The sequence below is a fragment of the Paraburkholderia sp. J76 genome (genome assembly GCF_905220295.1).
Lineage (GTDB): Bacteria > Pseudomonadota > Gammaproteobacteria > Burkholderiales > Burkholderiaceae > Paraburkholderia.
In genome coordinates this window covers 338,910-388,501 of sequence record NZ_CAJMZJ010000006.1, presented here as the reverse complement: position 1 = coordinate 388,501, position 49,592 = coordinate 338,910, and the positions used below count along the sequence as shown (strand labels likewise).

General features: G+C 67.0%; 51 protein-coding genes and 1 pseudogene (1 of these 52 only partly in view). 25 read left to right on the top strand and 27 right to left on the bottom strand.

Features of this window, described 5'->3' with window-relative positions:
- Positions 1-126 precede the first annotated feature (126 nt).
- The 7 genes from U5768_RS15005 to U5768_RS14975 form a co-directional block, all read right to left on the bottom strand.
- Complete coding sequence (locus U5768_RS15005; protein ID WP_322031176.1) at positions 127-681, bottom strand: phosphonate degradation HD-domain oxygenase; 555 nt, start codon at positions 679-681, stop codon at positions 127-129.
- Between the two features lie 57 nt (positions 682-738).
- Positions 739-1,389: a GntR family transcriptional regulator gene (locus U5768_RS15000; protein ID WP_322031197.1), complete on the bottom strand. Its 651-nt coding sequence runs from the start codon at positions 1,387-1,389 to the stop codon at positions 739-741.
- A 73-nt stretch (positions 1,390-1,462) separates the two neighbouring features.
- Entirely contained in the window at positions 1,463-2,338 is an 876-nt protein-coding gene (phnV, locus tag U5768_RS14995) for a 2-aminoethylphosphonate ABC transport system, membrane component PhnV (RefSeq protein WP_322031175.1), read from the bottom strand.
- The gene (locus U5768_RS14990; RefSeq protein ID WP_322031174.1) at positions 2,328-3,242 is read right to left on the bottom strand and encodes a 2-aminoethylphosphonate ABC transporter permease subunit; all 915 of its coding nucleotides are present in this window, start codon (positions 3,240-3,242) and stop codon (positions 2,328-2,330) included. Before U5768_RS14990 ends, phnV begins: the two co-directional genes overlap by 11 nt.
- Positions 3,220-4,299, bottom strand: coding sequence for a 2-aminoethylphosphonate ABC transport system ATP-binding subunit PhnT (gene phnT / locus U5768_RS14985; RefSeq protein ID WP_415913907.1), 1,080 nt, complete (start codon positions 4,297-4,299; stop codon positions 3,220-3,222). Before phnT ends, U5768_RS14990 begins: the two co-directional genes overlap by 23 nt.
- A gap of 118 nt (positions 4,300-4,417) precedes the next feature.
- Positions 4,418-5,500: a 2-aminoethylphosphonate ABC transporter substrate-binding protein gene (gene phnS / locus U5768_RS14980; protein ID WP_322031172.1), complete on the bottom strand. Its 1,083-nt coding sequence runs from the start codon at positions 5,498-5,500 to the stop codon at positions 4,418-4,420.
- A gap of 308 nt (positions 5,501-5,808) precedes the next feature.
- A complete protein-coding gene (locus tag U5768_RS14975; protein ID WP_322031171.1) occupies positions 5,809-6,564 on the bottom strand; it encodes a DeoR/GlpR family DNA-binding transcription regulator in 756 nt (251 codons plus the stop codon).
- Positions 6,565-6,716: 152 nt separating this feature from the next.
- Between U5768_RS14975 and U5768_RS14970 the strand changes: the two genes are divergently transcribed.
- A complete protein-coding gene (locus U5768_RS14970; RefSeq protein WP_322031170.1) occupies positions 6,717-8,291 on the top strand; it encodes an ABC1 kinase family protein in 1,575 nt (524 codons plus the stop codon).
- Between the two features lie 118 nt (positions 8,292-8,409).
- On the top strand, positions 8,410-9,324 hold the full coding sequence (locus tag U5768_RS14965; RefSeq protein ID WP_322031169.1) for a DMT family transporter: 915 nt from the start codon (positions 8,410-8,412) through the stop codon (positions 9,322-9,324).
- Between the two features lie 46 nt (positions 9,325-9,370).
- Here U5768_RS14965 and U5768_RS14960 read toward each other — a convergent pair whose 3' ends face one another.
- Positions 9,371-10,633: a L,D-transpeptidase gene (locus U5768_RS14960; RefSeq protein ID WP_415913905.1), complete on the bottom strand. Its 1,263-nt coding sequence runs from the start codon at positions 10,631-10,633 to the stop codon at positions 9,371-9,373.
- A gap of 122 nt (positions 10,634-10,755) precedes the next feature.
- Between U5768_RS14960 and U5768_RS14955 the strand changes: the two genes are divergently transcribed.
- On the top strand, positions 10,756-10,938 hold the full coding sequence (locus tag U5768_RS14955; RefSeq protein WP_322031198.1) for a hypothetical protein: 183 nt from the start codon (positions 10,756-10,758) through the stop codon (positions 10,936-10,938).
- Between the two features lie 20 nt (positions 10,939-10,958).
- Here the strand turns inward: U5768_RS14955 and U5768_RS14950 are convergent, their stop codons facing one another.
- Together U5768_RS14950 and U5768_RS14945 are read right to left on the bottom strand one after the other, a co-directional pair.
- Complete coding sequence (locus tag U5768_RS14950; RefSeq protein WP_322031167.1) at positions 10,959-11,234, bottom strand: RNA-binding protein; 276 nt, start codon at positions 11,232-11,234, stop codon at positions 10,959-10,961.
- Positions 11,235-11,580: 346 nt separating this feature from the next.
- A complete protein-coding gene (locus tag U5768_RS14945) occupies positions 11,581-12,189 on the bottom strand; it encodes a hypothetical protein (protein ID WP_322031166.1) in 609 nt (202 codons plus the stop codon).
- 289 nt (positions 12,190-12,478) lie between these two features.
- On the opposite strand from U5768_RS14945, the gene U5768_RS14940 reads away from it, so the two are divergent.
- Positions 12,479-12,985: a DUF1993 domain-containing protein gene (locus tag U5768_RS14940; protein WP_322031165.1), complete on the top strand. Its 507-nt coding sequence runs from the start codon at positions 12,479-12,481 to the stop codon at positions 12,983-12,985.
- Between the two features lie 88 nt (positions 12,986-13,073).
- Here the strand turns inward: U5768_RS14940 and U5768_RS14935 are convergent, their stop codons facing one another.
- Entirely contained in the window at positions 13,074-13,700 is a 627-nt protein-coding gene (locus tag U5768_RS14935; RefSeq protein WP_322031164.1) for a LysE family translocator, read from the bottom strand.
- Positions 13,701-13,836: 136 nt separating this feature from the next.
- On the opposite strand from U5768_RS14935, the gene U5768_RS14930 reads away from it, so the two are divergent.
- The 3 genes from U5768_RS14930 to U5768_RS14920 are packed head-to-tail and all read left to right on the top strand — an operon-like array spanning position 13,837 to position 14,986.
- Complete coding sequence (locus U5768_RS14930; RefSeq protein ID WP_322031196.1) at positions 13,837-14,301, top strand: Lrp/AsnC family transcriptional regulator; 465 nt, start codon at positions 13,837-13,839, stop codon at positions 14,299-14,301.
- Positions 14,302-14,336: 35 nt separating this feature from the next.
- Positions 14,337-14,570, top strand: a complete 234-nt coding sequence (locus tag U5768_RS14925; protein WP_322031163.1) for a hypothetical protein — start codon at positions 14,337-14,339, stop codon at positions 14,568-14,570.
- Positions 14,571-14,581: 11 nt separating this feature from the next.
- Positions 14,582-14,986, top strand: a complete 405-nt coding sequence (locus U5768_RS14920; protein ID WP_322031162.1) for a nucleotide triphosphate diphosphatase NUDT15 — start codon at positions 14,582-14,584, stop codon at positions 14,984-14,986.
- On the opposite strand, the gene U5768_RS14915 is transcribed toward U5768_RS14920, so the two are convergent.
- Positions 14,983-16,167, bottom strand: a complete 1,185-nt coding sequence (locus U5768_RS14915; RefSeq protein WP_322031161.1) for a pyridoxal phosphate-dependent aminotransferase — start codon at positions 16,165-16,167, stop codon at positions 14,983-14,985. The genes U5768_RS14920 and U5768_RS14915 overlap by 4 nt on opposite strands.
- A 164-nt stretch (positions 16,168-16,331) precedes the next feature.
- Between U5768_RS14915 and U5768_RS14910 the strand changes: the two genes are divergently transcribed.
- Entirely contained in the window at positions 16,332-17,078 is a 747-nt protein-coding gene (locus tag U5768_RS14910; protein WP_322031160.1) for an IclR family transcriptional regulator, read from the top strand.
- Between the two features lie 14 nt (positions 17,079-17,092).
- Here the strand turns inward: U5768_RS14910 and U5768_RS14905 are convergent, their stop codons facing one another.
- On the bottom strand, positions 17,093-18,088 hold the full coding sequence (locus U5768_RS14905) for a LacI family DNA-binding transcriptional regulator (protein WP_322031159.1): 996 nt from the start codon (positions 18,086-18,088) through the stop codon (positions 17,093-17,095).
- 301 nt (positions 18,089-18,389) lie between these two features.
- On the opposite strand from U5768_RS14905, the gene U5768_RS14900 reads away from it, so the two are divergent.
- Complete coding sequence (locus tag U5768_RS14900) at positions 18,390-19,223, top strand: isocitrate lyase/phosphoenolpyruvate mutase family protein (RefSeq protein WP_322031158.1); 834 nt, start codon at positions 18,390-18,392, stop codon at positions 19,221-19,223.
- Here the strand turns inward: U5768_RS14900 and U5768_RS14895 are convergent.
- On the bottom strand, positions 19,211-20,173 hold the full coding sequence (locus tag U5768_RS14895) for a LysR family transcriptional regulator (protein WP_322031157.1): 963 nt from the start codon (positions 20,171-20,173) through the stop codon (positions 19,211-19,213). The two genes, U5768_RS14900 and U5768_RS14895, sit on opposite strands and share 13 nt — an antisense overlap.
- 104 nt (positions 20,174-20,277) lie before the next feature.
- Between U5768_RS14895 and U5768_RS14890 the strand changes: the two genes are divergently transcribed.
- Complete coding sequence (locus U5768_RS14890; protein WP_415913904.1) at positions 20,278-20,982, top strand: NADPH-dependent F420 reductase; 705 nt, start codon at positions 20,278-20,280, stop codon at positions 20,980-20,982.
- A 93-nt stretch (positions 20,983-21,075) separates the two neighbouring features.
- On the opposite strand, the gene U5768_RS14885 is transcribed toward U5768_RS14890, so the two are convergent.
- On the bottom strand, positions 21,076-21,510 hold the full coding sequence (locus U5768_RS14885; RefSeq protein ID WP_322031155.1) for a hypothetical protein: 435 nt from the start codon (positions 21,508-21,510) through the stop codon (positions 21,076-21,078).
- 180 nt (positions 21,511-21,690) lie between these two features.
- Here U5768_RS14885 and U5768_RS14880 point away from each other — a divergent pair, with 180 nt between their 5' ends.
- Positions 21,691-22,272: a cytochrome b gene (locus U5768_RS14880; protein ID WP_322031154.1), complete on the top strand. Its 582-nt coding sequence runs from the start codon at positions 21,691-21,693 to the stop codon at positions 22,270-22,272.
- A gap of 140 nt (positions 22,273-22,412) precedes the next feature.
- Here the strand turns inward: U5768_RS14880 and U5768_RS14875 are convergent, their stop codons facing one another.
- Positions 22,413-24,875: a tetratricopeptide repeat protein gene (locus tag U5768_RS14875; protein ID WP_322031153.1), complete on the bottom strand. Its 2,463-nt coding sequence runs from the start codon at positions 24,873-24,875 to the stop codon at positions 22,413-22,415.
- A 274-nt stretch (positions 24,876-25,149) separates the two neighbouring features.
- Between U5768_RS14875 and U5768_RS14870 the strand changes: the two genes are divergently transcribed.
- From U5768_RS14870 to U5768_RS14855, 4 genes and pseudogenes are all read left to right on the top strand, one after another.
- Positions 25,150-25,473: a metalloregulator ArsR/SmtB family transcription factor gene (locus tag U5768_RS14870; protein WP_322031152.1), complete on the top strand. Its 324-nt coding sequence runs from the start codon at positions 25,150-25,152 to the stop codon at positions 25,471-25,473.
- Between the two features lie 70 nt (positions 25,474-25,543).
- Positions 25,544-26,605 carry an alkene reductase gene (locus tag U5768_RS14865; protein WP_322031151.1) on the top strand — a complete coding sequence of 354 codons (1,062 nt, stop codon included), beginning with the start codon at positions 25,544-25,546 and terminating at the stop codon, positions 26,603-26,605.
- A 264-nt stretch (positions 26,606-26,869) separates the two neighbouring features.
- Positions 26,870-27,070, top strand: a complete 201-nt coding sequence (locus tag U5768_RS14860; protein WP_322031150.1) for a DUF3562 domain-containing protein — start codon at positions 26,870-26,872, stop codon at positions 27,068-27,070.
- 230 nt (positions 27,071-27,300) lie between these two features.
- Positions 27,301-27,531: pseudogene (locus tag U5768_RS14855) on the top strand (DUF2866 domain-containing protein); the annotation flags it as partial.
- A gap of 177 nt (positions 27,532-27,708) precedes the next feature.
- On the opposite strand, the gene dapA reads toward U5768_RS14855, so the two are convergent.
- The 5 genes from dapA to U5768_RS14830 all read right to left on the bottom strand — a co-directional run bounded on the left by dapA (position 27,709) and on the right by U5768_RS14830 (position 30,718).
- Positions 27,709-28,563 carry a 4-hydroxy-tetrahydrodipicolinate synthase gene (dapA, locus tag U5768_RS14850; RefSeq protein ID WP_322031149.1) on the bottom strand — a complete coding sequence of 285 codons (855 nt, stop codon included), beginning with the start codon at positions 28,561-28,563 and terminating at the stop codon, positions 27,709-27,711.
- A 137-nt stretch (positions 28,564-28,700) separates the two neighbouring features.
- The gene (locus tag U5768_RS14845) at positions 28,701-28,826 is read right to left on the bottom strand and encodes a hypothetical protein (RefSeq protein WP_322031148.1); all 126 of its coding nucleotides are present in this window, start codon (positions 28,824-28,826) and stop codon (positions 28,701-28,703) included.
- Positions 28,827-28,898: 72 nt separating this feature from the next.
- Entirely contained in the window at positions 28,899-29,348 is a 450-nt protein-coding gene (locus tag U5768_RS14840) for a polymer-forming cytoskeletal protein (RefSeq protein WP_322031147.1), read from the bottom strand.
- Between the two features lie 55 nt (positions 29,349-29,403).
- Complete coding sequence (locus U5768_RS14835; RefSeq protein WP_322031146.1) at positions 29,404-29,760, bottom strand: hypothetical protein; 357 nt, start codon at positions 29,758-29,760, stop codon at positions 29,404-29,406.
- On the bottom strand, positions 29,753-30,718 hold the full coding sequence (locus U5768_RS14830; RefSeq protein ID WP_322031145.1) for a M23 family metallopeptidase: 966 nt from the start codon (positions 30,716-30,718) through the stop codon (positions 29,753-29,755). Before U5768_RS14830 ends, U5768_RS14835 begins: the two co-directional genes overlap by 8 nt.
- A 279-nt stretch (positions 30,719-30,997) precedes the next feature.
- On the opposite strand from U5768_RS14830, the gene U5768_RS14825 reads away from it, so the two are divergent.
- A complete protein-coding gene (locus U5768_RS14825) occupies positions 30,998-32,290 on the top strand; it encodes an aspartate carbamoyltransferase (RefSeq protein WP_322031144.1) in 1,293 nt (430 codons plus the stop codon).
- Positions 32,291-32,394: 104 nt separating this feature from the next.
- Here the strand turns inward: U5768_RS14825 and U5768_RS14820 are convergent, their stop codons facing one another.
- Positions 32,395-33,465 carry a zinc-binding dehydrogenase gene (locus tag U5768_RS14820; protein ID WP_322031143.1) on the bottom strand — a complete coding sequence of 357 codons (1,071 nt, stop codon included), beginning with the start codon at positions 33,463-33,465 and terminating at the stop codon, positions 32,395-32,397.
- Positions 33,466-33,541: 76 nt separating this feature from the next.
- On the opposite strand from U5768_RS14820, the gene U5768_RS14815 reads away from it, so the two are divergent.
- Complete coding sequence (locus tag U5768_RS14815) at positions 33,542-34,510, top strand: LysR family transcriptional regulator (RefSeq protein WP_322031142.1); 969 nt, start codon at positions 33,542-33,544, stop codon at positions 34,508-34,510.
- Here the strand turns inward: U5768_RS14815 and U5768_RS14810 are convergent.
- Positions 34,500-34,856 (bottom strand): hypothetical protein, encoded by a 357-nt coding sequence (locus tag U5768_RS14810; protein WP_322031141.1) that lies wholly within the window; start codon positions 34,854-34,856, stop codon positions 34,500-34,502. The two genes, U5768_RS14815 and U5768_RS14810, sit on opposite strands and share 11 nt — an antisense overlap.
- A gap of 20 nt (positions 34,857-34,876) precedes the next feature.
- Between U5768_RS14810 and U5768_RS14805 the strand changes: the two genes are divergently transcribed.
- From U5768_RS14805 to U5768_RS14780, 6 genes are all read left to right on the top strand, one after another.
- Positions 34,877-35,593 carry a (2Fe-2S)-binding protein gene (locus U5768_RS14805; protein WP_322031140.1) on the top strand — a complete coding sequence of 239 codons (717 nt, stop codon included), beginning with the start codon at positions 34,877-34,879 and terminating at the stop codon, positions 35,591-35,593.
- 16 nt (positions 35,594-35,609) lie between these two features.
- Positions 35,610-36,626 (top strand): xanthine dehydrogenase family protein subunit M, encoded by a 1,017-nt coding sequence (locus U5768_RS14800; RefSeq protein WP_322031139.1) that lies wholly within the window; start codon positions 35,610-35,612, stop codon positions 36,624-36,626.
- Positions 36,623-38,854, top strand: coding sequence for a xanthine dehydrogenase family protein molybdopterin-binding subunit (locus U5768_RS14795; protein ID WP_322031138.1), 2,232 nt, complete (start codon positions 36,623-36,625; stop codon positions 38,852-38,854). The genes U5768_RS14800 and U5768_RS14795 overlap by 4 nt, the downstream gene beginning before the upstream one ends.
- 166 nt (positions 38,855-39,020) lie before the next feature.
- Positions 39,021-39,608 carry a nucleotidyltransferase family protein gene (locus tag U5768_RS14790; protein ID WP_322031195.1) on the top strand — a complete coding sequence of 196 codons (588 nt, stop codon included), beginning with the start codon at positions 39,021-39,023 and terminating at the stop codon, positions 39,606-39,608.
- A gap of 149 nt (positions 39,609-39,757) precedes the next feature.
- Complete coding sequence (locus U5768_RS14785) at positions 39,758-39,907, top strand: hypothetical protein (protein ID WP_165822772.1); 150 nt, start codon at positions 39,758-39,760, stop codon at positions 39,905-39,907.
- A gap of 258 nt (positions 39,908-40,165) precedes the next feature.
- A complete protein-coding gene (locus U5768_RS14780) occupies positions 40,166-41,404 on the top strand; it encodes a PepSY-associated TM helix domain-containing protein (RefSeq protein WP_322031137.1) in 1,239 nt (412 codons plus the stop codon).
- A gap of 42 nt (positions 41,405-41,446) precedes the next feature.
- Here the strand turns inward: U5768_RS14780 and U5768_RS14775 are convergent, their stop codons facing one another.
- Genes U5768_RS14775 through aepX form a run of 3 tightly spaced genes read right to left on the bottom strand, consistent with a single transcriptional unit; the run spans position 41,447 to position 45,412 of the window.
- On the bottom strand, positions 41,447-42,514 hold the full coding sequence (locus tag U5768_RS14775; RefSeq protein ID WP_322031136.1) for a 2-aminoethylphosphonate aminotransferase: 1,068 nt from the start codon (positions 42,512-42,514) through the stop codon (positions 41,447-41,449).
- A 10-nt stretch (positions 42,515-42,524) separates the two neighbouring features.
- Positions 42,525-43,724, bottom strand: a complete 1,200-nt coding sequence (gene aepY / locus U5768_RS14770; protein WP_322031135.1) for a phosphonopyruvate decarboxylase — start codon at positions 43,722-43,724, stop codon at positions 42,525-42,527.
- Complete coding sequence (aepX, locus tag U5768_RS14765; protein WP_322031134.1) at positions 43,721-45,412, bottom strand: phosphoenolpyruvate mutase; 1,692 nt, start codon at positions 45,410-45,412, stop codon at positions 43,721-43,723. The genes aepY and aepX overlap by 4 nt, the downstream gene beginning before the upstream one ends.
- Positions 45,413-45,848: 436 nt before the next feature.
- Between aepX and U5768_RS14760 the strand changes: the two genes are divergently transcribed.
- Together U5768_RS14760 and U5768_RS14755 are read left to right on the top strand one after the other, a co-directional pair.
- Entirely contained in the window at positions 45,849-47,396 is a 1,548-nt protein-coding gene (locus tag U5768_RS14760; protein ID WP_322031194.1) for a methyl-accepting chemotaxis protein, read from the top strand.
- A 224-nt stretch (positions 47,397-47,620) separates the two neighbouring features.
- Positions 47,621-49,393, top strand: coding sequence for a penicillin-binding protein 2 (locus U5768_RS14755; protein ID WP_322031133.1), 1,773 nt, complete (start codon positions 47,621-47,623; stop codon positions 49,391-49,393).
- Between the two features lie 48 nt (positions 49,394-49,441).
- Here the strand turns inward: U5768_RS14755 and U5768_RS14750 are convergent, their stop codons facing one another.
- Positions 49,442-49,592 carry the 3' end of a Crp/Fnr family transcriptional regulator gene (locus U5768_RS14750; RefSeq protein WP_415913903.1) on the bottom strand. 617 nt of this gene lie beyond the right edge of the window, so the window shows 151 of its 768 coding nt (coding positions 618-768); the start codon falls outside the window, past its right edge; the stop codon is at positions 49,442-49,444.

Sequence of the window (49,592 nt, the reverse complement as noted above, 5' to 3'; positions counted from 1 at the left end):
GGCTTCCCGTCTCCCCGCGCCTTCATCGAAAGCGCGAAAGACCGGAATTCTAGTCACCCAGCCGGCATCTTGCAAGCGGTTTTTTGACACTCGTGAAATCCGGAAAAACGCGCGAGCAAAATCGCTTCAAACGCGCCGTTGCATGACACGTTCGACGAGCTGCAGATAGTGCTCCAGATCCGGCGTCGGCTTGCCGGCCACCTTCGCGAGATCGTCCCAGCGGCGCAGGCGCACCGCGTCTTCCGCGTGCGGGCGCGCGGCGAACTCGCGTGCCTCGTCCGCATTGAAGATGCCACCCTGCAATTCGAGGCTGCGCACCGAGTCCGCGGAAAGACAGCCGAAATACGCTTCATCGACAGCGCAGAGATAGCGCTTCGCATCGACATGCAGGCGGATCGGTTCCAGCACGCTATCGGGCAACACGGGCCGCAGGAACGGCAGCGCATAGTACTGGTGCAGATCGTCGATGCCGCGCTCGGTCGGCGTTTCGCCCTGACGATTGAGAAGGTGCCCCAGATCGTGCAGGAACGCCGCCGCCGTCAGATCTTCGCTCGCCCCTTCTTCTTCCGCGAGCGCGCCGCTTTGCAGCGCGTGCTCCAGTTGCGTGACCGGCTCCCCGCTATAGGCCGTCGCGCCGTACGTTTCGAACAAGCCACGAATATCCGCAAGGCTCAGTGCCATCGTCTTCCACTCCTCTATTACATAAATACGGCGACGGCCACACCCCGGCCGCCGCCCTCAGTCGCCGCAGGATTCGCGCATGCGATTGGCCGACGCATCGGCGTTGCGCGACGCCAGCGCGCTCAACAACACCCGATGGCCCGCATACGATGCGTCCATTGCGCTGTGCGCGGGCGCCGCACGCTGCGACGAGAGCCGCAGTTCGCTCACGGTCCGCTCATAGGTCTCGCGCAACCGGGCGTTACCAGCCGCCGCGACAAGCGACGCACGAAACGCATCGCGCGCGTGCAGGAAGGCTTCGCCCTTCCCGGCGACCACCGCGTCGCGCATGGCGTTGAGATGCTCGCGCAAGTCGGCGACCTGCGCCGCGTCGATGCGCGGCGCCAACATCCGGCACGCCGCTTCGCGCAACGCCGCGCACACTTCGCCCAGTTCCTGGGCCTCCGCCGCGCCGACGCTGCGCACGAACACGCCCCGATGTTTCTCGTTGCGCACGAGGCCGGCCTGCTCCAGCGCGCGAAACGCTTCGCGCACGGGTCCGCGTGATACGGCGAGACGCGCGGCCCAGTCGGCTTCGTTGAGTTTGTCGCCGGGCGCAAGCACGCCGGCCGCGATGCGCCGCTCGATCTCGTCGCGCACCAGCGCGGTAAGCGAATGCTGACGCACCATGGCAAGCGGCGTCGTACCGCTCGCCTGCCCTTCGGGCATGGGGTCTTGCACGTCCCGCGTTGCTCGTTTGTTGCGCGCCTGCGGCGCATCGAACCGCATGGCGTCCATCCGCTCAGTCCGCCCGCCGGCGCGGCGCACGCGCCGCGATCAGCAGCAACGCCGCCAGCGAGACGAGCAACAGGACCAGCGAGAGCGCCGAAGCCGGCAGGTAGTATCCGCGCTCGACCGCGCCCACCACGACGATGGGCACCGTCGCAAAACCCGGCGGATACACCGTGAGCGTCGCGCCCAGTTCGCCGAGCGACAGCGCGAAGCCAAGCGCGAGACTCGCGCGGATGGCCGGCACGAGCTGCGGCAACACCACGCGGCGCAGCACCATGGAAGGCGGCGCGCCAAGACTCGCGGCCGCTTCGCGCAGCACGGTCAACTCGGGACGCAGCGCGGCCGATGCACAGCGATAACAAAACGGCAGCACCAGCGCGAGCTGCACGAACACGACGATCGCAGCCGAACTCGACAGATCCACAGGCGCCTTGTGATACGCGATCAGCACCGCGAGACCGAGCACCACGCTCGGTACGCCGTTGGGCACCATCGCGAGCGTGTCGACGACGGCGCCCAGGCCGCGCCGGTCACGTCCTTCGAGTGCGAGCGCGAGCCAGAGGCCCAGCGCGGTGCCGAGCACGGCCACGCCGAAGCCCACTTCGAGACTCGTTGCGAGCGCATCGAAATCGGTGGAACCGAGACGCTCGAACCAGCGCGTGCTGAACCCATCGGGCACGATCGTGCCCGACCAGTGCGACGCGACGCTCGACAACGCGACGACGATCACCGGCAACACAAACAGCCAGAAGCACAGCAGCGCCGCGAATCCAAGGAGTGCCGCGCTGACAACGCGCGCGACGAGGCTGCGCTCGACAGGCCGCGCACGAAGATGTTTGGGCGCAAGCGCGATACGGTCGGAACCGGCGACAGGATTACTTGACATTGCGCGCGCCTCCATGACTGCGGCGATTCACGCGCCGGTACAGCGCATACAGGGAGAGCGACATCGCGAGCATGACCACCGCGCCTGCGGCGGCCGTCGGCAGATCGAGATCGACGGTGGCCGAACTGTAGATCGCCACCGGCAGCGTGACGAGGTGCGCGCTGCCGAGCACGAGCAGAATGCCGAACTCGTTGAACGTCAGCAGAAAGCACAGGATCGTGCCCGCCGCGATGCCGGGCCATGCGAGCGGCAGAATCACGCGCAGGGCGACCATCCGGCTGTTCGCACCGAGACTGCGAGCGGCTTCGATCAGGCGCATGTCGAGCAGCGCGAACGCGGCAAGCGTCGGGCGCACCACGAAGGGCGCGTAGAACACCACTTCCGCGAGCACGACGCCGCCGATGCCGAACAGGAAGTCGAGCGGGGGCGCCTGCAAATGAAAGAGCCGCTGCAACCCGATGCTCACGGAGCCCTGCGAGCCATACAGAAAGATCAGCGTGAACGCGACGAGAAACGACGGGAACGCCACGAACAGTTCCAGAAAGCGCGTGACGAGGCTCGCGCCCGGAAACGGCTTGAAGAACAGCAGCGCGGCGAGCGCGACCCCGAGCACCGACGCCAGACCCGCGCTCAGAAACAGAATCCACAGCGTCGTGGCGATCACGCCGCGCGAGTCGGGATTGCCGAAAAAGGTTTCGTATGCATGGAAGCTCAAGCCGTGCGCGCCCGAAAGACTCAGCAGCACGAGGCGCACGAGCGGATAGACGACGAGCGGCCCGAGCACGAACACGAGCAGAAACGCGATGTGCCATTGCGCGCGCCGTTCGCGGCGTCGCGCGGCTGCGGCGTGCGCGTCGGCGCCCGGCGGAGCCAGCGCGGAATCAGGGGTTGATAAGGACGACATCGTCAGCCTCGTAACGCAGGGACACACGCATGCCTTTCGCCGGCGTCATGCCGTGGCCGCGCTGCATGGTGACGAGCACCGGCTCGTTCGGCATCGCGTCGAGCAGCACCGGCACCGAGAGCACCGAGCCATACCACTCGACCGATTCGATCGTCCCGTGCAACGAGCCTTCGCCGAGCGGCACGATGCGCAGGCTTTCCGGGCGCAGACACGCGAGTTTGTCGCGCACGGCGTGGCGCGCATCGCCCACCGGAAACGCGACGTTGGGCGGCAACAAATTCGCCGCACCGAGATAACGCGCGACGTAGGCGTCGTCAGGCGTGTCGTAGAGATCCTGCGGCGTGCCGAGTTGCGCGATGCGCCCATCGCGCATCAGCAGCGTGCGGTCGGAGAGCACGAGTGCGTCGTCCTGATCGTGCGTCACGCACACGATCGTCAGGTCGGGCAAGCGCTCGTGCAGCGCCTTGAGTTCGGAGCGCACCGAAGCGCGCAGATTGGCGTCGAGCGCGGAGAGCGGCTCGTCGAGCAGGAGCACGTCCGGCTCGATCACGAGCGCACGCGCGAGCGCCACGCGCTGCTGCATGCCGCCCGAGAGCTGCGCGGGCATGACGTGGCCCGCGTCGCCGAGCTGCACGAGCTTGAGCGCGTCGGCCACGCGCCGCGCGATGTCGCGCGACGGCACGCGGCGCGCCTTCAGCCCGAACGCGACGTTCTCGAACACCGAGAGATGCGGAAACAGCGCATAGCTCTGGAACAGCAGCCCGAGATTGCGCTGATGCGGCGGCACGTGGGTCAGGTTGCGGCCCGCTACGGTGAGCGAGCCCGCGAGTCCATCGGCCTCGATGAATCCGGCGATGAAACGCAGCAAGGTCGTCTTGCCGCAGCCGCTGCGGCCCAGCACGGTCAGCAGTTCGCCGCGGCGGATCGTGAGCGAGAGGTTATCGAGGACAGTGCGCGCGCCAAAGCGCACGCTCAGGTGGTCGATCTGCACGCCCGCCGCGCTGGGCGCGTCCGTGGCGTCAGTCACTCCGGACACATCCGGCAGCGCGCGGGCCATGGCGGCCGGCGCGAGGCTTGCGGTATTCACCGGGTTCATCTCCTGTCGACCGGAGCCGGCGCTTTCGCGACCTCGCTCCGGTCCCGTACAAAGTTGCAAGTTTCTATGGCCTGCCGGCTTACTTCGGCTTCACGACTTCGAGCGGCTTGCCCGACGAGCCGATCACTTCGTTCTTCCAGCGCGTCGTCCAGTCGGCCTTCTTCGCCATCACCTGATTCCAGTCCACCGGAATCAGGTTCACGCCCTGGATGGCCTGCTTGACCGCTTCGCCGTTCTTGCCCGCGAGCGCCACGTCCGTGCGGCCCGGAATGCCGAAGATGTCCGGCACCTTCGACTGCACGTCCGTCGACATCAGATAGTCGATCAGCTTCTTGCCTTCCCCCTGGTTCGGGCCGCCCTTGATCAGGCCGATTGCGTACGGCAACTGGAACGTCGTGGGACGACCGCTGGCGTCGGCGGCGAGGAAGATCGGCTTGAGCGAGAGGCCGCCGTTGGCTGCGTCGTCGAGATCCATCTGCAGGTCGCCGTTGGCCACCGAGATTTCGTTGCGCGAAAGCAGCACGTCGAGGTAGCCCGTGCCCTTGGTGTGGAACTTCGCGCTCTGCTCGAGCTTCTTCAGATAGTCGAATGCCTTGTCTTCGCCCATCAGCGAGGTCGTGAGGATGATCACGGCCATGCCGTCGCCGGCCGTGGCCGGGTTCGAGTACGCGACCTTGCCCGTGTAATCGGGATGCAGCAGGTCGGCAAACGTCCTGGGTTGGCTCTTCACGACGTCGGGATTGATCGCGAACGAGAAGTAGTTGTTCACGAACGTCGCCCACGAACCGTCGCCCGCCTTCGCGATGGCCGGCACGTTCTTGTAGTTCACGCTCTGGTACGGCTGCAGCAGGCCGCTTTGCTGCGCCTGCTGGATGAACGGCGGCAGCGTGACGAGCACGTCGGCCTTCGGCGAGTCCTTCTCCACGTTCGCGCGGTTCACCACTTCGCCGCTGCCCGCCGTCACGATGTTGACCTTCACGCCTTCCTTCTTCTCGAAGGCCGGCAGCACGTCCTTGTAGAGATTTTCGAGGCCGTCGGCCGTGTACAGCACGACGGCGTCGGCGGCGTGCGCGCTCGCGGCTGCGCCCAGCAACGCCGCGGCGGCCGCGATCGGCAGCAGTTTGCGTGCAAAACCCGCGCGACGGGAATTCGTGTGGTTCATGTCACTCTCCGAAGGCAAAACCAGATGCTCGGGATACCCGATGCGTTTGTGATTGAATGGGCCGCCTCGCGGTGGTCTCGCATCGCGCGATTGCAGATTGTCTACAATCCGCCGCTTTCCACCTGAACCGGCCGGCGCGGCAAGGGCAGCGCGTAGCCGCTCGCCTCGCTTACCGGCCCATCTGGACGGGCCCCGCAAGAATCACAGGTTTTGATGACATGAGCATGACGAATGTGGCGTTTGACAAAAAATTCCACAATTCGCCAATATTCGACACGCGACCTGGCCGCGCGCAACAGGAAGAAGACTCAGGCGATGACGAGTTCGGGCCCGCGCGCCGCGATGGCGCGAGCGACGCTCTTTTCGGGCGCAAGCTCGGTGATGACGTAGCGCGCCTGCTCGAAGCCGTTGATGCGCACGGGCGTGATGCGCCCGAACTTCGAATGATCGGCGACGACAATTGCGCAGGCCGTGGCCGCCAGCATGCGGCTGCGCACTTCCGCGACCATGCGCGAATAGTCGGTGAGCCAGCCGTCGGCGGTGATGCCGCCCGCGCCGACGAACGCGAAATCGGCGTGGTACTGGGCGAGTTGCTGCACGGTGTCGAGCCCGAAGGTCGCTTCCTCGTGGTCGGAAAGCTCGCCGCCCAGCAGCGTGACGCGGTTCTCGTTGCGGCGGCCAAGCAACAGCGCGATGCGCCAGTCGTTGGTATAGACGGTGAGCCGATGACGGTCGGTCAGCGCACGCGCGAGCGCATGCGTGGTGCTGCCCGAATCGATGATGACGGAGGCGCCGTCGGGCACGAACTCCGCCGCGCGTTCGCCGATCGCGCGCTTGGCGCTCGCGTTGGCGGCTTCGCGCACGTCGAGATCGGGCTCGCGGCGGTCGCTCGACAGCGCGCCGCCGTGGGTCGTGACGAGCAGCCCGCGCTCCGCGAGCGTGTTGAGGTCGCGCCGTATCGTCTCGCGCGAAACGCGCAGCTCGCGCACGAGGTCTGCCACCGAAAGCGCGCCCGTGCGGTTCACTTGCGAGAGGATGTATTGGTGACGTTGTTCGGCGAGCATCTCGGTGGGCGCGGGTCGTGAGTTCGGAAAAGCCGCCGTATTGTATTACGCACGCGCAGAACGAGCCCGCCCTGCCATCGTGCGCGCATCCCTGCTAATCTCGTGAAGACCGCGCGCTCACGCGACGCCCGCTTTGCCAACTATTGGAATTCATGCGTTCACGACTTCGTCAATTGCGTCTGCTGTTTTGTGCACTGCGTTACGGCTTCCGGCTGATCTGGCTCGCAGCGCCCGAGCATCACAAGCTGCACTGGTTCGTCACGCTCGCCTCGAGCCTGCATGACAACCCGCGTCTTGCCTCGCGCCTGCATGGTTCGCTGCCGCGTCTCGCGCCGCTCGCGAGCGCGTTCGCGCAAACGCTCGCCACGCGTCCCGAACTCGCGGGCGCGACCTTGCATGACGCGATCGATACCATCGAGCATTTCGAAGCGCCCCTCACGGGCGAGGCACTCGACCTCACGCTGCGCGCCGCGCTCGGCAAACCACCCGAAACGGTGTTCACGTGGATCGACCCCATCGCGGCCCACAACGGCTGGTGCGAACAGACGCACCTCGCGCGGCTCGCGCTGCCGGTGAACGGCCACCAGACGATTACGCTGCGCGTGCTGCGCGCGAAACAGGTCCAGGAAGTCGACGACGACGCGGCGCTCCTGTGCACCGTGGCTCGCTGGATCGAGCGCTTTTCGCGCGCCGCGCGCAAGCTGCGGCTGCACGCGCTCGCGCTGACATTGCGCGAAGACCTGCAGCGCCGCTTCGACCTGCGCGCCCAGGCCGCGAATCTGAGCCAGAGCGGCCATCAGCTTGGCGACGACCCGCGCATCGTCGTGCCCGACGTCATCTGGGACCTCTGCACACCGCTGACGATCGCGGTACAGCACATCGACACCGTGCGCGCGACGGATATCGCGGGGCTCGCCGAGCACCACATCAACGTCACGCAAGTCGCGGCGCATCTGATCGAGGTGGTCACGCGCCAGGCGTTCGAGCACGGCTTCTTCCACGCGGCCCTCGACGCCAGCCGGGTCGCGGTGAGCGTCGAGCCGCAGACGCGCGGCCGCCTCGTGCTCGCGGGCGCCGCGCTGATGACGAGCCTTTCCTCGCCCGAGCGCGAATTCTTCGTGCACGGAGCGACGGCGTTGTTCGAACAGGACTACGGCCGGCTCGCGACGCTGCATCACGTGGCGGGCCACGTCCCCGCGCACGCGCGCACGGAACAGATCGAGGCGGAATTGCGCACGCGCAGCGAAGCGCATTTCGCGAGCGACCCCGGCGAGCGCAGCGCGGGCGCGCTGTTCCACCATTTACTGCATTCGGTGCAGCCGTTCGGCGGCGCGGTCTCGCCGCGCCTCGTGGCGGCGCAGCGCGCGTTCAGCCAGGCGGAGGAACTGGCGCGCGCGATTCATCCGGGCGTGGACGCGTGGGGCATTGCGCGGCGCACGCTCGCCGACATCGCGCGGCAGGACCTCGGCCACCCCGGCTGGATACGGCGGCTTTCGCAGGAATTGCCGCACCTCGCGCAAATCGCGCCGCGCGTGCCGCAGATGGTGTTCCACTTCCTCGAACACCACGCGAAGACCGGGCACGGTACCGCCGCGGGCCACGCCGCGCAGCAGGCCGCGTTGCTCGATGCGTGGCGGCGCGAGCATCGGCGCGCGCGCGCGTTGCTGCTTGCCTGTGCGATCTGCGGAGGCTTGATCGGCGTGACGGCGGTGTTGTTCGGAAGCTAGCTGCATCAGTGCAGTCCTGAACAAGACCGCACCCTGCGCGGCGCGCGATACTCCGGGCCTTTCGTGTTTCTCCAGGCGTAGTGCCAGCGTAGTGCAAGCGCGCGCCTTTTCGACACCCATGCTCGCCACCCTCGCCCCCGCTCTTTTCGTCGTCCTGTGGTCGACAGGTTTTGTCGTCGCGCGCGCCATTGCGCCTTACGCCGATCCCAATCTCTTCCTGCTCGCGCGCTTCACGGGCACGGCGGCGCTGTTCACGATCGTCGCGCTGGCGATGCGCGCGCCCTGGCCGCGCGGACGCGAAATCGGCAAGCATCTGTTCGCCGGCGCGCTCCTGCAAGGCGTGTATCTGGGCGCGGGTTACTGGGCGGTCGCGCAGGGCTTGAGCGCGGGCGTGATGGCGCTCCTTGGCGCGCTCCAGCCGCTCCTGACAGCCGCCATCGCGGCGCGCATGTTCGGCGAGCGCCTGCCGCCGCGGCGCTGGTCGGGCATGTCGCTCGGCCTCGCGGGCGTCGTGCTCGTGCTGAGCCCGAAGCTGTACGCCGCCATGCACGCCGCCGGCGGCGCGATCGCCGACGCCCATGCCGCGACCGCGCCCGCGCACGTTCATGCGAATCCGCTGCTCGTGGTGGCGGTCGCGGTCGCGTCGGTCGGATCGATCACGGCGGGCACGCTTTACCAGAAGACTTCGCTCGCGCAAGCCGACATTCGCAGCGCGAGCGCGGTGCAGAACCTGGGCGCGGCCATCGTCGCCGCCGTACTCGCCCTCGTGCTCGGCGAAACGCGCTGGCTCGCCACGCCGACCTTGTGGTTCTCGCTGGCCTGGGGCATTGCGATGCTCTCGGGCGCGGGCGTGACGCTGCTCGTGTGGATGGTCCGCCACGGCGACGCCGCACGCGCCACGGCGCTGCTCTTTCTCGCGCCGCCGCTCGCGGCGCTCGAAAGCTGGCTGCTGTTCGGCGAAACGCTCACGCCCACGCAGATCGCGGGCTTCGGCGTCGCGCTTGCGGGCGTGCTGATCGCGCGGCGCGCGTAGCGCACGCGCGGCGCCCCGACCGCGCCCTCAACCGAACGCCGGGCGTTCAGTCGGCCGTGTCGGCGCCAGCCTTCGCGCGCGCCTTGCCGCCGGGCGCGGGCGACCACGCGGGGCGCGTCTTGCGCTCCGAATCGACCACGACGACGAAGCGTCCCGCCCACGGCGTGATCTCGCGGTCCGAATGCAGCACCCACAGCGACTTGCCCTCGTCGACCAGCGCCTGGTACTCGGCGTCGATGATGCCGTAGTGATCGATGAACGCATTGAGCGTCGCCGGAATCCGCACGCAGCCCTTCGAGTGGCGGATGCCGAGCAGCGGTTCGAGGCGGTCGGGGTCGGTGGCGTGCATCTGGAAGCGCATCTGCGAATAGCCGCCCTTGCCCCAGCCGCGCTCGCCGTCCACCCAGCCGAAGTCGTAGATGCGCATGTCGCGCCGGCCATAGCCGCGTATGTTGTTCTGATTCATGGTGCCTTCCGCGCGGAAGTCCATGTTCAGCGGCGAGTGATCGAACACGCCGAGCGGCGTGAGGAAATGGTCGAACTCGCCGGGGCGGCCGGTCGCGACCGGCGACGCGCCGATCATGAGCCACGGCTCGCGAGGCGTGGCCCGGAAGTAGATGAAGAGCGCCTGCACGTTCGCACTGCGATCGACGAGGATGACGAATTCGCCCGCCAGCGCGCCCAGATCCTTTTCGTCGAGCGCCGCCTGGAGGCGCTGGCCGTAGGCGCGCTGGTCCGCGATCGGCACACGCAGACGCCGGTTGACGTCGCGCGCGAAGCGCTGACGCATTTCGAGCGCGTCGCGGGTTTCTTCGGCGGCCTCCTGCGGCGTGAGCATCCGATGAACCGGGAGCACGAGCGCGGGCGGCGCGGAAGCGGCCTGCGCCGCCGAGGCCGACGAAGCAGAAGTCGCTGACGAAGCCGCCGAAGCACTCGCAGCCGCCGACGCCGGCGCAGACGTGGAAGCAGCAGAAGCCGCGGAAGCCGCGGAAGCCGCGCTGGCAACAGGCAGGGCCGCAGACGCGCCCGACGCGGCGGAAGCAACCGGCTTCGCAGCGGCCGGCGCCTGCACCGGCGCACTGCGCACGGCACCCGAGGCAACATGCGCGCTGGAAGCGGTCACGCTGTCTGCGGCGTAAGCGGCGCTTGCTGCCCACGAGGCGCAAAACGAAGCGCATAGCGCAGCCGCCACCGCGCGGCGTACCGGCGCGCCAAACCACTGCGGTTTATGATGGGGAAGATGCGGAGCGCCTCCCTGGACGCCGCCGCGCACGCGAGCGCCCATGCGCCGCGAAAAATTGTCGTTCATCGTGAGTCCGGCCGATTGTGCGTCTTGTCTGAAGTCGGATACGTCGGGCGCTGTGCTGTGCGGCGTCGCCGACAGCGCCACGACCACCCGACATTAGACCAGACAACGCCGACCGCGCGCGTATGCCACGTGCGCGGCCAGTCAAGGAACCGACGCTCGCGGGCCTGACCAGGCGGCGCGTGCGCGCGCTTGCGCGGGCGCTGGGCGATGACGAGATCGATGACTTTCTGGAAGGCAAAACGGTGAGCGAACAAGCGTACGAAACGATCTTTCGCTTCTACGACGCCCCCGGTGAAGGCCGCTGACGTCAACGGCCGGAAACCTCTCAGTCGCGTTCGCGCTTAGGGGGCGCTTCGCCTTCGAACGGCGGCGCACTCACCTGGAGCGCCACGCCTGCGAGACGGCGGGACTGAAGCTCGCGCGCCACGGCATCGGCCACATACGGCACGTCGGAGTCGAGTTCGAGGTCCGCGTGCGCATTGGGTGTGCCTGCGTCATAAACGGTGATGCCCTTGGCGTACTTGCCCAGTTCGCGTTCGAAAAAGCTGCGCACATCCTGCTCGCTGCAGGTTTCCGGAACATTCCACACAGTCAGATGCATGACGGCCCCTTCGCGAGAAATTCGGATCTGGCGTGCAGCGTTCAGCGGAACCGGCGAGGCTGCGTCGCGCGTACGCGTACGGGCTGCAGGCTCGCGCGAGCGCGCGAACGCTCCCATGCCAACTGGCCAAGGATGGCAGCGACGCCAAGCAATAAAAGGCTGGACGTAAGCATTGTTGTAACTCCCTTTTGTTGATTCCCTTTTGTTGATGAATATCAGCATAGTCGCATTTACTGGACGACGCGCTGCGGCATATTGTCTGGCAGTGAGATGCCCCCTGCCCTTGCCTGGTCGGGCTCGCAACCGACGTGCCCGAGGTGCACAAAGGTGCGCGCGAAACAGCGCTTCAGGAACCGTCGTCGCGGCTCGCCGAAGTCGTATCGTCGGCCGCGCCGCCGCAGTCCATGCGGGTGAGGCGATCGTACTGATGCACCCAGTTGCCGGTGATCGCCGCCTGCGCCTGCGCTAGCGTCATGCGCCCCGCGCACACGCAGCGCTTCAGGCGCACCGTGAGCAGCGACTTGCGGCGCTCGCCGGCGTGGCCGCCCCATGGAATGAGGTCGAAGTTGGCCCTGGCGTCCGGCGAGCCGCCGAGCACGATCGGCACGTGCCGGTCGAGCGCGTAACCCACGCCTTCGTCGGCGTCGATGCCGCGCGCCGCGAGCATGCGGCCCTTCAGCGCCATGGTCTGGTCGAACGGCGGCGCCACGGTGTCGGCGTAGCCCGGACGGCAGATCGTATCCGTCACCGACTCCTGCGTGACGCGCGTATCGAGAAGCTGTGGGTCTTGCGCGAACGCACCCTGTGCCGCGACGCCCGTTGCGAGCGCGAGCAGCGTGGCGCGCGGAACCGCGCGCAGCACTCGCGCGCGCCATTCAGGCGCACCACTGCGACAAACAATGCCTTCTGCCATGCGGCGCGCGATGCGGCGTATTGCTGCCTTTTCTGCGTTCATGGTTGAGCGCACCGTGCGGCACGATGCGGAAATGGATGGTGAGTGCCGGGTTATTAGACCACAATCAAATATTGTCGGGGCAATCGGGCACATCCATGAGCCAGCGGGCGCGCCGGCTTTTGTTCCGTAATCCCAGGTAATTTATGCGTGCCGGCAAAGTGCCCGCTTGCCACGCTCGCGCTGGCCGTTTGGCCGATGGCAGCGCGCGACGCGTTAGCGCATAATGGGCCGCCCGGTCAGATCCGGAGCGGCGCGTATGGCGCGCATTCGAAGAAACGAGGAAAACCCCATGTCCATTTCCATGTATCAAGCATCGGTGCCCGTGCTCGTGCGCGGTCTCACCAGTCTGCAAAACATCATCGGCAAGGCGCAGGCGCACGCGGCGGAAAAGCAGATCGACCCTTCCGTGCTAACGGGCGCCCGGCTCTTCCCCGACATGCTGCCGCTCACGCGTCAGATCCATATCGCCACCGACACCGCCAAGGGCTGCGCCGCGCGCCTGGCCGGCGTGGAGGCACCGAAATTCGAGGATGTCGAAGTCACCTTCGACGAGTTGCACGCCCGTATCCAGAAAACCATCGACTATCTGAACGCATTCAAGCCGGAACAGATCGACGGCACGGAAGCGCGCAGCATTACGCTCAAGATGCGCAGCGGCCCGATCGAGTTCACGGGCCAGAGCTATCTGCTGGGCTTCGTGCTGCCCAACTTCTTCTTTCACGTCACCACGGCCTATGACATTCTGCGTCACAACGGCGTGGAGCTGGGCAAGCTCGACTATCTCGGCGCGCGCTAACGCGAGCCTCTGAACGCGAGCAACAAAAAAGCGTGCGGCGCATTACGCGGCGCACGCTTTTTCGCAACCGTCCTTCTAACCAGCCGCATCAATCGAGCGAGAGCCGCAGCGCGAAGCCGATCAACGCGGATGAGAACGCCCACTTCTGGACCGTCTGCGCGAGCGGATGGCGACGCAGCCATACGGCAATGCGCGCGGCGCCCAGCACATAGATCACGTCGAAGAACGCGCATACCGCGACCAGCAGCACGCCCAGCACGGAAACCTGCACCCAGACCGAGCCTGCCTCGGGCCGGATGAACTGCGGCAGCAGCACCGAACAGAACAGCAGCGCCTTCGGGTTCAGCAGGTTCGTGAGCAGCCCTTTGACGAAGTCGGCGCGGCGCGGTCGCGCCTCGACCACGCCTTTCTGCTCGGGCATGGCGAACGCCGGCGCGCGGAAGATCTGCACGGCGATCCACGTGAGATACGCCGCGCCCACGTAGCGCACCACTTCGTAAAGCCATGGCGCGTTGCGCAGCAAGGCCGCGAGACCGCAGGCCGAAAGCGTTACGTGGGTGGCGCGCGCGAGTCCCAGGCCGCAGGCCGCCGCGAAGCCGCTGCGCGTGCCGCGGCTCATGCTGGTCTGCATCACGAGCGCCATGTCGGCGCCGGGCAGCGCGCAGACGATAATCAGGGCGACGATGAACATCAACAGCAAGTGGGCGGAAATCATGTTGGCCTCGCGTGAAAGAGGCTCAATCTTGCCGCTACATGCAGAGCGATTTCTGGCGTTTTTCCTATCGCCAACGTCATAATTTGGCGGAATGCGCTAATATTTCCCCCTCGGAACCATGACTCCCCTAACCGCCATGAGCGACCTCGACAAACTCGACCGGGCGATACTCGGCGCGCTGCAAACCGACGGGCGCATGCCGAACGCACGACTCGCCGACACGGTGGGCCTGAGCGAAACGCCGTGCGCGCGGCGCCTGAAGCGGCTCGAACAGGAGGGCTATATCGAGCGTTACCGGGCGGTGCTTTCGCGCCGCGCGCTCGGCTATGGCGTGGTGGGATTCGTCTCGGTGCGCTTTGCCGTGCACGACCGCGCGCTCGCCGACCGTTTCGAGCGCGAGGTGCTGGCGATCGAGCGCATTCTGTCGTGCCACAACGTATCCGGTACGGCGGACTATATTTTGCAGGTGGTGGCCCGCGATCTCGACGACTATGGCACCTTCATGCGCGACCAGTTGCGCAGCCTGCCCGGCGTCACGTCGGTCGAGTCGGCGCTCTCGCTGCGCGAAGTAAAGGCCGAGAGCGGACTGCCCCTGCCCTGAACACACAACCCCAACACGTAATAACGGAGTTTTCGATGACCCCAGAACAGGCACGAGCCGAAGAAGCCGCGGCCATGGACCGCGTACTGACCGCGACCCAACGCGTCAAAACGGCGTTCACCTCGCTGCAATCGCAGTTCCCGCCCGAAGGCGACGGCAAGCCCTCGCAATTCGCGCTGCAGACTTTCGACATGGCGCTTCAGGAACTGGAAGATGCCCAGGCCGCCTTCGACGAGATGCTCAACGATCTGTTCGACGGCGAGCGCTAAATCCGCGGAACATGACCGACGACACGAACGTTCACGTCACCGTGCTCGGCGTCGGCGTCGTTGTACGCAACGGCGATGCGTGGCTGCTCGGCCTGCGCAAAAGCGCATGGGGACGCGACACATGGGCGTTCCCGGGCGGCAAGGTCGACCCCGGCGAAGATCCGCTCGCCGCAGCCGCGCGCGAGCTGCGCGAGGAAACCGGCCTGGAATTGATCGAGGCGCGCGCGGCCGGCTGGGCCAGCGGCTGGCTCGAAGCCGGGCGCGTGCGCCATGTGACGCTGTTCGTCGAGGCCGTCGCACGGGGCGCCCCGGTCGTCGCCGAGCCCGACAAGTGCGCGCAGTGGGCGTGGTTCACGCGGGACGCATTGCCCGTCGATCTGTTCGAGCCCACCCGCCTCTACTTCGAAACCCGCTAGCGCTTCGCGGCGGCGCGCTCCCGCACGAAGGCCGCGATACGCTCGCAGGCCTCGACGAGCCTCGCCTCGTCGACGACGAAACCGAGCCGCACATAACCGTTCGCCGTTTCCCCAAATGCGCTCGCGTCGAGCACGGAAACCTTCTGCGCCTCGAAAAGCTGCCAGGTGAACGCCTGCGTGTCGAGCCCCGTGCCGCGGATGTCGATCATCATGAACATGCCCGCTTCCGGCAGCAGGCACTTGAGTCCCGGCACGCCCGCCAGCCGCTCGTAGACGATGTCGCGGCCGCGGCGATAAATCTCGCGCATGCCGGCGACGATCTGCGCGCGATTGTCGAGCGCCGTGAGCGCGGCTTCCTGAATGAAACCGGGCAACCCGTAGAGCATGCAGAGCGCGAGCCGCGCCAGATGCGCGATCATCGTCTCCGGCGCGATCACCCAGCCCAGACGCCAGCCCGGCATGGCATGCGACTTCGAGAGGCTGCCGATCGTGACCGTGCGCTCCGCCATGCCGTCCAGCGCGGCGATGCTCACGTGCTCGCGCTCGAATGTGAGGTCGGCGTAGACCTCGTCGGAAAGCACCCACAGGTCGTGCCGCTTTGCCAGTTGCGCAACGCGTTCGAGGTGCGCGCGCGGCATCACCGCGCCGGTGGGGTTGCAGGGCGTAGCGAAGAAGATCGCGCGCGTGCGCGGCGTGAGCGCTGCCTCGAGCCCGTCGCAGTCGAGATGAAAGCCGTTCGCGGGATCGACGGGAACCGGCACGAGCGTCGCCCCCGACGCACGAATCGCGGCCTCGTAGGTCAGGTACATCGGCTCGGGCACGAGCACTTCGTCGCCGGCTTCCAGGAGACAAAGCGACGAAGCGAACAAGCCGTTTTGCGCGCCCGCGCAAAGAATCACGTTCTGCACACCGACCGCGCGCCCGCTGGAAAGCGCATGCTCGCGCGCAATTGCCGCGCGCAGCGGTTCGCGGCCCATGATGGCCGAGTAATGCGTATCGCCTTCGCGCAGCGCGGCGACGGCGCGCTCGACGATCGGCGCGGGCGTGCCGAAGTCGGGGTCGCCCACGCTCAGCACGATGACGTCCTCTCCACGCGCCGCGGCCTGCAGCGCGGCATGGTGGATCTCCCACGCCGTCGTGCGACGGCCCTGCAATCGCTCGACCAGATTCGAATACTTCATGTTCCGCATGTCTCCCGCCCGGCTAGATGAATAGGTGCGTGCAACGATACCAGGGAATGCGCCCGCATAGAAATGCCGATGCGCTTAGGCAGGTATCCAGCGCAATGTTAGTATTTCCAGCCTGTTGGATGATCTATTTGCCGGCCCGCCCGGCGCGCGGCTCCATGTCCTCACCCTACGAAGTTCCAGCGCTGCGGCGCATACACGAGATACTGGACGTGCTCGCGCACGCGCAGGCCCCGATGCGCGCGGCGGCAATCGCCCAGGCCACCGGCCTCTCGCGCAGCACGCTCTACCTGATGCTCGACTCGCTCGAACGCCGGCGCTGGATCGAAAAACGCGCGGACGGCTATATCGTCGGCCTCACGCTGTTCGAACTCGGCAGCACGTATGTGCGGCACGACCGGCTCCAGGAAGTGTTCCGCCAGGAAGCGACCGTATTCGTCGCGACGCATAACGAAGTGGTTCAGCTTGCCGTGCTGGACGGCGCCGAAGTCGTGTATCTCGCGCGCGAGGATCCCGCGCGGCCCGTGCTGCTCGTCTCCGATCCAGGCTCGCGGCTGCCCGCGCATTGCAGCGCGCTGGGCAAAGCGCTGCTCGCGAGCCTTCCCGATGATGAGGTCAACGCGATCCTGCCGCGCCAGCTTCCCGCCGTCACGGCGAACACCATCACGCGCAAGCAGGATCTGCTCGCGGCGCTCGCCGCGATACGCCGCTCAGGCCTCGCGCACGAGCGCGAAGAAGTCACGGCGGGCATTGCGTGTTTCGCGGCGTTCGTGGGCGTGACGGCGCTCGGCAAACGTGTGGCGGTCAGCGCGAGCCTGCCGCTGGAAAGGCTGGACGCGCGCCGCGAAAAGCGCCTGGCCATCGCGGTGGTCGAAATGGCGCAGCGCATCGCCAAGGGTCTTTGACGACGCCTGAGTGCTCAGGCGCTCTCGCGCGGCACGACGGCGTATTGAATGCGCGTTTTCACGGGACGCTGCGCGACAGCGCCGTCCGCTGCCGCGAGCGCGGCGACGATCGCCTCGCCCGTGCGCTGGCCGATGCCGTAGGCATCGACCGAAATCGTGGTGATGGCCGGATAGCAGCACGCCGCGATCTCGAAGTTGCCGAACCCCGCGACCGCCATGTCGCGCGGCACGCTCAGGCCGCGCCGCTGGCATTCCATGATCGCGCCGAAGGCCGACATGTCGCTCACGCACATCACGGCTTCGGTGTCGGGCCAGCGCTCAAGCAGTTCGGCCATGGCGGGCGCGCCGTGGCTCATCGTGACGGGAGAGTCGCCCAGTTGCACGACGCGGCGCCTGTCGAGCCCGAGCGCTTTCATCTCCATCTGATAGCCCTTGAGGCGATCGAGGCCGCGCCGGTCCAGTTCGCCCGCGCCGCCCAGAAAACCGATGCGCCGATGTCCCTTGTCCGCGAGATAGCGCACCATCTCGCGCGCGGCGCTCACGTTGGAAAAGCCCACGGCCATGTCGATCGGCTCCGCGGGCAGGTCCCACATCTCCACGACGGGCACGCCCGAGCGCTGCAGCAGCGTGCGCGTGGCGTCCGTATGCTGCGCGCCCGTGAGCGCGATGCAGCGCGGCTGGTGGCGCAGCATCTGGCGCACGAGGCGCTCCTCGCGGTCGAGGAAGTAGTCGGTGTCGCCGATCAGCAGTTCGAGGCCTTGCGGCTCCAGTACAGCCGTGAGGCCGCTCACGGTGTCCGAAAAATTGGAGCTGGAAAGCGATGGCACGAGCACGGCGACGAACGACGAGCGCCCCGAGGAAAGCGCGCCGGCCGCCGCGTCGGCCACATAGCCGAGTTCGTCGATCGCGCGCTGCACGCGCTCGCGCGTCGCCTCCGACGCGCTGCGCCCCGCCATCACGCGCGACACCGTCATCTTCGAAACGCCCGCGAGACGAGCGACATCGGACATGCGGGGCGGCGTGACTTTCGGAGCGCTGGTTCTGGACATCGCGGCTGGACGGCAAAATAAAAAGAACGCATATCATAACGGCTGCGTCCTGGTTTTCCTCGTTTCGCACCATTGCATGCCTTCGCCATCGTAGGCATTCATTTAATTCGCAATCCTCATCACCTGGCGGAATCGGCCGCCGCATGCGTAACGTTCGATTCGCGAATCCACGAATTCGGTCACAATCGACGGTCGGTGCGGCAGGCAGTGCACCCAGCGCAGACGCCCCGCCGCCCACTCACGAGCCAGGAGGAGACTTGCCATGTCAGGACCCACCCGCACCATCGCCGAAAAACGCGCCGACTTTCGCGCGCTGCACACCGCCGGTTGCTTCGTACTGCCAAACCCGTGGGACGTGGGCAGCGCGCGTTATCTCCAGAGCCTCGGCTTCAAGGCGCTCGCGAGCACGAGTTCCGGTTTCGCATGGTCGCGCGGCCACGCCGACAACACCCTCCCGCGCGACGCGATCCTCGCGCACCTGCGCGAGATCGTCGCGGCCACCGACGTGCCCGTGAACGCCGACTTCGAAAGCGGCTTCGGCGCGGACCCCGCAGGCGTCGAAGAAAGCGTGGGCCTTGCGGTCGAGAGCGGCGTTGCGGGGCTTTCCGTGGAAGATTCGACCGGCGACCAGGCCGCGCCGCTGCTGCCGATCGAGGTCGCCGTCGAGCGCATGCGCGCGGCGCGGCGCGCTATCGACGCGCGTGGCGGCGACACCGTGCTCGTCGGCCGCGCGGAGAACTTTGTGGCGGGCGTGCCCGACCTCGACGACGCCATCGCGCGCTTGCAGGCGTATGCGCAGGCAGGCGCCGACTGTCTTTATGCGCCCGGCATCCAGACGCGTGAGCAGATCGTGGCCGTTGTGACCGCGCTCGCGCCGAAGCCGGTGAACGTGCTGATCGGCGCGAACTCGACCTTCACGCTCGACGATCTCGCCTCGCTCGGCGTGCGACGCGTGAGCGTGGGCGGGGGCCTTGCACGCGCCGCATGGGGCGGCTTCCTGCACGCGGCGCAACGGCTGGCCGAAGGGCGCTTCGACGGCTTCCAGAACGCGGCGTCCGGTGCGACGCTCAACGCCGCCTTTCGTCAGGAAACCTGATTAGTTGACGTGAGCGACGTGCGGGGTGCGCGCGGTTTGCGCACACCGGTGACGTTGCCAGTGTCGCCGAAGCACGCCAGCGCCCACGCCACGAACGCGCGCTGCTTGGGAGCCTGCGCGCGGCGATCAGCGTAAAGCAGATGCATGGGCCGCACCGGCGCGGCATACGCCTCGAGCAGCGGCACGAGCCGGCCCGCGGCCACCGACGGCGCCAGGCTCGGCTCACCGGCGAGCACGATGCCCACGCCCGCTTCCGCCGCCGCGATCAGCGCGCGCGTGTCGTTGCTGCGCAACTGGCCGCGCGGCTCGACTTCGATTTGCGTGTCGCCGTCCTGGAAGATCCACGTTCGCGGCGCCGGAAAGCTGTCGAACGCGTAATCGAGACACATGTGCTGCGCGAGTTCGCGCGGATGCGCCGGCGTTCCGTGAGCCGCGAGATAGGCGGGCGCGGCGCACGGCACGAGCCGGTAAGGCGCGAGCGGCCGCGCGACGAGTTGCGAGTCGGGCAGCGCGCCGATGCGAAACGCGACATCGAAACCATCCTGCAAGAGGTCGAACTGCCGGTCGCTCAGCACGAGATCGATTTTCACGTCGGGGCAATCGGCGAGAAAAGCCTTGATTTCATCGGCAAGCCGAAAGGCGCCGAACGCGACGGGCGCCGTCACGCGCAGCGTGCCCTGCGGGTGGGCGGTTTGCGCGAGCGCGATGGCGTCGGCGGCGGCCGCCTCTTCGAGCACGCGCCGGCAGGCTTCGAAATACGCGCGGCCCGCTTCGGTGAGCGCGTGCTTGCGCGTCGAGCGTTGGAGCAGGCGCACGCCCAACGTCTTCTCGAGCGCGTCGACGTGCTTGCCCGCCATTTGCGGCGTCATCGCGAGCATGCGCGCCGCCGCCGTGAACGAACCGGATTCCGCTGTCTTCACGAACACGGTCATGCTGGTCAGTTTGTCCACGATTGGAAATCCGCCGTTTCAAGTCTTTAACCGGAAAGGCCGATTATCGCATGACGGTTTCGGCGCTACGCTGGGGTCTCCATTTCCAACTACGGGGATTTTCCATGAAAGCACACAGCGAACATCGATTGACCGTCGGCATTCTCGGCGCGGGCGAGATCGGCATGACGCTGGGCAAACTTCTCGCGCAGGCGGGGCATGAGGTGATGCTCTCGTCGCGTCGTCCCGAGGCACGCGCGGCAGAGGCGGCGTCGCTGGGTTGCCGGATCGGCACGCTGGAGCAAGCCGCTGCGTTCGGCGAGATCGTCATCGCGGCACTCCCGCTATTGGCGCTCGACGACATTCCGGTCGATACGCTCGCCGGCAAAGTCGTCATCGACACCATGAATTACTATCCGCCGCGCGACGGCGCCATCGCCGCGTTCGACGAATACCGCGAGGCCACGAGCGAGCGCGTCGCGCAGCGCCTGCATGGCGCACGCGTGGTCAAGGCGTTCAATGCGATTCTCGCGTACGACCTGCCGCGCGAAGAGCGGCCGCCTGTCGAGGGCAACCGGCGTGCGCTGCCCCTAGCGGGCGACGATGAAGACGCGAAGGCGTTCGTGGCGGCGTTGCACGCGCAACTCGATTTCGACGCGTTCGACTCGGGATCGCTCGCCGATAGCTGGCGCTTCGAGCGCGCAAAACCCGCCTATTGCATCCCGTTGAACCGTATGCAACTGCGCGCCGCGCTCGCCGCCGCCGAACGCGACAAGGAGCTGCCGCATGGCTCATGGCGACGCAAACCGCGCGCGACCGAAGTTCGTTGAACCCGGATTTCCTGGCACACCGAATCAACTAACGCCAGGATCATGCGAGACGGGACGCAACGAGGCACTACCGCCCCGCCTTGCATGCTGTGCTTAATCGTAGTGACGGTGCTTGTGGCGCTTGCCGTGATAGCCGCGCGAATAGTCGTCGGCGTAGGAGTTCGAACGCGAGACATTCCCGCCGAGCGCCGAGCCCGCGCCGCCGCCCACCGCCGCGCCGATCAGGCCGCCGGCGGGGCCGCCCATGGCATTACCCGCCGCCGTGCCTGCGCCCCCGCCAAGCGCGCCGCCGATGATGGCGCCCGTGCGCTCGCGACGATTCGAAGTAACCGCGCCGCCCGCGCCGCCGCCCACTGCGCCGCCGATCACAGCGCCAGTGCCGCCGCCCACCGCGCCGCCCAAAGCCGCGCCCGCGACACCGCCGAGCGCGCCACCCAGTACGTTGTTCATATCGCCGGCCAGCGCCGGGAGCGAGGCCGCCGCCGTCAGCGCGGCAACGGCAACCATCTGGATGAGTTTCTTCGACATAGTTGTTCTCTTACGTTTTTGAGACGGGACCGAGTATAGCGGCCAAATTGAAAGCTCCTTGTAACGCCAACGCCTGGACCCCGTAAGAGGTGTAACAAAATGGTCCCGGCGCGGCACGACGCTCCATGAAGGCCTTTTTGTGGCAGGCTTGCCAGATCCGACTGCTAAAGGGCCTCCACCATGTCCCGAACGCCACACTCCGTTTCCGCGTTGTCGCTGGCAAGCCCCACGTACAGCCTCACGCTACGCGTGCTGCACTGGCTGACCGCGTTATGCATGTTCGTCGTGATTCCGGTGGCGTGGTACATGACGACGATGGACCGTCATGACCCGTCGCGCGGCACCTGGATTAATTTCCACAAATCGATTGGACTGACCGTCCTGCTGCTCACGCTGATCCGCGTCGTGACGCGGCTTTCGGGCACCACGCCGCCGCTGCCGCAACGCATTCCTCTCTTCGAGCAGAAACTCGCGCACGTCGGTCATGGCCTGCTGTATCTGATTCTCTTCGCCATGCCGATCAGCGGCTATATCAACTCGTATGGCGGCGGCCATCCGGTGAACTGGTTCTGGCTGTTTCAGGTGCCCGCCGTCGTGCCGGCAGACAAGGCGCTTGGTCAGCTCGGCTCGAAGGTCCACTACTGGCTGGCGTACCTCACGTACGTGCTGATCGCCGGGCATGTGCTCGCGGTGATCTACCATCAGGCGGTGCAACGCGTGGACATCCTCGGACGCATGACCGGGCGCGCGGGGAAGCGCTAAGCACGGAAATTCGGAGACTATTGTCCGTTCACAGCCACCTACCGGGCGATGAGACTTTCACGCGTCCATCGCCACTGTAGCGCGCCGGTCGACATACTGTTTGTTGCGGCTTCGGCCGTTTGCGATCTGCAATTCGAACGTCAGCGGGCGCGCTCCACTTCCAGGCCACGCTGCGCCACCCGATACTCCTGCCACATTTTCTGGTAAGCACGCTCCATGTTTCGTGCGAAACGCGGCGCATCCATCAGTGGCGAAGCTTCCATGCGCACCCGCAACCCCGCGCGCAACGCCGCCAGACGAGGCAGATCGCGCGCAAGTTCGCTGGCAACGCGCACAAAGTCCTCGTCCGTATGCGCAACGAGTTCAGGCAGGCCCAGATTGGCCGCGAGGCTCCATCCGCCACGGCTCGCCGCAGAGCGGCCCGCGCGAGTGACCACGGGCACGCCCATCCAGAACGCGTCGAGGCTCGTGGTGTGGCCGTTGTAAGGAAACGAGTCCAAGGCGAGATCAATGCGACGGTACGTTTCCAGATACGGGGCGCGTGCCTGATGGCCGACGAACGCCACCCGCGAGGCGTCGATGCCCTGCGCCGCACAGCGCGCGGCGATCCGTTCGCGCGGTGCGCCTGGCGGCGCGAGCAGCAGCAAACGCGAATCCCCCACGGCGGCCATTACCCGACTCCACAGATGGAGCGCGTGATCGCTGATCTTGGCAGGGTTGTTAAGGCAGCCAAACGTGAACGTCGCGCCGCTCGCTGCAGGCAAGCCGTTGACGGCGCCAAGGTCGGCCTGGGCGTCATAGCACCAGAACGCGTCAGGCAGGCGGAGCGAACGTTCGGTGTAGAGCGCGTCGCGGCCAGATTCATCAGGAGGATCGAGCCACGGATCGGTGAGCCGGTAGTCCATGGCACGGCTGCCCGTGGTGCCCGGATAGGCGAGCCACGCGACCTGGACCGGCGCGGGCCGGTGCGCGAACAGCGGGCGCCGCGAGCCAGCCATGTGCATGGTCAGGTCGATGAGGATATCGATACGGTCCGCGCGTATCTGTTGAGCGAGTTCCGTATCACCGACCGTGCGAACATCGCGCCATACATCGGCGAAATTCTTGATACGCGCCGTCATGGCATCGGGACGCGCGACGCCGGAATAGCAGAAGATCTCAAACGCCTCATGATCGTGCTGTGACAGCAGGGGCACTGTGAAAAGCGACTGGCAGTGGTAATAGAAGTCGGGCGATACATAGCCAATACGCAAACGCCGCTCAGGCGCCAGATCGTTCGCATGGCGCTGCGCACGCGCCGACCTGAAAACGGGCTCCTCATGCCGGGCCGCATAGCGTTCGCTTTCTTCGAGCAGTAAATGTGGGTCGTCCGTTTGAAATGCGAGTGCGAAGATAAGGTCGCTGTGCGCCACGCTGTCGGCAGGGTTGCATGCGAGCGAATGCCGATAGGCGTCGATCGCCTCGTCAAGCCGTCCCATCTTGAAGAGCACGTCGCCCAGCGCAGTCTGCGCGCCAGCGAACTCCGGTTCCACTTCGAGCGCCCTGCGCAGCGCCGCTTCCGCGCCGGGAAGATCCCCGTCGGCCAGCACGTGGCCGAGTTGATACCAGCCATTCGCGTCACGCGGTTGCAAAGCGACGGCACGTTCAAGCGCAGCGACGGCTTCGTCAGGCTTCGCGCGGCCAAGCACGGTGCCGAGGTTGTAGTGCGCGTCGGCAAGGGTCGGATCAGCAGCGATGGCGTTGCGTGCTGCTGTCTCGGCTTCCACGGGATGCGTTCTTGAGAGGAGATGGGCGAGATTCGACCACGCGGCTGCGGCGCGTGGATTTAACGCGACTACGCGCCTGTACGCGGCTACGGACTCGTCGGGGCGGCTCTCGCACAACAGGTTGCCGAGATTGAACCAGGAGATGGCGAGCGCAGGATTGAGTGCGACGGCACGGCGCAAGGCATCCTCGGCTTCGAGCGGCCGTGATGCGGAAAGCAGATTTCCGAGCGCGTTCCAGGCGGGTGCGAAGTCCGGATCGAGATGGAGAGCACGGCGCAATGCCGCCTCGGCAACTTCGGGCTGAGATTGCGCGAGCAACGTACCCAGATTGAAATGTGCCTGCATGAAGCCGGGCGCCAGGTCAATTGCGCGCTCGAACGCGCTTCGCGCCTCTTCGATACGCGAGCCGCGTAGCAGGTTGCCGAGATTGTTGTGCGCTTCCGGAAACACCGGCTGAAGCTCGAGCGCTCGGCGCAGATGCTTTTCGGCCTCAAGTGCGTTACCCGCGCCGCAGTTATTGGCCAGGTAAAAGTGCGCAACGGCGATTGCGGGATCGAGTTCGAGCGCGCGTAAGAGTGCAGCGCGTTCGTCGTCGATGCGACCTTGTGTGTGCAACGCGAGGGCGAGATCGACCAGGCGGGACGGGTTCTGTTGCGGACCAAGTCCCTCTCTCAGGAACGTACTGGCCTTGGCAAAGTGTCCTTGCTGGAACGCGATCAGACCCGCGAGGTGCAGCGTCTCTGGCTGACGGGATGCGTGGCTGAGCGCCGTCTGACAATGGCGTTCCGCTTCGACGAGCCGGCCGGCACGCCAGGCGGCGAGTGCGGAATCGTACATGTTGGTGGTGAGGGTGACCTCGTGCGCTGCGCAGGGGCGAGAGCGCTTCAGGCCGCACGCAATTGTTGAGGCTAAAGGCTGCGAACTATGGACGCCCCGCGATCCCGAAAATGCTGGCCGTAGTGATTCTTTGATTTACTGCAAGTCCATCTGCGTGATGGCCTGACGGATTTGCTTTTTGTATGTCGATAACGGGCAACCCTATTGAAAAGAGTGCCATCGCCCATATCGTATAATTCCGATATATGATTCGGACAGTTACGATGCAACCGCGATGAAGAAACCCCCTGCCACTCCCACTCTGGACGTCGACGCGATCTGCAAGGCGCTCTCCAACCCGGTGCGCCGCGAGATTCTCGCGTGCCTGCGCGAGCCGCAGGTGCATTTCGGCGACCAGGAACTGCCGCTCGAAAACGGCGTTTGCGCGGGCAAGATCGACGCGCATTGCGAGCTTTCGCAATCCACGGTCTCCGCGCATCTGGCCGTCTTGCAGAAGGCCGGACTCGTCACGTCCAGACGCGTGGGGCAGTGGGTGTTCTTCAAGCGCAACGAGCCGGTCATCGAGGCGTTCATCGCCCACATGAACGCGCAGTTGTGATTGTCGTCCGTTTCGAGTCCCGTATCGCTTTTCAGCACGCGGGCCGCGCCCGCAGACAAGGTGAACCTACATGGCAACGCTTTTCGACCCCATCCAGATCGGCGACCTCACGCTGCCGAACCGCATCATCATGGCCCCGCTCACGCGTCAGCGCGCGGGCGACGTACGCGTGCCCAACGCGCTCATGGCGAAGTACTACGCCGAGCGCGCCACGGCCGGCCTCATCATCAGCGAGGCGACCTCGGTGACGCCGCAAGGCATCGGCTATGCCGAAACGCCGGGCATCTGGTCGCAGGAGCAGGTGGAAGGCTGGAAGGTCGTGACCGAAGCGGTACACGCCGCGGGCGGCCGCATCTTCCTGCAACTGTGGCACGTGGGCCGCGTTTCCGACCCCGTATTCCTGAACGGCGATCTGCCGGTGGCGCCGAGCGCCATCGCGCCGCAAGGCAACGTGAGCCTCGTGCGTCCGCAACGCGGCTTCGTCACGCCGCGCGCGCTCGAAACCGGGGAAATCGCGGGCGTGATCGCCGCGTTCCGCCAGGGCGCGGTGAACGCGAAGGCGGCCGGTTTCGACGGCGTGGAAATTCACGGTGCGAACGGTTATCTGCTCGACCAGTTTTTGCAGGACAGCACGAATCACCGCACGGACGCCTATGGCGGCTCGATCGAAAATCGCGCGCGCCTGCTGCTCGAAATCACCGACGCGTGTATCGACGTGTGGGGCGCGAATCGCGTCGGCATGCATATCGCACCGCGCGGCGACGCTCACACGATGGGCGATTCGGATCCGGCGGCGACGTTCGGTTATGTGGCGCGCGAGCTTGGCAAGCGCAAGATCGCGTTCCTCTTCGCGCGCGAATCGCTGGGCGACAACCGTCTCGGCCCGCAGTTGAAGGCCGAATTCGGCGGCCCGTTCATCGCGAACGAAAAGTTCTCGCTGGAATCGGCGCAGGCCGTGCTCGCGGCAGACGAAGCCGACGCGGTCGCGTGGGGTCAGCTCTTCATCGCGAATCCCGATCTGCCGCGCCGCTTCGAATTGAACGCCCCGCTCAACGCGCCGAATCCGTCGACGTATTACGCGCGCGGCGAAACGGGCTACACGGACTACCCGTCGCTCGAAAGCGCGGCGTAACCCGCGCAAGCGCATGCGGTTCGTCGCCGCATGCCACCTGGCGGCCACGGCGGAGGCGTTCTCCCTCGCCGTGGCCGCTTTTCGCTGGAAGTCTCGAAAATGCGGGCGTGCGCGCGAGCGGACGCGAAAACTTCGACAGATCCCTCCTTCTACCGGGCCGCGGCGATATCGCTCGATAGCCGGATTCAATTGGTATCCCGCGCCCGGATATCCTTGAATTCAAACCCTGCCCGCCAACCCCTGCTCGCTGACCGGAGCCAAGACATGCCGAAGACCGCCGACGTTGCCGAAATCGTCCATACCATCGCCGAAGAAACCAACACGCCGGAAGAAACGGTCGCGCGCATTTACGCCGACACGCTCAATGAATATCGCGCGCAAGCGCGCATCCAGGACTATCTGCCGCTGTTCGCCGCGCGCAAGACGCGTGCGACGCTGCGGCAAAACGGCTCAAAATCACGCTGATCGCCCCACCCGCGACACCCGCGACGTTTTTCTGAAGCGGTGCGCGCCCGCGCAGGGCGTGCACCGCTATTTCCATTGGCCGGCCCGGGTTCACCCGGCCAAACATCGCGCCATGCTTCCCTCTTAAGTTTGGTTTAATTCTTTGCTGCAACCATAGGCTCAACCCCTGTTGAGCCGCCGGAACATCGGCGGCGTTTTTTTGCGCGGCAAGTCTGGGAAGGAGCGAGGTCATGGTTGAAGACGATGTGCTGGTGCACCTGCAGTCCCTGCTACGCGACGGCGCGGCTTCGACAGTCGCGTCGTGCCGGGTCTCCACGCCGCTGCAGCATCCGTGGGGCCGCGCCTACCGGCTCGTCGAATGGACGACGCCGCTCGACGAGAGCGCCCGCCGCCAGGTCGTACCCGCCGAGAGCACGGCGCTCGACATCGCGCGCCTCGTTGCGCAGCACGTGCCGGGCCGCCGCATTCTGCTGAACGGCGAGCCGGCCGCTGTCGAGCGTCCGCGCACGCGCCGCCGCCGCGCGTCCGGCGCCGCGAACGCACGCGCGGCGCGCTAGCAGCGCCGCTTTCGCGGCGGTCGCACAGGCGGGCGCTCGCGTGCGCCCAACCTGCAACGTCCCGTTCCCGCGCTGGCAGCTTCAAACCAGGAGCCGCGCCAGCGCCTCGTCCAGTTCATCGCTCACACGCGTCATCGGCGCGCGCAGTTCATTGCGGATCAGCCCGCGCGCGGCCAGCCCCGCCTTCACCGGCGCCGGATTCGGCTCCGCGAACGCCGCGCGCACGAGCGGCACGAGCGTGTGCCAGATCGCGCGCGCATCGGCTAGACGCCCTTCCTGCAACGCTCGCGCCATCGCCACGAAACGCTCCGGCCGCCAATGCGCCGACGCCGCAATTGCCCCGCTCGCGCCCGCGCACATCGCCCCGAACATCTCGATGTCCTCGCCGCAGAGCACCTGCAAACGGCCGTCGAGTATCAACGCAAGCGTCTTGTCGAGCGAGCCGCCGCAGTCCTTCACCGCGACAATGCGCTCGTGCGCGGCGAGTTCGAGCAGGGTCGGCAACTCGATGCGCACGCCCGTACGCGCGGGGATGTCGTAAATGATCAGGGGCTTGCGGCTCGCATCGGCAAGCGCCGCGAAGTGGCCGATCACACCTGCCTGCGGAGGGCGGATGTAGTATGGCGCCGCCGCCAGCACGCCCGCAATGGGCCGCTCGTTGAGCGCCGCGATCCGCTCGCACACCGCCGCCGTATGATTGCCGCTCACGCCCGCCACGACCGGCAGGCCGCCCGCCGACGCCAGCACGGTGGCGAGCACGTCGTCGGCCTCTTCCTCGCTCAGCGCGGCGGGCTCGCCGGTCGTGCCGAGCGCGACGAAGCCGGCCACATCGGCCTCGACGTAATGGCGCACGAGCGAATGAAGCGCGGCATGATCGACTGCGCCGGCGTTGAACGGCGTGACGAGCGGAATCCAGATACCCGAAAAACCAGACATGACTTTCCCTTGAACTCGACCGTATGGAAGATCCGTTCAGCGGTGCGCAGGAGGGAAGCAAGCCGGGAGGGATGCGAAAGGCGGGGCGCCTTCGACTGGCTGTTCCGTCGCACATCTGACGGAACAGCGAACTCCGGTCAGATGAGCGGCTGTTTTTTGGCTTTGGCTTTCACCCGCGCCGAAGCGGCCTGCGCGAACGACGGCACCGCGCGCATGGCGGCGGTGACATTCGGCAGATCGTGGCGGAGCGGATGACGGAGCATGTCGCGCAGTGTAACCGGGATTGCGCGTTTGCGGGCGCGCGCCGGCGTGCTCGATATGCGCTCGATAAGCGCTTACTCGCGCGGCAGCACCTCGAATTGAGGCGAATCGAGCAGCAGGCTCTGGGCGTCGCCGCTCGCGCTCGTTTCGCCCGGATCGCGTTTGGTGAGCTTGCCGTCCACCGACGCGCCGCAGTCCATCTGCAATTGCTGGTAGTAGATATTGCCGACCACGTGCGCGTTCGCCTGCAGTTCGACGAAGTGATCGGCAATTACGTCGCCCTGAATGCGCCCGTTCACCACGATGTCGTAGCCGTGCACGTTGCCCTCGATCGCGCCGCGCTCGCTCAGCACGAGCAGCGTTTTCGCGCCGCGCTTGCTGGCGACGTTGCCGTGCACGCGGCCGTCGAGGCGCAGCCCGTCGGCGTATTCGAGGTCTCCCGTGATCGTGATGTCCTGCGCGATCAGCGTCGCCAGCTTGGTTTGCTCGATGCCCGGTTGCGGCTTTTTCTTGTTGCTAAACATGGAAGACTACCGTGTGGTGTAAATATCGATGAAGAAGCGCGGCGCGCCTTGAAGTTCAGCGCGAACCGGCGCCATGGTTTCGCAGAAACAGAAGCTCGGCCTGCAGCTTCGCGACCATGGCCTGCGCGCCTTGCGCCGTGGTTTGCAGCGTGGCGCGCGCGGCGCGTTCCTGTTCGAGCCGCAGTTGCGTGTCGCTGAGTTCGCGGCTCAGGGCGTCGGGCGCGACCACGGGGCAGCTCGGCTCGCTTTGCGGCTTGAGCAGCCATGCGGTAACGCCGGCGCCGGCCGTGGCGGCAAGCACGGCCCACAAGGCCGCGCCGCCCACGCGCCACGCGAGCGAGCGCACCGGTTGCAGTTCGTAAGCGCGATCGGCATTGGTATGCGTGCGCGGGGTACGTCTCGGATCAGCCATTGGCGGGCGCAGCGAAGAGTGCGAGATAGTCGGCGGGATTGACGGGCTGCCCGTTCACGAGCACTTCGAAGTGCAGATGCGGGCCGGTCGAGCGCCCCGTGGAGCCCACGTCGGCGATATGGTCCTGCGGCAGCACGATCTGGCCCGCGCGCACGTCGATCTTCGAGGCATGGCCGTAACGCGTAATGAAGCCGTTGCCATGGTCGATCTCGACTGCATTGCCATAACCCCCCTTCGGCCCCGCGAAGATCACGCGCCCGCCCGCCGCCGCGAGGATGGGCGTGCCGGCCGGCGCAACCAGATCCATGCCCGGATGAAAGCTGAGGCGCTGCGTGAACGGATCGATGCGGTTGCCGAACGGCGAGCCGTTGCGGCCGCCTTCGATCGGGCGGCGCCCCGGGAACGCGTCCCACGCGGCCTCATGCTCGGCGGTGGCCTGCTCGAGCGCGGAAAGCGTCGCGGCCATGCAGTCGATTGCGCCGTTGACGGCCTTGGCGTTCGCGTGCGCGGCGGACGCTTCCACACAGCGGCGCGGCGCCAGCGCGGGGCCGCCCTCGCCGTCGCTGTCATTGCCCTGATTGCCTTCTTCGCCCGGGCGCGCGGGCGAGGGCGCGGCCGCTGCGCCGCGCGCCGGCAGCGCGCGCAGCCGCTGGTCGAACTGGCGCAACTGCGCGAGTTCCCCAGCGAGGCGCTCGATGCGCGGATCGAGCAACGCGATGGAAGCGTCCATGCGCCCGATTTCGCCGACCACGTAGTGATGCTGATTCGCGGCGGCGAAGCCAGAGGCGGATCCGGCAGGAGCGCCCGCGAAATGGCCGATCGCCACGCCGCCGGCCAGCGCAAGCACGGCCGCCGCGCATGCCGACGCAATCGCGGCGCGCCGCGCCGTCTCGTGCGTAACGAAGCGGACGTCGCCCCGGGTCAGGTCGCCGGCCGAGCTTGACCATGGAAACTTCATGGTCGGCTCCGCGAGGACCGTGCGGGCCGAAGGCTCGCGCGGAGGGCGTGCAATGGGAGAGGTAAAGCGGACATCTTCGGCTGCAATGGCCCGCGAGCGCCGGCCTGGAAAAATTCAAAGCGGCGATTATCGTGGCGTCGCAAAAAGCGCCATCCCAATTTAAGGGACGCAGGGCGTGCGCGACCTTGGAGCGCGCATTCGGCCAAAAGAGCTTGACTTCTCGCGCCGTCGAACTAATATACGCACCGCGTACATCAACCAGAACTCACGGGTGCCAGCATGAGCGTTCCGCAACAAGCCTTCCTCCGCGACGCCATGCGGCGTCTGAACATGACCCGCGACGCATTCGCAAGCCGTATCGGCGTGTCGCGTCGTGCGCTCGATACGTGGCTGCTGCCCGAGGAGTCGCAGGAATCGCGCGCCATGCCGGAGATCGTCGAGCGCTTCGTTTCGGAAATCGTCGGCAGCGGCGAATCGCGCGAAGTCTATACGCAAAGCGTAGATTCGCGCTCGCTCGCCAGCCAGATGCAGTTCGAGGGCAAGCCGCAACTGCTTTCCGTCGAGCAGTTCTCGCGCGATTCCGTCGAAGCCCTGTTCCGCGTGGCCGACATCATGCAGCCCATCGCGCGCCGCCGGAAAATCTCGCGCGTGCTCGAAGGCGCGGTGCTGGGCAACCTCTTCTTCGAAGCCAGCACACGTACGCGCGTGAGCTTTGGCGCCGCCTTCTGCCGCCTGGGCGGTTCGGTGTGCGACACGACCGGCTTCACGTTCTCCTCGATGGCGAAGGGCGAATCGATCTACGACACAAGCCGCGTGATGGCCGGCTACGTGGACGCCATGGTGATTCGGCATCCTGATCAAGGCTCCGTGGCCGAATTCGCGCGCGCCGTGAACATTCCCGTGATCAACGGCGGCGACGGCCCCGGCGAGCACCCGAGCCAGGCGCTGCTCGACCTTTACACCATCCAGCGCGAGTTCTCGCGTCTGGGCAAGATCGTCGACGGCGCGCACATCGCGCTCGTGGGCGACCTCAAGTACGGCCGCACGGTGCACTCGCTCGTAAAGCTGCTCGCGCTGTATCGCGGCATCAAGTTCACGCTCATTTCGCCGCCGCAGCTCGAAATGCCGGCGTACATCGTCGACAAGATCTCGACCAACGGTCACGTGGTCGAGCAAACGCACGATCTGCGCGCGGGCCTGCGCGGCGCGGACGTGGTGTACGCCACGCGCATCCAGAAGGAGCGCTTCGCCGACGAATCGTTTGAAGGCTACACGCCCGAATTCCAGATCAACCAGGCAACGATGGACGAGTGCTGCAGCGCCGAAACGCTCGTCATGCACCCGCTGCCGCGCGATAGCCGTCCGGGCGCGAACGATCTCTCGACCGATCTGAACCACGATCCGCGCCTCGCGATCTTCCGCCAGACCGACAACGGCATTCCGGTGCGCATGGCGATCTTCGCGGTGCTGCTCGGCGTGGAAAATCTCGTGCAGCATTCGATGCGCGATGCGGTGTGGCGTCCGCCTGCGTACCTCGGTCCGGACGACGCCGTGTTTCACGGTATCGACTGATCCTCGTTGCGTTCGCAACCGGGCGACGAACCCGGGCAACGAAATCGGCCCGCAGGCGTCAGTCGCGCTTGCGGGCCGATGTGTTTATGGAGCGCTCCCGCGCGTCACGACGCGCACACCGCGACGCAGGTCAGGCCTTCGGCTTTTTCCGCCGCGTCGATGGCCGTCTCCAGCGCATCGAACGAATGGCGCTCCACGTCGATCGCATCGAGCGGCAACTGGCCCGACTGCACGAGCGCGATTAGCGCGCGGTAGTCCGCGCTGCTGTACATGAACTGGCCCATCAACTCCCAGTTGTTGATCAGCATCTCCGCGTACTTGATCGGCAAATCCACATCCATGCTGCCCATCAGCACCATGCGGCCGTTGCGGCGCAGGCTGCGCAGCGCAGAAAGCGTGGCGCCGGGATCGGCGGCGTGGCCGACCATGTCGAAGGCGAGATCGGCGCCGCCGTTCGCCGCGGCGCGGACGGCTTCCACGTCGCGCGCCGTCTCGCCGCTGAGCGCCACGGTCGCGACGCGCCCGCCGCCGAGCTTCGCGAGCGGCGCCAGCGCGGCCGCGCGCCGCCCGAGCGCCACGACGCGGCCGGCGCCGAGTGCGAGTGCGTCGAGCACGGCCGCCGAGCCGAACGCGCCCGTTGCGCCGTTGATCACCACGGTTTCGCCTGCCGCGAGCCGCCCGCGCCGCAGGCCGCCGAACGGCACCACGAGCTTGCCGAGCGCCGCGAGCTGCGCCGAGGGTACATGATCAAGGCCGTCGAGCGGGAACACTGTCGAGGCCGGAAACTCGACCGCCTCGCGCAGCGTGCCATGCGGGAAATCGCCGAGCATGGGCGCGCTGTCCGGGCTGATCGCCGTGAGCCCGAGCAGCGCCTGAGCAGGCTCGCGCAGCGCCTCGTCGGCGACCCAGTAGGGGCTCAGCGCCACACGCTGGCCGACGCGATAGCCGTACACGCCTTCGCCCACCGCCAGCACGCGGCCAATGCCGTTGGTCCCCGGCGAAAACGGCCCCTGCGGATAGCCATACGGCAGCTTGCCCTGCACATACTGGCGCGTATAGCTCAGGAGCGGCACGGCCTCCACGGCCACCAGCAACGCGCCGCGGCGCGGTTCGGGTTGCGGAACGTCGCGCAGCGCGAGCGGCTGGCCGGGTTGATCGAGCATCCAGGCTTTCATGGTTTCTCCAGGTTCCAGGTGGAAGGGGTTCGTCGTTCATCTGACGGATTGAACTCTAGGCGAACGGCACGTATTCTTGAAATCAATCGCCGACATTCCACCTATCACCGTGATTGATCTCTCCGGCATCGACCTGAATCTGCTCGTCTCGCTCGACGCCCTGCTCGCCGAGTCGAACGTGACGCGCGCCGCCGCGCGCCTGAATCTCACGCAGCCGGCCGTTTCGGCGCAACTCGCGCGGCTGCGGCAGCTCTTCGACGACCCGCTGCTCATTCCCGCCGCCAACGGACGCGGCATGACGCCCACGGCGCGCGCGCTCGAATTGATGGAGCCGCTGCACGCGGCGCTCAAGACTCTCGAAACGGTGGTGCGCCGCGAGCCGGCCTTCGATCCGCTCACGGGCACACGGCGCTTCGTAGTTGCCGCGAGCGATCAGTGCGTGGCCGTGCTGGGCTTGCCGCTGATGATCGAGTGGCCACGGCTCGCCGGGCCTGGCTTGCAACTGGCGTTCATCGCCATTGAATCCGGTTCGCTCGCGGAGCGCTTCGAGCGCGGCGAAATCGATTTGCTGCTCGGCTCCGCCCAGCAGGTGCCCCCAACGCTGAAGGCCAGAAAGCTCTACGACGAACGCTTCGTGGTGGCGCAACGCAAAGGGCATCCACGGGGCGCGGCCGCGTTCGATCTGGACAGCTATTGCGCATTCGAGCACGTGCTCGTTTCGACGAGCGGCGCGAGCTTCTTCGGCTTCATGGACGAACATCTCGAAGCGCTGGGGCGGCGCCGTCGCGTGGCGCATTCGGTGCAGCACTTCACGCTCGTCCCCGAGGTGCTTGCGCGCACGGATTACGTGGCGACGCTCCCCTACCGGCTCATCGCGCGCTACCGGGATCGCGTGGATCTGTTCGAACTGCCGTTCGAAGCACGCGGTTTTTCCATGCATGCGGCATGGCATCCGCGCAATCATGCCGACCCAGCGCTCGTGTGGCTGCGCGAGGCCGTGGTTGCGCTGACCAATGGCGATATGGTTAGCCATCCTATCGATTGACGATCCGGGAACGTGTGCGCATCGTCGTATCCCGCCAAACACCTCGCTGCGCACGCCCCCCTTCCCGCACGGCGTTTCTGTCCACCGCGCCAGCTTCATGCCGGGCTGCCGTCAGCCATGCGACAGCGATGCGCCATCCCGCACCCCGCAGCGAAAAATTCACACGCAAGCGCTTTACTTTCGCGTTCGGGAAGTGCAATTTGCAGTTCTGCCCTGCGCGGCCAAGCCACCACGGCATCGGAATTGCTGCACCCAAGAGGCGCTGCGCCGCGCGACGAAATCCTGCGCCATGACGCGCGGCCAGCGCCTGAAGTCCCGGCTTACGTTCTTTACGTTCCGTCTTCATCCTGGAGTCCGCAAATCGCCATGTCCAACGAACGCCCCCTCGATGCGCCGTGCGATTGCGACGACGCCACCCAACCCACTCCCTCGCGCGCGCCCGCCGATCTCACGCGCCGCCGCTTCCTGCAATCGGCGGCGGCCGCTGCCGCATTGAGCGCAACGCCGCATCTGCACGCGCAGAACGCCCCGCCGGGCGCCGCCCCCGCCGAAGCGCCGCCACCGGCGCCCGCGCAACCGGTCAGGCTCGACATCAACGGCCGCGCCTATGCGCTGCATATCGAACCGCGCGTCACGCTGCTCGATGCGCTGCGCGACTACGCGGGCCTCACCGGCACGAAGAAGGGCTGCGACCGCGGACAATGCGGCGCATGCACGGTGCTCGTGGAAGGACGGCGCATTAACAGTTGCCTCACGCTCGCGGTCATGCACGAAGGCGAGCGCATCACCACAGTCGAAGGGCTCGCGGGCGCGGCCGCGTTGAGCCCCGTGCAGCGCGCCTTTATCGAGCGCGACGCATTCCAGTGCGGCTTCTGCACACCAGGCCAGTTGTGTTCGGCAACGGCGTGCCTGAGCGAATTCGCGGCAGGCGCCGCGAGCGCCGCCACGCCCGACGTACGCACGCGCCCCGCGCAACTGAGCGACGCCGAAATACGCGAGCGCATGAGCGGCAACATCTGCCGCTGCGGTGCCTATGTCAACATCGTGGCCGCCGTGCGCGACGCGCACACGGCCGGCGCCTGAGTACGGAGGCACGAACATGGATGCCATCTCGTACCAGCGCGCCGCCGACGTGAACGGCGCGATCGCCGCCGCGCAGCGCCCCGGCGCGATGTACATCGGCGGCGGCACGAATCTGCTCGACCTAATGAAAGGCGGCGTGGCGCATCCGGTGACGCTCGTCGACATCACGCGCATCGAGGCGCTCGATCAAGTCGAAACGCTCCCGAACGGCGGCCTGCGCATCGGCGCACTGGTGCGCAACAGCGACGCCGCCAACCACACGCTCGTGCGCACCCGTTATCCGTTGCTCTCGCAAGCGCTGCTCGCCGGCGCTTCGCCGCAACTGCGCAACATGGCGACCGTGGGCGGCAATCTCATGCAGCGCACGCGCTGCCCGTACTTCTACGACACCGCGTTCGTCCAATGCAATAAACGCGCGCCCGGCAGCGGCTGCGCGGCGATTGGCGGCTTCAACCGCACACATGCGATTCTCGGCGCCAGCGCCCAGTGCGTGGCGGTGAATCCGTCCGATATGAGCGTCGCGCTCGCCGCGCTCGACGCCACCGTACAGGTAAGCGGGCCGCGCGGCGCGCGCACGATTGCGTTCGCGTCGTTTCATCGCTTGCCTGGCGAGCGACCCGATCTCGACACCACGCTTCAGTCAGGTGAACTGATTACCTCGATCGACCTGCCGCCGCCGATGTTCAGCGATCACTCGCACTATCTCAAGGTCCGCGACCGCGCGAGCTATGCCTTCGCGCTCGTTTCGGTGGCAAGCGCGCTGCAACTCGACGGCAACCGCGTACGCACCGCGCGCATCGCGCTGGGTGGCGTGGCGCATCGGCCCTGGCGCGCGAGCGTGGCGGAGCAGCATCTCGCCGGAAAGACGCTCGACGAATCGACGCTGCGCGAAGCCGCCGCCGCGGAACTCGCGCAGGCCAGGCCCCTCAGCGCCAATGCCTTCAAGGTGGGACTCGCGCAGCGCGCGATCATCCGCTCGACGATGCTCGCCGCCGCCGGCACGCAAGGTCAAATCCCCGGAGATTTCGCATGAGCACGCTGACCGGACAACCGATGGACCGCATCGACGGCATGCTCAAGGTCACGGGCGGCGCGCTCTATGCGAGCGATTTCCCCGAAACGCGGCTCGCGCATGCTGTGCTCGTCACCAGCACGATTGCGAGCGGCACGATCACGTCGATCGATGCAAGCCGCGCGCAGTCCATGCCCGGCGTGCTGCTCGTCATGACGTACCAGAGCGCGATGCGCCTGCCCAACGGCGGGCGAACGCCGCTCAAGCCGCCCGCCGGACGGCATCTCACGCTGCTGCAGGACAACGTCGTGCGTTACAGCAACGAGCCTGTCGCGGTCGTCGTGGCCGACACGCTCGAACATGCGAGCGATGCCGCGCGTCACATCAACATCGCCTACGCGCCGACGCAGGCCACGCTCGACTTCAACCAGGCGAAGGCGGCCGCGCACGCGCCGCCAAGCCCGCCGGGCCGCCCGGTCGAATCGACGCGCGGCAACGTCGAAGCCGGCTTGCACGAAGGCGCGGTGCGTCTGGACGCGGTCTACACCACGCCCACGCAGTTTCACAATCCCATGGAGCCGCACGCGACGATGGCCCGCTGGGACGGCCCCGACCTCACGCTCTACGACGCCACCCAGGGCGTGAGCGGCGCGCGCAACGCCGTGGCGGCGGTGTTCGGCATCCCGCCCGACAACGTGCGCGTGATCTCGCCGTTCCTTGGCGGCGGCTTCGGATGCAAAGGGTCCTCGTGGTCGCACGTGAGCCTGTGCGCGATGGCCGCGAAGCAGACGGGACGCCCCGTGCGCCTCGCGCTCGAGCGTCCGCAGATGTTCGGGCCGATCGGCTCGCGCCCGCATACGGAGCAGCATCTCTCGCTCGCCGCCCGCGCGGACGGTACGCTCACCGGCCTGCGCCACGACACGCTCGCCCAGACGTCCACGTTCGAAGACTGGCTGGAGACGTGCGGCCTCGTCACGCGCATGATGTACGCGGTGCCCAATTGCAGCACGAGCCATCGTGTCGTACCCCTGAACGTCGGCACTCCGACCTTTATGCGCGCGCCCGGCGAAACCACGGGCTCCTTCGCGCTCGAATCGGCCATGGACGAGCTGGCGTGGCAACTGAAGATGGACCCCGTTGCGCTGCGCCTGAAGAATTACGCGGAAAGCGAGCCGCAGGAAGGCAAACCGTGGTCGTCGAAAGCGTTGCGCCAATGTTATGAGACGGGTGCGCAGCGCTTCGGCTGGTCGCGGCGCCTCGCTACGCCGCGCGCCATGCGCACCGGCAACACGCTTGTCGGCCTCGGCATGGCGAGCGCGACATACCCTGCGAATCGCAGCGAAGCCGCCGCCGTCGCGCGCATCCTGCCCGACGGCACGGCGATGGTTGCGTCGGGCACGCAGGACATCGGCACCGGCACCTACACGGTGATGACCCAGGTCGCCGCCGACGCGCTCGGCTTCCCGCCCAATCGCATCCACTTCGCGCTCGGCGATTCGACCTTGCCGCCAGCACCGGTTTCGGGCGGCTCGCAGTCGGCGGCAAGTGTCTCGCCCGCCGTGCAGGCCGCGTGCCAAGCCGTGCGCGACAAGCTCATCGCGCTCGCGCGCGCCGATCGCGGCTCGCCCGTCTACGGTCTCGCCGACGACGACGTGACCGTGCAGGACGGCTGGCTCGTGAGCCGCAGCGACACCTCGCGCCGCGATCCGGTTGCCGCCGTCATCGCGCGCGCGGGCGGACAGCCGGTCGAAGCGCAGATCGCCGCGAAGCCCGGCGCGGAAAAGCAGCAGTACGCGTTTCACTCGTTCGGCGCGGTGTTCGCCGAAGTGCATGTCGATGCCGATACGGGAACGATACGCGTGGCGCACATCGTCGGCGCCTACGACGTGGGCCGCGTGCTCAACGAAAAAACGGCGCGCAGCCAGTTGATGGGCGGCATGGTGTGGGGCGTGGGCACCGCGTTGCACGAAGAAGGACTCTTCGACACGCGCATGGGCCGCATCACGAACAACAATCTCGCGGAATATCACGTGCCCGTGAACGCGGACATCGGCGAGCTTGACGTGCTGTTCGTGGGCGAGCCGGATCTGCGCTTCAATCCGCTCGGCGTGCGCGGTATCGGCGAGATCGGCATTACGGGCGTGCCGGCGGCCATTGCGAACGCCGTGTATCACGCCACCGGCGTACGCGTGCGCGATTTGCCGATCACGCTCGACAAAGTCGTTCCGCAGATGAATTCGCTCGCTTGACTGCGATGGCGCGGCACCGCGCAGTCCGCGATGGAATGCTTGCACCCGCATAGTGCATGCGCGAATCGTCGAATGCGCAGAGGAGGCAAATGCCGCGCGCGGGGCTTGCCTCGCGCGCGCTTGCGCCGCACAATCAGTGCTCCCCCTCTTCGCGGGCTTCACACCCATGGCCTATGCTTCGTTCGCCACCGGCGTGTTGCTCGCCGCCGGCACCGGTTCGCGCTTCGATCCCAACGGTCTGCGCAACAAACTCCTCGCTCCCCTTCCGGAAGGCACGTGCGTCGCGCGCGAGTCCGCGCAACGGTTGCTGCGTGTCGTACCCAAAGTGATCGCCGTGGTGCGCCCCGGCGCGGAAACGCTCGCGCACGTGCTCAACGACGCGGGCTGCGACGTCGTATTCGCACCGGACGCCGCTCGCGGCATGGGCGCGAGCCTCGCCGCCGGCGTGGAAACCGATCATGACGCCGAAAGCTGGATCGTCGCGCTGGCCGACATGCCCTGCATTGCCGTCGAATCGATCGAAGCCGTGGCGCGCGCGCTGGACGGCGGAGCATCGCTCGTGGCGCCGTTCTATCGCGGGCAGCGCGGTCATCCCGTGGGCTTCGGCTATCCGCATCGCGCGGCGCTCGTCGCGCTCGACGGCGACGCGGGCGCGCGCGCCGTGCTGGCCTCGCATCCGCTGACGCGCGTGGATGTCGACGACCCCGGCATTCTGCGCGACATCGACACGCCGGCGGACCTCAACGGACTGTGATTCCCGCGCATCGCCGCGCACTCGCGCACTTGCGCGCGGCGGCGGTTCAATTGCGACTGCCAGGCATGCTGTCGATCGCCTACGCTATAAGCTCACGCGCACCATCCCGCCACACGCACGCACCCGCTTTAGCGCAAGAGGACCTCGCGATGATCTGTTCGCACACGAATCCGCTTCCCGATCCGCTCGCCGATCCGACGCGCGACCCCGAACGCGACCCGCTCACCCCGCCCGCGCCGGGTCATCACAACGACGAACCGCAGCAGCCCGAGGGGCCGCCCGACAAAGACCCCGTCTGAGGGGATGTCCGGCCGCCCAGGCCGGGCGTCGCACCTTGCTCGTCGAGCGTTCGCGACACCGGTTCGCAAGCGCCGCGGTGCCGCTTGCGCGTCGCGCAACGCGCCCGTCCCTCAATCACCGCCTTTCGTGGAGCTTGCACCTTCGGCGGTCCATCCGTAGAATGCAAACGATTCCCATTTGCAGTATTTCCAGATTGCCGTGAGCCCAATCGTGATCGCGTTCGCCCCCGCTCGCCGGCCGGCGAGCCGAGGTTTTGCATGAGACCGCTGCTGGTGCGCCTGCACCGCTGGTTCGGTCTTGGCACCGCAGCCTTCCTGTTCCTTGCCGGACTCACCGGCGCGGTAATCGCGTGGGATCACGAACTCGACGCGCTGCTCAACCCGTCGTTCTTCCGCAGCGCGACGCCGGGCGCGCCGTTGCCCGCGCTCGAACTCGCCAGGCGCCTCGAGGCCGCGGAACCGCACGCGGTCGTGACCTTCATGCCGCTTTCCGTCGAGCCGGGCCACACCTGGATTGCGCAGGTGGCGCCGCGCCCCGACCCCGCGCGCCAGGCGCCCTACGCGCTCGGCTTCAATCAGGTCGCGCTCGACCCCGTCACGGGCGAGGAGCAAGGCCGCCGCATGTGGGGGAAGGCGTCGCTTGCGCGCGAGAACCTGATCCCCTTCCTCTATCAGCTTCACTACACGCTATTCATGCCGACAAAGATGGGCATCGACTTCAGCGTCTGGACGATGGGCGTCGTGGGCATCGTGTGGCTTCTTGACGGCTTCATCGCGATCGTGCTCGCGTTCCCGAACCTGAAAAGCTGGCGCAAGTCGCTTGCCTTTCGCGTGAAGCGCGGCGGCTATGCGCTCACGTTCGATCTGCACCGCTCGGGCGGCGTATGGCTGTGGGGACTCCTGATCGTCGTGGCCGTCACGTCCATTTCGATGAACCTCGGCGCGCAAGTGGTGCGCCCTGTGGTATCCGTTTTCTCGACGCTCGCGCCGGACCCGTTCCGCATCGTCGCGCCGGGCCCCCCGCTCACGCCCGCCGAAACTTCAGCCGCGCGTGCGCGCATCGTGGCCGAAGCCGCCGGCGCGGGCCGCCGCGAAGGCATCGCGGCGGCGCCGGGCGGCCTCTTTGGCCTGCCCGCCTCCGGCATGTATGGCGTGGGCTACTACGCGCCCGGCAAGGACCATGGCGACGCGGGCCTGGGCAATGCCTGGCTCATGTTCAACGCGCGCACGGGCGAGGTGCTCGGCAGGCAGATTCCCGGCCAGGGCAGCGCGGGCGACATCTTCGTTCAGGCGCAGTTTCCGTTGCATTCGGGGCGCATTGCCGGGTTGGCGGGACGCATCGCCGTCAGCGCGACAGGGCTCGTCGTGGCGCTGCTCAGCGTGACCGGCGTGCTCATCTGGCTCAAGAAGGCGCGTGCGCGGCGCAAGCCCGCGAAGCAGGCCCGGCAAGCGAAAGCAGCCGGCACGATCGGCACGCGGGAGCGCGCCGCGAACTAGTCGCGAACTAGTCGCGAATGCGCGCGCCCGCCGTGCGCCTGCTTAGCGCGTCACGCCATCGAACGCCGCGAGCAGGCGCTCGACATCGGCGGCGTGAATGTCGCCCATCGTCGAGATGCGGAACAGCTCCGCCGACAAACCGCCCTGCCCCGCGTAGATCACGAAGCCGCTCGCCTTGAGCGCGTCATGCAGCCGCGGATAATCGACGCCCGCGGGCAGGCGGAAGGCGCGCAGCACGACCGACGATTCGTCCTTCGGCAACACGCTTTCCATGCCGCGCGCCGCGAGCCCCGCGCGAACCTGCTCCGAAAGCGCCGCATAGCGCGCGTGACGCGCCTGCCAGCCGCCTTCGTCGGCGAGTTCGCGCAGCGCTTCGACGAGCGCGTAATACGCGTGCACGGAAGGCGTGAACGGCGTGTTGCGCTGATCCTGCAAGGTGGCAAGACGCTTGAGATCGAGATAGTACGTGCGGCTATGCGCCTCACCCAGCGCGGCGCGGCGCACCACCACGAACGCCGCGCCCGGCACGCCGTGCAGGCACTTGTTCGCTGTGGCCGCCACCGCCGCGATACTCGCGTCGCCGAAATCGATCGCTTCGGAACCGAAGCTGCTCACGCCGTCCACGAGCATTTGCACGCCGCGTGCGCGGCACGCTTCGCCCAGCGCGCGCAGATCGTTCAGACGGCCCGTCGTCGTTTCGTGATGAATGATCGCAACGTGCGTGATCGACTTGTCGGCGTCGAGCGCGGCCGCGATGCGGGCGAGGTCCGGCGCCTGCATCCAGTCGTGCTTCACGACCTCATGCGCGATGCCGTACTGCTTCGCGATCGCGGTAATGCGCTCGCCGTACACGCCGTTTTCGACGACCAGCAGCTTGCCGTTCGCGGGAACGAGCGTCGCGATCATGCTTTCGACCGCAGCCGTGCCGGAGCCCGTCATGAGCACGGCCTGCCATTGCGCGGGGTCGAGATCGTACACGCCCACGAGACGCGCGCGCGCCTCTTCCTGCACGTCGAAGAACTCGCTTTCGCGGTGGCACAGGTCTTCCTGGAGGAGGCTCCGGCGCACGCGTTCGGTGAGCGTGACCGGACCGGGATTGAGCAGCAGCATCGGTAACTCCTTAATTGGCAGACTCGTGTGCGAGCGCGCCGATATGGCGCATGAGGCGCGTCTTCACATCGGGCGGCGTGATCGTAGGGCGCGGCAGCCCGTCGGGCGTGCCGCGGCGGATCGTCAGGCGTACGAAGCGTGTGCCTTCGACACCCGAAGCGCCCTTCGCGCGTTCGCGCGCGGCCGCGAGCACGCTGTCGAGCGTGGCGAGGTCGTCGCCTTCCACGGCGTCGGCGTAACCGCATGCGGCGGCCACGTTCGCGAACGACACCTGGCCCGACACGGTGGCCTGGCCGCCCGTCGAATCGTGCGCGCCGTTGTCGAGCAGCACGTGCGTGAGATTCGCGGGGCCATACGCGCCGAGCGTGGCGAACACACCCATGCGCATGAGCGCCGCGCCGTCGCCGTCGAGCGCGACCACGTTCAGATCGGGCCGCGCGAGCGCGAGGCCGAGCGCGAACGGGGTGACGCAGCCCATCGAGCCCACCATGTAAAGCTGGTTCGAGCGGTCGTCGAGCGCGTAGAGTTCGCGGCCGCAGAAACCCGTTGAAGCGACGACCACGGTCGATTCGGCAGGCGTCGCGGCAATCACGCGCTCGAGCGCCTGCTGGCGCGAGGGCAATTGATCAGGAGTCCGGCCGGTCCATTCGGCCTGCGCGACGGGCAGCGCGTGCTTCGCCGGCATCGCGCCGCCGCCCTTGAGTTCGTACGGCGCCACGCTGCCCTTCTGCATGACGAGCGCGTACGGGCGGCCCGTTTCGTCCATGTGCCGGATGGCGCGATCGAGCACTGCCGCGATCTGGTCGGCTTGGGTGGGGAACGTCTCCCACGGAATTTCCATCGTTTCCAGCATCTGCGGCGTAACGGGGCCCATGAGCGCGTGCTGCGGCTCGTCGGCCACGCCCGGCTGGCCGCGCCACGTCAAGATCAGCAGTTGCGGCAGGCGGAACGTCCACGTGAGCGAAGTGAGCGGGCTCACGGCATTGCCGAGGCCCGAGTTCTGCATCATCGTGATGCCGCGCTTGCCCGCGAGCGCCACGCCCGCGATGACCGCGACCGCATCGCCTTCGTTGGCCGCGCTCACGTAGTGCAGCGAGTCGTCCTGCAGCACGTAGTTGATGAACGGCGTGAGGTACGAGCACGGCACGCCCGCGTACCACTCGAAGCCGCGCGAGCGCGCCGCTTCGACGAACTGTGCGGCTTCGATCATGCCTGGCCCTCCGTGCCGAGCGGCGTTTGCGCGTGGGCGAAATCCCCTGCGCGACGGAAGTCTTCCAGGTCGTTCACACCGCGCCAGTGGCCGTGCACGTATTGCACCTCGATCTTCTCGCCGTCTTCGATCAGCGCGTTGAGCAGCGCGGGCATGTCGAGCGTGTCGAAGTCGGCGCGCGTTTGCAGTTGCGCGAGCTTCTTCGCGAGCTTCGCGCGGCCTGCGCCGCGCACATTCAGGAGACCGATCCAGCGGCCATGCGCAGCCGCGCCGTTTGCCGCCGGCCCGCTCGCCACGCGGCCGAGGAACACCCGGCTGCCGAACAGATCGCGCTCGTCGGCGGCCGAGCACCATGCGAAGTCGCGCGTGCTGCTGTTTTCCGACTCGGGCGACGAATCCACCACCACGCTGAAGTCCGCTTCGCTTTCCACGAGGTCGCGCAGGATGTAGCTGCGGAACACGAGGTCGCCGTACGAGATCACGGTGTCGTTATCGAGCGAGCCGACCGCGCACGCAAGCGACGCGAGTTCGTTCGTCTGCGCGTAACGCTCGTTGCGCACGAGCTTGATGCCCGCCGTGTCGATGGCTTCGGCCTTGTAGCCGCCCACCACCGTGATGTCGTTGACCGACTGCTTCTTGAACGCGTCCACGAGCCAGCGCAGGAGCGGCTTGCCCGCAACGGGCAGCATGACCTTGGGCTTGTCTTCCGTGTAGGCGTCGAGGCCCGATCCGCGGCTCGCGGCCAGCACGATCGCCGAACCCGCGCCACGCGACGAAGCGGAAAGATAGCGGTCCTCGGCTTCCGAGTATTCGTCGGCGTCCTGAAGGCGGAAAATTTCGTTGACCGTAGCAATGCGGTCTTCCACGTCGACGAGCGTTTGCGTCTCGTAGATCGTCTTCGTGACGGCCTGCATGGCCGAAACGGCCGCGCGAATCTGATGGTTCGCCCAGATCACCGTGCTGATGCCCGCCTTGCGGAACACGTCGGTCGGCGTGCTGTAGTACTTGGTCGGCACGATCACGAGCGGGCCGCGACCGGCCCATTCGCGCGCGAACGTGAGGATCTCGTCGGCTTTCGAGAGCTTGCTGTGGATGAGGATCGCGTCCGCGCCCGCCTGGCGATACGCCTCGGCGCGCTTGAGCGCTTCGTCCATGCCCCAGCCCGCGATCAGCGCTTCCACGCGCGCGACGATCGAGAAGTGCTCGTCCGTCTGCGAGTCCTTGCCGGCCTTGATCTTGCCGCAGAATTCGTCGATGTCGGCGAGCGGCTGCGCTTCGCCGCCGATGAAGCTGTTGGTCTTCGGGAACACCTTGTCTTCGATGCACACGCCCGCGATGCCGCGCTGCTCCAGCTTGCGCACGAGGCGGCGCACGTTGTTGAAGTTGCCGTAGCCGGTGTCGCCGTCGAGCAGGATGGGCAGGTCGCTCGCGTCGGCCATGAACTCGAGGTTGTCGACCACCTGGGTCCAGCTCGCCTCGTTGTTGTCGCGCACGCCGAACTGCGCGGAGATCGAGAGGCCCGAGCCCCAGATCGCCTTGAAGCCCGCCTCGCGCGCAATGCGTGCGGAAAGGCCGTTGTGCGCTTCCATCAGGAATTCGAGTTCGTTGCTGGTCAGCATCTGGCGCAGCCGCGCGCTGCGCGATGTGGCAACAGCGGCGGGGACCAGGGCGGATTCGCGTGCGTTCATTCGTGTTACTCCAGGGGCGTCGCGAGGGCGGCAGCGAGGGCCGCAGCGTGCGCGTCGCATCGTTGGGAAAAATCCGTCATCCCGGCTTCATCGCAGGCCGTGAACTCAGGCCAGCCGGGGTCAAAGTCGCGACTATATCGGAATTGATTCCTATCCGCAGGTCATCCCAGCAAAGAGTGGCAAATCATGGAGTTGCAGGGAAATTTGTGGCTTTTACCGGCGTGTTCCCGACGATTTCAGCGCGGCGTCATATGAGCCAGATCAAAGGTCGTTGTCTTGTCGTTGTTTTGTATGAGGAAACGCTGCTCAGGCAGGGTTCCCCCTGGGTCTCGCGCGCGTTGGCGCGCGCCGTAAACACACACAGACGGCCTCGTTTCGCCTCTCGCGTTTTGCCCGCCGTGCAGCCTCTCCGAATATCCGACCGACCATGCAGAAGATGACCCTCAACAAAAAGCTCCGCTCGATGATCGCGATCCTCTGGATCGGCCTGCTACTCATCGTCGCCTTCGGCGCCTGGCAAAGCCGCGAGTCGATGATCCGCGAGCGGCGCGCGCAACTCACGACGCTCGTCGAGGAAGCGACGAGCATCGCGAACTACTACTACGGCCTTTCGCAACGCAACGCCATGCCCGAAGCCGACGCGCAAAAGCAGGCGCTCACCGTGATCGGCTCGATCCGTTACGGCACCGACGGTTATCTGAGCATCAACAATTCGCAGGCGGTCATGCTGATGCACCCGATCAAGCCCGAGCTTGACGGCAAGAATCTCAGCGACTTCGCCGACCCGGCGGGCACGCACGTGTTCACGGGCCTCGTGAACGCCGCGAACAACCCGAACGGCGGCTTCCTCGACTACCTCTGGGCCAAGCCGGGCCATAGCGAGCCCGTTCCCAAGCTGAGCTTCGGCCGCCGCTTCGCGCCGTGGGACTGGGTAATCGTGACGGGCATGTACATGGACGACGTGCGCGCCGAGTTCTACGACAGCCTGCTGCGCTGGCTCGGCGTGACCTTCCTGCTGGGCGGCGCGGCCACCGCCGTCATGGTGCTCGTGGTGCGCAGCGTGCGCAGCAGTATCGGCGGCGAACTGGAAGGCGCGGTGGACGCCGCCAACCGCATCGCCGAGGGCGACCTCACCTTGCGCCTGCAGGTGCAAGGCACGAACGAGATGAGCCTCATGCGTGCGCTCGCCACGATGCAGACGGCGCTCGTGCAAACCGTCTCGCGCGTGCGCAGCGGCGCCGAAAACATCAACGTGGGCGCGAACGAGATTGCGGCGGGCAACACCGATCTCTCGCAGCGCACCGAAGAACAGGCCGCGGCGCTCGTGCAAACCGCGTCGAGCATGGACCAGATGACGGCGAACGTGCGCCAGAACGCGGATAGCGCCCAGCATGCGGCGTCGCTCGCGAGCCAGGCCGCCGATGTCGCGACGCGCGGCAGCGCCGTGGTGGACGACGTGGTGCGCACCATGGGCGACATCACGACAAGCTCGCAGCAGATCGGCGACATCATCGGCGTAATCGACGGCATCGCGTTCCAGACGAACATCCTCGCCTTGAACGCGGCCGTCGAAGCGGCGCGCGCGGGCGAACAGGGCCGCGGCTTCGCCGTGGTGGCCGCCGAAGTGCGCAGCCTCGCGCAGCGCTCCGCCACGGCCGCCAAGGAAATCAAGGCGCTGATCGAAAAATCGACCGGCACCGTGACCGAGGGCCAGCATCTCGTGACCAACGCCGGCTCGACCATGACCGAGATCGTGCAGTCGGTGCGTCGCGTGCACGAAATCCTCGAAGAGATCAGCAACGCTTCGCGCGAGCAGAGCGCCGGCATCGAGCAGGTCAACCGCGCCGTGGGCGAGATGGATCAGGTGACGCAGCAGAACGCCGCGCTCGTGGAAGAAGCCGCCGCTGCCGCGCACTCGCTCAAGGACCAGGTGAGCGTGCTGCGCGAGTCGATCGCGAGTTTCCGCCTGCCGGCGCACGCCTAAGCGGTTTTCGCCGCCGCGGCGCTGCCGCGCCGCCAGTGTTTCCCCTCCCGCCGGGCCGCATTCGCGGCCCGGTTCGCTTTGCGCCTCCCCGTTTCCTCCACGCTCACGCAGCATGACGACGCGCAACGCCCGTCGTTATCGGCGGGTGGCCACGCGCACGTTTCATTTCAATTAAATTACATCATGTTTACAATGACATTCCGCCAAGCCACCCCGCCTCATCGATGATCCGTTCCAGGAAACCGCCGCGCGACCCGCACGCCACCGCGACCCGCCATCCGATGCTCGCGCCGCGTCTGCCCGCGTGGCGCTCGAAGTTCATCGTGTTCATCACGTTCGCGGCGTTCGCGGCGCTCGCCGGGCGCGCGTTCTGGATTCAGGTCGCCAATCACGGCTTTTATGTGAAGCAGGGGCAAAAGCGCTACCAGCGCACGCTGGAACTCGGCGCCATGCGCGGGCGCATTGTGGATCGCAACGGCGCGCTGCTCGCCGTGAGCCTCGCGACCTTCGAAGTCTGGGTGAACCCGCGCGTGCTCGACGCCGCCGCGCACGCGCCGCTCGCACGCCTGCTCGACATGCCGCTCGCGGAACTGGACCGGCGCGTGGCCGGCGACCGCTCCTTCGTGCTGCTCAAGCGCCAGGTGGACGCCAGCACGGCCGAGCACATCGACGAGATGGGCGCGGGCGGCATCACCCTGATCGCCGACTCGAAGCGCTATTACCCCGAAGGCGAATCGGCCGCGCACGTGGTGGGCTTCACCGACATCGAAGACGGCGGCCAGGAAGGCGTCGAGCTTGCCGCGAACGCTCGCCTGCGCGGCACGCCGGGCCAGCGCGAAGTGATCCGCGACCGGCTCGGGCGCGTGATTTCGGAGCCGAGCGAGCGCGTGCAGCCGCGCAACGGCGACACCGTGCAGCTCACCATCGACCGCCGCGTGCAGCAGCTCGCGTATACGCAGCTCAAGGCCGCGGTGGCGAAAAACCATGCCGAAGCGGGCAGCGTTGTCGTGCTCGACGCGCAGAACGGCGAGATCCTCGCGCTCGCGAACTGGCCGTCGTTCGACCCGAACGACCGCGCGCGGCTCACGGGCAAGCAGTTGCGCAATCGCGCCGTGGTCGACACGTTCGAGCCCGGCTCCACGATCAAGCCCGTGGTCGTTTCGCTGGCCATGGACCTGCGCAAGGTCAACGCGAACACCCTCATCGACACCTCGCCGGGCAGCTACCGCATCGGCCCCGCGACGATCCACGACACCTCGAATCACGGCCGCATGACGGTGGCCGAAGCGATCCAGAAGTCGAGCAACATCGCGCTCGCCAAGCTCGCGCTGAATCTTCCCGCGCGAACGATCTGGGACAAGTATCAGGAGTACGGGCTCGGGCAGAAGCCCGGCGTGACGTTCCCGGGCGTGGCGCCTGGCCGCGTGCGGCCGTGGGGGCGCTGGCGCCCCATCGAGCAGGCGACGATGGCGTACGGCTACGGCCTTTCCACTTCGCTCCTGCAGATGGCGCAGATCTACACGGCCTACGCCGGCGACGGCACGCTGCATCCGGTCACGCTGCTGCACGAAGCGCCAGGCGGCGCGGGCAGTTCAGCCGCGCTGGCCCCGCACGCGGTTACGACGCCGGCCACGGCCGCCGCCATGCGCAAGATGCTGGAAATGGCGACGAGCGACGGCGGCACGGGCCGCGCCGCGAATGTGGATGGCTACCGCGTGGGCGGCAAGACGGGCACCGCGCGCAAGCAGATCGGCGCGGGCTACGCGAAGAACCGCTACCGCGCGCTTTTCGTGGGGATGGCGCCGATGAGCGCGCCGCGCGTGATTGTGGCGGTGATGATCGACGATCCCGCGGGCAGGGCGTTCTATGGCGGCACGGTCGCGGGGCCGGTGTTCGCGGGCGTGACCGCCGGCACGCTTCAGTTGCTGGGCGTGCCGCCCGATGCCGCTGCCGGACCCGAGAGCGCCGGCAAAATCAACGGCGCGGGGCGCGGTTAGCGCCACGATCTGCGGCGGCGACAGGATTGGTAAGGACTTCTGCGTTCCTCAAATCTGGTCGCGGCCAAACGCGCGCAACCCGTCGAGATCGAGCACGTCCACGCGGTTATAGGAGAGCGCGACGAGCCCCTGGCGTTCGAGCGTCTGCAGCGCCTGGTTGATCCGCTGGCGCGACGCGCCCGCCAGCATGCCGATCTCC

Coding starts and splice junctions, on each gene's coding strand:
- U5768_RS15005 (WP_322031176.1), bottom strand. CDS start 681: ATGGCACTGAGCCTTGCGGATATTCGTGGCTTGTTCGAAACGTACGGC.
- U5768_RS15000 (WP_322031197.1), bottom strand. CDS start 1,389: ATGCCCGAAGGGCAGGCGAGCGGTACGACGCCGCTTGCCATGGTGCGT.
- phnV (WP_322031175.1), bottom strand. CDS start 2,338: ATGTCAAGTAATCCTGTCGCCGGTTCCGACCGTATCGCGCTTGCGCCC.
- U5768_RS14990 (WP_322031174.1), bottom strand. CDS start 3,242: ATGTCGTCCTTATCAACCCCTGATTCCGCGCTGGCTCCGCCGGGCGCC.
- phnT (WP_415913907.1), bottom strand. CDS start 4,299: ATGGCCCGCGCGCTGCCGGATGTGTCCGGAGTGACTGACGCCACGGAC.
- phnS (WP_322031172.1), bottom strand. CDS start 5,500: ATGAACCACACGAATTCCCGTCGCGCGGGTTTTGCACGCAAACTGCTG.
- U5768_RS14975 (WP_322031171.1), bottom strand. CDS start 6,564: ATGCTCGCCGAACAACGTCACCAATACATCCTCTCGCAAGTGAACCGC.
- U5768_RS14970 (WP_322031170.1), top strand. CDS start 6,717: ATGCGTTCACGACTTCGTCAATTGCGTCTGCTGTTTTGTGCACTGCGT.
- U5768_RS14965 (WP_322031169.1), top strand. CDS start 8,410: ATGCTCGCCACCCTCGCCCCCGCTCTTTTCGTCGTCCTGTGGTCGACA.
- U5768_RS14960 (WP_415913905.1), bottom strand. CDS start 10,633: ATGAACGACAATTTTTCGCGGCGCATGGGCGCTCGCGTGCGCGGCGGC.
- U5768_RS14955 (WP_322031198.1), top strand. CDS start 10,756: ATGCCACGTGCGCGGCCAGTCAAGGAACCGACGCTCGCGGGCCTGACC.
- U5768_RS14950 (WP_322031167.1), bottom strand. CDS start 11,234: ATGCATCTGACTGTGTGGAATGTTCCGGAAACCTGCAGCGAGCAGGAT.
- U5768_RS14945 (WP_322031166.1), bottom strand. CDS start 12,189: ATGAACGCAGAAAAGGCAGCAATACGCCGCATCGCGCGCCGCATGGCA.
- U5768_RS14940 (WP_322031165.1), top strand. CDS start 12,479: ATGTCCATTTCCATGTATCAAGCATCGGTGCCCGTGCTCGTGCGCGGT.
- U5768_RS14935 (WP_322031164.1), bottom strand. CDS start 13,700: ATGATTTCCGCCCACTTGCTGTTGATGTTCATCGTCGCCCTGATTATC.
- U5768_RS14930 (WP_322031196.1), top strand. CDS start 13,837: ATGAGCGACCTCGACAAACTCGACCGGGCGATACTCGGCGCGCTGCAA.
- U5768_RS14925 (WP_322031163.1), top strand. CDS start 14,337: ATGACCCCAGAACAGGCACGAGCCGAAGAAGCCGCGGCCATGGACCGC.
- U5768_RS14920 (WP_322031162.1), top strand. CDS start 14,582: ATGACCGACGACACGAACGTTCACGTCACCGTGCTCGGCGTCGGCGTC.
- U5768_RS14915 (WP_322031161.1), bottom strand. CDS start 16,167: ATGAAGTATTCGAATCTGGTCGAGCGATTGCAGGGCCGTCGCACGACG.
- U5768_RS14910 (WP_322031160.1), top strand. CDS start 16,332: ATGTCCTCACCCTACGAAGTTCCAGCGCTGCGGCGCATACACGAGATA.
- U5768_RS14905 (WP_322031159.1), bottom strand. CDS start 18,088: ATGTCCGATGTCGCTCGTCTCGCGGGCGTTTCGAAGATGACGGTGTCG.
- U5768_RS14900 (WP_322031158.1), top strand. CDS start 18,390: ATGTCAGGACCCACCCGCACCATCGCCGAAAAACGCGCCGACTTTCGC.
- U5768_RS14890 (WP_415913904.1), top strand. CDS start 20,278: ATGAAAGCACACAGCGAACATCGATTGACCGTCGGCATTCTCGGCGCG.
- U5768_RS14885 (WP_322031155.1), bottom strand. CDS start 21,510: ATGTCGAAGAAACTCATCCAGATGGTTGCCGTTGCCGCGCTGACGGCG.
- U5768_RS14880 (WP_322031154.1), top strand. CDS start 21,691: ATGTCCCGAACGCCACACTCCGTTTCCGCGTTGTCGCTGGCAAGCCCC.
- U5768_RS14875 (WP_322031153.1), bottom strand. CDS start 24,875: ATGTACGATTCCGCACTCGCCGCCTGGCGTGCCGGCCGGCTCGTCGAA.
- U5768_RS14870 (WP_322031152.1), top strand. CDS start 25,150: ATGAAGAAACCCCCTGCCACTCCCACTCTGGACGTCGACGCGATCTGC.
- U5768_RS14865 (WP_322031151.1), top strand. CDS start 25,544: ATGGCAACGCTTTTCGACCCCATCCAGATCGGCGACCTCACGCTGCCG.
- U5768_RS14860 (WP_322031150.1), top strand. CDS start 26,870: ATGCCGAAGACCGCCGACGTTGCCGAAATCGTCCATACCATCGCCGAA.
- dapA (WP_322031149.1), bottom strand. CDS start 28,563: ATGTCTGGTTTTTCGGGTATCTGGATTCCGCTCGTCACGCCGTTCAAC.
- U5768_RS14845 (WP_322031148.1), bottom strand. CDS start 28,826: ATGCTCCGTCATCCGCTCCGCCACGATCTGCCGAATGTCACCGCCGCC.
- U5768_RS14840 (WP_322031147.1), bottom strand. CDS start 29,348: ATGTTTAGCAACAAGAAAAAGCCGCAACCGGGCATCGAGCAAACCAAG.
- U5768_RS14835 (WP_322031146.1), bottom strand. CDS start 29,760: ATGGCTGATCCGAGACGTACCCCGCGCACGCATACCAATGCCGATCGC.
- U5768_RS14830 (WP_322031145.1), bottom strand. CDS start 30,718: ATGAAGTTTCCATGGTCAAGCTCGGCCGGCGACCTGACCCGGGGCGAC.
- U5768_RS14825 (WP_322031144.1), top strand. CDS start 30,998: ATGAGCGTTCCGCAACAAGCCTTCCTCCGCGACGCCATGCGGCGTCTG.
- U5768_RS14820 (WP_322031143.1), bottom strand. CDS start 33,465: ATGAAAGCCTGGATGCTCGATCAACCCGGCCAGCCGCTCGCGCTGCGC.
- U5768_RS14810 (WP_322031141.1), bottom strand. CDS start 34,856: ATGAAGACGGAACGTAAAGAACGTAAGCCGGGACTTCAGGCGCTGGCC.
- U5768_RS14805 (WP_322031140.1), top strand. CDS start 34,877: ATGTCCAACGAACGCCCCCTCGATGCGCCGTGCGATTGCGACGACGCC.
- U5768_RS14800 (WP_322031139.1), top strand. CDS start 35,610: ATGGATGCCATCTCGTACCAGCGCGCCGCCGACGTGAACGGCGCGATC.
- U5768_RS14795 (WP_322031138.1), top strand. CDS start 36,623: ATGAGCACGCTGACCGGACAACCGATGGACCGCATCGACGGCATGCTC.
- U5768_RS14790 (WP_322031195.1), top strand. CDS start 39,021: ATGGCCTATGCTTCGTTCGCCACCGGCGTGTTGCTCGCCGCCGGCACC.
- U5768_RS14785 (WP_165822772.1), top strand. CDS start 39,758: ATGATCTGTTCGCACACGAATCCGCTTCCCGATCCGCTCGCCGATCCG.
- U5768_RS14780 (WP_322031137.1), top strand. CDS start 40,166: ATGAGACCGCTGCTGGTGCGCCTGCACCGCTGGTTCGGTCTTGGCACC.
- U5768_RS14775 (WP_322031136.1), bottom strand. CDS start 42,514: ATGCTGCTGCTCAATCCCGGTCCGGTCACGCTCACCGAACGCGTGCGC.
- aepY (WP_322031135.1), bottom strand. CDS start 43,724: ATGATCGAAGCCGCACAGTTCGTCGAAGCGGCGCGCTCGCGCGGCTTC.
- aepX (WP_322031134.1), bottom strand. CDS start 45,412: ATGAACGCACGCGAATCCGCCCTGGTCCCCGCCGCTGTTGCCACATCG.
- U5768_RS14760 (WP_322031194.1), top strand. CDS start 45,849: ATGACCCTCAACAAAAAGCTCCGCTCGATGATCGCGATCCTCTGGATC.
- U5768_RS14755 (WP_322031133.1), top strand. CDS start 47,621: ATGATCCGTTCCAGGAAACCGCCGCGCGACCCGCACGCCACCGCGACC.